This is a genomic window from Planctomycetota bacterium (assembly GCA_016235865.1).
Lineage (GTDB): Bacteria > Planctomycetota > MHYJ01 > JACQXL01 > JACQXL01 > JACRIK01.
Window position 1 is genome coordinate 115,343 of the sequence record JACRIK010000027.1, and the last position, 57,671, is coordinate 173,013.

Below are 57,671 nucleotides of genomic sequence, written 5' to 3' on the forward strand. Positions count from 1 at the left end.
CCTGGGGCAGTCCGCGTTTGATGGCCGTTTCGCTGACCATAGCCGGGTCAGCGTCCGGGATGACGCCATTGTCCTCGATATGGGTCAGGTCTTCCTTGTAACCGTAACCTTGGGTGATTGCCCATTTGGCGCCTTGAGTCAGGAGCCGGTGTTCCTTTTCGGGATTCAATTTCGGGATGGCGCCGGCTGAACCTATGCCGGACGGAACCGCATAAAAGAGCGCTGAAAGAATTTCCTTAAGCCGTGGTTGGATATCCTTGACGAAGAGATTGGTGCGCATCAGGCGCACGCCGCAGTTGATGTCATAGCCTACCCCGCCCGGGGAGATCACGCCGCCCTTGTCAATATCAAATGCCGCCACGCCGCCGATAGGGAATCCGTAGCCCCAGTGGATGTCCGGCATGGCCAACGAATAATTGACAATCCCGGGCAGGCAGGCCACATTGGCTACCTGTTCCGGGCTCTTATCCTCGCCGACCGTTTCCATGAGTTTGCCTGATGCGTAGATCCGGCCCGGCACGTTCATGTTCCCGGATTGCGGTATCTCCCAGAGATAATCAGTAATTTTGTTGAGTTTCATAGTGTTATTTATTATAATCGCTGTTATTAGAAAGTCAATCATATAATAATGAAGAGGGTATTATCGATTTTAGGCATCATTGTTCTGATGAGCGGATGCCAGTCAGCGCCTGAAGAAAATCTGGTGACTGTTCCGCAGGAAACGCCCCTGGTTGAGCCGGCGCCGGTTATCCCAAAGAAGGTGTCAGTGTCCAAGTCGCCGTTGAAGCCGCAGTTTATCAGCCTGGAAGAGCGCGAGAAGAAACATATCAGCGAGGCGCTGGAGATGATGGGAAATTCCAATCCGGGATTTAAAAAAGACCTGGTGGATGATGATTACCGGCTGGAGATGGTTCAGGATTCGCTGCACCAGCCGATAGAACTGGTTTCTGAATGCGATATGCTGGATGAAAAATGGCGCCGGGTCGAAACCATGGCCGCCGCCCTGCAAATCCAGATAGATCAATTGGGCAAGTGGTGGGTTGTAAGTCAGACTGAAAACGCGCCATTGAAGGCGTCTGGCCAAAAGGGTATAAATGTGGCGTCTGTTGTCAGCCAATGCCCGCAGGAATTACGTCCGATTCTGGAACGACTTCTGCCGGCCATTGAGGAATCGCGCCTGCTTCTGGACAAGGCATTCAACGACCTGACGCCTGAGCACCGGAAACACCTGATAAAGAATATTATTCCCCAGATGCTTTTGGATAGCGACAAGACCAAGGAGGGTTTTCAGATAGAGGCCGAGAAGGTTAAGCTACAGTTAGCCCTGCCCGGCGCCCAGACCGTCACCCAGGGACGCGATGTCATCAGCCCTGAAGACGTGGCTATGCTCAGATTGGCGTTTGACGTAAACTTCGGATATCTCCATCAGGCCGGCACGTCTTTGGCCTCGGCCGTGGATGACGCAATCGAGATGCTCAAAGCAATTCCGCCGGAACGCCTTAAACAGATGACCGGTAGATTGCTCTACGCAAACACGCCTTACGGGCCGGTGATAATCAACGGCGCGCAGAATGATGTCTGTAATGAGGATGCACTGTTGATAATCGACCTGGGCGGCAATGACCGCTATCTTAACCACGCCGGCGGCAGTGTCAACGGTATCTCGGTCCTTATTGATTTATCCGGCGATGATGACTACGTGTCAGTCCAGAAATTTTCCCAGGGCGCGGGCCTGTTCGGCATCGGTATCCTGGCTGACTTATCAGGCAGCGATACCTATCAGGCCGGGAGTTTCAGCCAGGGCGCGGGATTATTCGGCATCGGCATCCTGGCTGATTCCGGCCCGGGTGCGGATACGTTTTCAGCCGACACCTTCTGTCAAGGGGCCGGCGGTTGGGGCATCGGCATTCTGGCTGACAAACTCGGCGATACCAGATACTGCTCGCGCACCTTTTCCCAGGGTCTGGGCTGCACCTTGGGTACCGGCGCGCTGATTGACTACGCCGGAGACGATTATTATATTTCCACCGGCACCATCCAGAACGACCGGCCTTACAGCATGAGTCAGGGATTCGGCCAGGGTAATCGGCCTATTGCCTCAGGCGGGGTCGGCACGCTCATCGATTACCAGGGCAACGACCATTACAGCGCTTGTTTCTACGCCCAGGGCTGCGCTTATTGGTACGGCCTGGGCATCCTGATTGACAACAACGGCAATGACCGCTATGACGCCCAGGTCTATGCCCAGGGCTGCGGGATTCATCTGTCCACCGGTGTGCTGATTGACCGCAACGGCGCTGATTTCTACAACTGCACCTATGGCGGCAATGCCCAGGGCGCGGCCCACGACCTGGCCGTCGGCATCCTGGTGGATAAAAACGGGACCGATACCTATGTCGGCAAAGGCAACAACCAGGGCTCGGCCATTACCAATTCATTCGCTCTCTTTATTGATGACAGCGGTGACGATGTCTATTACACCACGCCCAAAGGCGGGCAGGGCTTTGGCGGCAGCGCCCGGAGTTATGGCAGCATGGGCATTTTTCTTGATTTGTCCGGCAACGATTTCTATTCCGAGCAATACCTGAACGAAGACGGCAAGACCGGCAACAACAAGAAATGGCTCCGGGGCGACAAGGGCGTGGGCATAGATACGGAATAAGACCTACACGTCAAACACCACTTCGGCAGTATAACCCGCTGTGGTTTTCTTTATGGCCAGATTGTGGAATGTCACGGCCTTAATCTCGGTCTTGATAACGTGGCGCTTGGGGTCGTAGGGCTGACCGGCGATTATTGCGGATAGAATTACGCGTTGAGCGTCATGTCCCGCTTTCAGCGGGATAAACTCCGAACGTTCTGCGTTACCGACTTGGATATCCTGAATCTTTACCTTCGCCAGAAGATTATTCTCTATGGTGAATTCCCTTAAGAGCCTGCTCAGGAATTCATTGAGCAACTCCTCATTATTAATTGCTTCGACGGAAATGGTCCGCTCAAAGTCCGGCTGCACCTTTTTAATGTCGCAGAGCAGGTCAAACAGGGCAAAGGCACCGTCCTCAAATATGCCTTTCAGTGTCTTGTTGCTCAGCCGGATGCCGATGTCAGCCGTGTGGTCGGTTAATTGGTAGCGCATATTATAAGTATGCAGTATACAGGATACAGTATACAGGTCAACAGAAAGAAAAACAATGGTTTTGGTTGACTTGCCGGATTTATAATTCATAATTAAATCAATATGAAGAATATTACAGCGATGGTACTTGTCGGCGCGGCGCTTATGGGTTGTTCGCTTATCGCGGTCACTTCGTGTTCGTCCGTTGAGATATCAGACATTGCCTCGCCTAATCCCGATTCCCGGCGCCAGGCCCTGGATTTGATGGCCTCGGAAAAAGACCCGTCCAAATACTTCGGGCTGTTCATGGAGGTGCTGGAAAAGGACGGCGACGCCATGGCGCGCGCCCAGGCCGCCTACTACCTGGGTAAGTTCCAGCATAAGCCGGCCATTGCGCTCCTGATAAAAGCCACCGAAGACAGCAGTATCTTTGTCAAGCAGGAGGCGGTCTGGGCCCTGGGCGAGATAAAGGATGCCGCGGCCCTGCCCACGCTGCTGGTCTTGCTGGAAAAGAACAGTAATATTGAAGTCCGCAAACGCGCCGCCGACGGACTGAAGAAGCTCAACGACCCCAAGGCCGTGGACGGACTGATTGAACAGCTGGATGACATCAACCAGACTGTGGCTTACGCATCGCTCCAGGCGCTTAAGGCCATTACCAAGCAGGACTTCGGCAAGGATATCAAGCAGTGGGAAAAATGGCGGGAAAGCCAACCCAAAAACAAATAACACAATGATATCAGCATTCCTGCCTAAGAAAATCAAATACACCGGCCGGCAGCTGACCTCGCTCTGGGCCTACCGGAATTTCGGCCTGCAGGGCGACAGCATTGTAGCTTTTGTCGGACCGTGTAATATCCCTTTTAAGCTGATGGCCGATGTCGAGGACGTTCGCGGCCGGCATAAAATCTATTCCTCGCTGATGCTTCATTTCATTATTGAGCACTTTGACTGCGACCTGGAAAAAGCCGTTTTAAGGCAGAGGCTGCTGGCCGGTATCGTCAAGGAGACGCTGGAAGGCAACCACAGATTGCACAGATTACGCAGAAGAGGCGATGATTTATACGATGGCGCCGCCAAACTTTCCATCTCCGTTGCCACGGCCTCGCCGGTCTCAACCATGATTCATTTCGCAATTAATATCGAGACCAAACACACCCCGGTCAAGACCGCCGGGCTGAACGATTATAAAGTAAATCCCAGGCAATTCGCCCTCAAAATAATGCAGGCCTACACCGAAGAGATGCAGGGCGTCAAACAGGCGCGCTGCAAGGTTAACTGGGTTAAATAATGAATCCTGACAAATCACCCGCCGCCATAGACGCTCCGATGCCTGCGGATGCGGAGCGCCCCGTATCGTCCGTGACGCATCGGGACGCCCTGAAGATATTCGCCCTGTTCCTGGTTTTCTGGTTCGCCATGAGTTATCTGAGCCACGTCTTCATAAAGGCGCCGCCCAAAACACCGCTCGGGCTGCTCTATACGCTCTGCTTCAGCCATATCCTGGGAATCGGCGTGCCGGTCGCGGCCTATATTTATTCCAAAGGTTATAACTTCAAGGAAACGCTTAGCCTGCGCCCGGTGGCTATAACGACCCTGTTCCTCGTCTCTTTTATCAGCATTATCTTTTTCGTGGCGCTTAATGTATTCCAGGGATTGATTGAACCATTCTTCAAGCCCTATGCCGACGATATGATTGTTTACCAGGAGTTTTTCATTGGCCTGGCCTCGGCCAGCCGCTCGCCAATTAATGTTTTCCTGCTCGTATTGGGCGTTGGTATCATCCCGGCCGTGGCTGAGGAGATGCTCTTCCGCGGCATAATCCTGAGCGGATTGAAGAACTCTTCCACCGCCACCAAAGCCATAGTCCTTTCCGGTCTGCTGTTCGGAATCATCCATCTCTTCCCGCCCCAGGTGGTGGTGGTCAGCCTGCTGGGAATATTCTTCGGGATCCTGACCGTCCGGACCAATTCGATTGTTACCAGCGTCTGGTGCCATTTCCTGAACAACACCATGATAATCGGCATTATACTGGTTACATAACGAAAGAACGGGGGATTGGAATTTAATTGATAGGGGTTCTTCCGTTTATTAGTTCTTTGGTTCTTTAGTCGGATGCTTACGGCAGGAAGACTGCGGCAGCTACGACCGAGGTCCAGCGGTTCTTTTCCCCGATAGCCGATTGGGTATTGTGTGTGGTCTTGACGATCCGGTTGCTTAGTTTCCAGATTTCCTTCTTCTTGTCCCAGGCCGCGTCCGCGTCGAACTCAATGCCTAATGTGGTGGCCAGCATCGAGGCGGCCAGGTCTTCGGCATAATCGCCGGCCAGGTCTTCGGTCTCGCCGAAACTGGAATGCTCTGACAGGTATCCGAACTGGTTATGGTCCGAGGGAATAGCCAGTCCGACCGAGGCCGAGATCAGCCGGCGGTGTTCGTTGGTGGCGTTGCGTGACAGGACGCAGAAGATAATCTGGCCGTCGCGCATCTTCTTCAGTCCCTTCTCGCGCGGAATCAGGATACAGTGGGGCGGGAAGATGCTGGAAACGTGCACCAGGTTCAGCCGGGCAATCTGGGCGTCGCGCAGCGCTTCCTCGAACGAGGCCAGTTCTTCCTTGTGCCGGCCCACGCCTTTGGTCAGAAACACTTCTCGGGGTGTAAAAGACATATCAGTTATCCAGTCATTTGGTCAACCAGTCCACCAGTCAATCCTGTTTTGACAGGACGAACCGGCAGACCGGCTGACCATTAGACGTTAATACATATCCTCGCCGCCGTATCCGCCGCCCTGCGGCATGCCCGGCATCTTGTCCTTCTTCTCGGGAATCTCGCCGATGACTGCTTCGGTGGTCAGGAGCAACGCGGCCACGCTCGAGGCGTTTTCCAAAGCCGAACGGACCACCTTGGTCGGGTCAATGATGCCGGCCTTGAACATATCCACATATTCCAGCTTATCGGCGTCAAATCCGGTATTCTGCTTTTCTTCAATCACCCGCTGGACCACGACCGCGCCGTTGGAGCCGGCGTTGTCGGCAATCTGTTTCAGGGGCGCTTCCAATGCCCGGCGCACGATATCCACTCCGGTCATCATATCGCCGGTGACCCTGACCTTATCCAGCGCCTTGAGAGCGCGCAGCAGGGCCACGCCGCCGCCCGGCAGGATGCCTTCCTCGACCGCGGCCTTGGTGGCGTGCAGCGCGTCGTCGATGCGCATTTTCTTTTCCTTCATCTCCACTTCGGTGGCCGCGCCGACGTTAATCTTGGCTACGCCGCCGGTCAGCTTGGCCAGCCGTTCCTGGAGCTTTTCCTTGTCATAATCTGAGGTGGTGGTTTCCATCTCCTTGCGGATCTGGCCTATTCTGCCCTGGATGTCGGCCGTCTTGCCCGCGCCTTCGATAATCGTGGTGTTCTCCTTGTCAATCACCACCTTCTTGGCCTTGCCCAGATAATCTAAGTCAATCTTTTCCAGGTCAATGCCCAAATCCTCGAAGATGGCCTTGCCGCCGGTCATAATGGCCACGTCTTCCATCATCGCCTTCCGGCGGTCGCCGTAACCCGGTGATTTCACGGCCGCGATTTTGAGCGTGCCTCTCAGGCGGTTGACGACCAGGGTCGCCAGGGCCTCGCCCTCGACGTCTTCGGCCAGGATTAACAGCGGCTTGCCGGTCCGGGCCGTCTTTTCCAGCAGCGGCAGCATATCCTTGATGGCTGAAATCTTTTTCTCATATATCAGGATGTAACAATCCTCCAGGATGGTCTGCATATTATTCGGGTCGGTGATGAAGTAGGGCGAGATGTAACCCTTGTCGAACTGCATGCCCTCGACCCATTCCACGTCGGTCTTTAAGGACTTGCCTTCCTCGACTGTGATAACGCCGTCCTTGCCGACCTTTTCCATGGCCTCGGCAATCATATTGCCGATTTCCTTGTCGTTATTGGCCGCGATGGTGCCGACCTGGGCGATTTCTTCCTTGCCCTTGACCTTGACGGACATCTTTTTCAGTTCCTCAACCACGGCCTCGACCGCCTTCTCGATGCCTTGCTTGAGAGCCATGGGATTGGCGCCGGCCACCACGTTCTTGAGCCCTTCGGTAAAGATGGCTTCAGCCAGCACGGTCGCGGTGGTGGTGCCGTCTCCGGCCACGTCACTGGTTTTGGAAGCCACTTCCTTGACCATCTGGGCGCCCATATTCTCAAAGGTATCCTTGAGTTCGATTTCCTTGGCCACGGTCACGCCGTCCTTGGTAATGGTCGGCGCGCCGAACTTCTTTTCCAGGATGACGTTGCGCCCGCGCGGTCCGAGCGTGACCTTAACGGCCTTGGCCAGGGCGCTCACGCCCCGCTTGATCGCCTCTCTTGATTCCTGGTCGTATATGATTCTCTTAGCTCCCATGTTATTTGTCTCCTCTTAGTCGCTGTTAGCCCGTACGGGCGTTATCAGCGACTTATCCCGCCTGTCCCGAATTTATTTCGGGAGCAGTATTTGTCGGGACAATTATGTTATTAATCTACCACGGCCAGAATATCCTCTTCGTTCATAATGAGGTATTCTTTATTGTCGATTTTTACTTCACTGCCGGCAAAAGAGGTGAAAATCACTCTCTCGCCTACTTTAACGGACGGGGTGGCCCGGTCGCCGTTGTCCAGCAGCTTGCCCTGTCCGATGGCGATGATTTTGCCTTCCTTGGGCTTTTCCTTGGCGTTGTCCGGCAGGACGATGCCGCCCTTGGTCTTGTTTTCCGGTTCGATCCGCTCCACGATGATCTTGTCGCCGATTGGTTTCAGTTTCATTTTTGCTATCTCCTTCGTTAGAGATTGTTCGAGTCCCGCAGGGACGAGTTACAAACTCTTACGTCCCGCAAAATTGCGGGATACTCGTTTACTTTCCGCGCACAAACGCGGATTGGTCATTATAAAGATATTTACGGAATTGTCAAGGATTTTTTTCAGATTGGCGTAAAAAAATGCAACCACAGATTTCATTGATTACACAGATAAGGGTAGTTTAATTCTTTGTGACCTTAGTGTTCTTTGTGGTTAATTAATCGGTGGGATCTGCGGAATCTGCTTGCACTGAGCGTCAGCGAATGTGCTCTACGCTAAAGCACCGCGCCCCTTGCCCCGTTAGAGATAGTGGCGTTATGGACGCCACGTCTAATAGGAACTCATAATATAAGTGAAAGGGTAATTTTTATTGCGGCAAAAATACTCAGGGTTTTGTTATAGGTATCTCTAACGGGGTTGGATATTTCCTTGATAGTTTATAAGACCGCTCCCTTTGATATAACCACAATCCCGCCCGGGCTGACGGTGAACCGCTGTTTATCGTCTTCTATATTATACCCGATTTGGGCGTGTTCCGGAATGACCACGTCTTTGTCGATGATGGCGTTCCTGATTTTGGCGTAGCGGCCGACCGTCACGTTCTCGAACAGGATGGAATTGGTTATCTTGGAAAAACTATGTATCCGGACATTAGGCGACAGGATGGAGTTGCTGACCTGTCCGCCGCTGACGATGCAGCCCGGCGAGACCATGGAATCCAGGGCCGTGCCGATGCGCTCCGGCTGTTCGCCGCCGGCAAACACGAACTTGGGCGGCGGCAGGGGCGGCCGGGCCGTATGAATCGGCCAGTCGCTGTCATAGAGATTCAGCAGCGGAGTCACGCTGACCAGGTCCATATTGGCCTGGTAATAGGCGTCGATGGTGCCGACGTCGCGCCAGTATTTGGCCTGCTTTTTGTTCTCGTCCACGAAATTGAATGCCAGGGTCTTGTATCTGCCCAGTGACTTGGGGATGATATCCCGGCCGAAATCGTGCGAACTGTTCTTGTCCTGCTCATCCTCATTGAGCAGTTTATAGAGCACCTCGGTCTTGAAGACATAGATGCCCATGGAAGCCAGGCAGGAGTTGGGATTGGTAGGCAGGGTCCGGGCGTCCGGGCAGGCCGGCTTTTCCGCGAAACTGACGATGTTGTTGGCGCCGTCTATCTGCATGATGCCGTAGAGATTCGCGGTCTCGCGCGGCACCTCGATGGCCGAGACCGTAATATCGGCATTGCTGTCCCGGTGGGCCCGCAGGATATAACTGTAATCCATTTTGTAGACATGGTCGCCGGCCAGGATGAGCACGTATTCCGGATTCTCCTTCTCGATGGAATAGAGATTCTGGTGCACCGCGTCGGCCGTGCCCAGGTACCAGCGGTCCGAGACGCGCTGCTGGGGCGAGATGGGCTCGATGTATTCGCCCAGCGACTGGGACAGGAAATTCCAGCCCTCGCGGATATGCCGGTTCAGGGACACGCACTTATACTGGACCAGGACCAGGATCTTGCGCAGGTTGGAATTGATGGCGTTGGACAGCGAGAAATCAATGATCCGGTAGATACCGCCGAATGGGACGGCCGGCTTGGTCCGGTCGCGGGTTAACGGCTCCAGCCGTTCGCCTTTTCCCCCGGCCAGGACCACCACCATCACCTTCTTAAGCAGTTTTACCATGGGAATATATTATTATATAGTAGCCGGGGAGTCAAGGAAAATAAACCACAGATAATCGCTAACGCGCCTGTCCCGGCAGTATTTGCCCGTTCCGGGTTCTCGCCCTGAGAACCCGTCAGGGTTCGTAGGGTCGGGAGTCTCTGCGGTGTTCCGATAACTTCGGGGCTACGCCAAGAATCTGTTATTTTAAGGTTGACAGAAACTGAAAAAGTGCTATAATCTTTTGGCACGAAAGGATATTCTATGACACAGATTAAAATCGTGGTTGAAAAGCACCCTGATGGTTATGTCGCATATCCGTTAGGCCTGAAGGGCGTGGTGGTCGGCCAGGGCAATACCTACGAACAGGCGCTGGCTGATGTAAAATCGGCCATTCTTTTCCATATCAAGACCTTTGGCAAGGCGGTCCTGAAGGTAGAACCGCGGATTCTTGATGCCTTTGTGGCCGAAGCAGGAGTAAAGGTTTAATGAGCAAGTTTCCGGTTGATGCCCATAAGCGAAAGGTGGTCAAGGCATTAGAAACACTGGGGTTCCAACTGGTCAGGGAAAAAGAGCACATCGCCATGCTCCGTAAAAACCCGGATGGAACATCCACGCCGCTAACCATGCCCAATCATCCCAGGATAAAGGCGTCCACCCTCAGGACCATCTGCACCCAATCAGGCATCGACCGGGACGAATTCCTGGATGCTTACCAGAAAGCATAAGGATGTCACCAAAAGACACAAAGAATTCTCAGTGTCCTCTGTGCCGGAGTTTACACTGAGCAGATTCGATTCTCTCACTGTAAACTTAGCGAATGTGTGGCTAATCTGCGTAATCGGTGGCCCTGTGCGTAGCACTGGTCGGGAGTACCTACTGGAATGCACCGGGTACATCTGTGGTTTACACCACATACCCTAAAATGTAGATTACCAATTCCGTCGAATTTACTCCGGCTACATAGGCTTGTCTTAGAGCCAGTTAGGAGTCTGCAAGGACGACCTTTACTGGCTCTTAGATCCCGGCAGTCTTTGCCGGGGCTACCTCATACAACATAACCGAGTATGTAGATTACCAATTCCGTCGAATTTACTCCGGCTACATAGGCCTGCCACAACAGAGTTCTATCGGCCGCCACCGGCATCAGGACTGACCCGCCGTTGCTAATCCCCCCAAAATTAACTGGCGGAGCCATGACCTGCAAGGCATACTCCGCTCCCACCTGGCGAAAGATGTAGGCCATCATCCCTCCATCGGTATAACTCTGGGTGATACAGGCGATGGAGACAATCACGCCCTTGGTGCCAGTCGGAATAATCGCCGAGAGGTCAACAGTTGCAGGTTGCGTTGTTGCAGTAATCCCGCCCAGGTCAAGGGCCGTAGCCGGCGCCGGAAGCATCGTCAACGTATTCCCGCCGCCCACGCCCGGGGCCAGCTTGGCCGCTGTAACTGATGCGTTCACGAGTTCGCTGGTCCCGACAGAATTCGCCGCCATCTTGGCCTTGGTTACTGAACTCGTTGCCAATTTAGCTGTGGTGATACCGGCATCCGGTATCTTGGAGCCGATAACCGCATTATCCTGTATCTTACTCGTCCCCACACTCGCATCTTGTATCCGGTAACTGCATTATCCCTTATCTTCTCCGTTGTCACTGCCTGATTCGCCAGTTCATCCGTATCAACCGCCGCCGTCTTGATATGCCGTTTCTCCACGCAATTATCAGCCAGCTTGGCCGCGCTGATGGAATTATCCGGTATGCCCACGGCCGGAACATCATCCCCCAGCTTAGCCAGCGTCACGGCCTTATCCGCAATATCCTCAGACCGGATAGTGGCGTTCTTAATCTTAGGCGAGGTCACCGCGTCATTGGCGATTTTATCCTCAGTCACGGCTGACTCCGTAATCTGCGGCGTAGTCACCTGGGTGTTTGTAAAATATGTTTGTCTGTATGTCATAAATCAAATCCTTTTCTTAGAGGCTGTTAATCCGTCAGGATGTCACAGCCTCTTAGACCCCCGCGTTTCGCGGGGGACACATTAATGTAGCGTGGTCGGGCCCCGCCCCCGTATGGGAGCGGGACCACTCACGCTGTTGTTTTACACCAGCACTATCCTCGCATGTAACTTAAATTCCGGGTCAGCAAATTCATACTGTAACAAAGAGTCTACAGCCAGTCCTCCGACCACAAATGGTTTTACCCCTGTAGCCGAAAACCGGTTAGCCAGGTCCACCAGCCGGTCGTTCTGGTCCGCGATTTCCGTTGCCTCCATATCCGCCTTGAGAATGGTTATGCCGGTCGAAACCAGCAAACTGCTCAGGGCCGAACGGAACTGCTGCCTCAGGCCCGAGGCCGTAAAATCATACGGTTGTCCGGCCAGCACCTCCATATGCTTGGTCATCTTACTGGCCTTGGCGTCCCCGGTCATCCAATAAAGAACCTGGGGCGCAATCCGGCCCCGGATTTTATCACCCGTTATTCTCAGGATACCCTGGCCGGCCTTTTCAGCCCAGCGGTCCTTGGCATTATTGACCCGGTCCTTAAAGCGCTTGGCCTCAACGCCATCAACAGTGGCGAATGCCGCCTCGTAGTTCTGCATGAACTTGTTATACCCGTTGGCTAATCCCTTATAATGGGCCCGCTGGATATTCTTCTGGGTCTTGCCCGCCTCGGACACAAAGCCCGGGGCAATCATGGGATTCCATTTCTGGTTAGCCGGCTGGGCCACCTTGGACTGGTATTCGCCGTCAAAGGGCAGGACCTCGAGCATCCGGTCATGCATGCGCATGGCGTTATTACTCAGTCCTTCGGCCCAACGTTCCGGCATATCCCCGGCCGGTTCCACGTTTAATGGTATAGTCACCAGCAAATCCAATTTAATTTCGTCTGCCATTTTACTTACTGTTAGACCGCAGGGAGTTACAGTAAGTTATCCCGATGCATATCGGGGAAAACTATTCTGCATCCCATACAGCCATCACAGCCTCCTTTTAGAGCCAGTAGAAGCATAGCGACGTACTGGCTCTTATCCCGATAGTTTTTATCGGGGTTATTGTAACAGCCGGGCGGCTGGCTGCGTCTTGCCGGCCCTATTCAAGCCCCGTACCCGTACGGGTGCGGGGAAGCCTGACGCCTATAGCCAGCCACACCGAACTGCAAATTTATTTATTTATCCTCTTCTGGATTATGGTCAGCACGATATCAATTACCGTCCGAATAACCCGCTTCCAAAAATCAGATATTAACTTAGGCATATCTGCCTCCGTTTCATTAAAGGGCTTAATTGCCCCTCTATAGATACAGGCCATCGGAAAGGTTTTGCCGATGTTGGCCTGTTTTGGATGAGGGCGTTTTGGCTTAACTCGTGAAATGGCCGGGGGATAAAATTTCTGCTTAATTTTCAGGGTCGGAAAGGTTTTGCTAGAGCCAGTAGGAATGAAATGACATACTGGCTCTTGTGCCAGCATGCATTAGCATGCACTGGTACCGGAGTTGTAAGATATACCCAGCGCCGTATTTATCTTTGCGATAATCTTGTTCTTCCGGTTCAAAAGAGTCCGGTCACTGATCCGCAGCGCTTCAGTTAACAGCTTATTATCAATGACCATGTTGTTCCGTATGGCCGTCAGATACGCCATCTTGATTAGTTCCGTGTCCTCGGCATCCAGGCTGATGAGCAATGGAGCGAACCGGAATATCAGCACGTCAAAAGAAACCGGCCGGCCGGCCTCAGGAACAGCCTGGTCTAAATCTTTTTCAAACGAGTTGTCAGCATTTTTATCATAGGCACCCATACCGCCTCCCCCATAATCAGGCCCCTTGTCAAGTTTTTATCAAAAACGCCTGATTTCTTCGGCTATCCTCTTATTTTCAGGAAGGTTAAAAAATTTTGGCCTATCCTCTTAACCGGCAGAAATTTAAGGCAAAAAACCGCTCTTTTCCGGTGAAACCCACCCAAAATCGCCATACCCAAATATTTTGTAAAAAATTTTTCGCCGGGGGTGTAGGAACCTGTGGCGGACAGGCTTATTTTCGAATAGCTTGATGCCCCTTTTCGAATAGATTGATACCCCTTTTCGAATGGACCGATACCCGTTTCCGAATAGCCCGATACCGGTTTTCGAATGGAGACGCTCTCCTTTTCGCGCAGGGATATCCCCGTTTTCGAATAGAGATACCATCCTTTTCGCGTGGAGGTATACCCGTTTTCGAATGGAGATATCCTCCTTTTCGCGCAGGGGTATCCCCGTTTTCGAATGGCGATATCCTCCTTTTCGAATGGCCATACCCCCCTTTTCGAATGGCTCTATCCCCGTTTCCGAATGGCGACATCCTTTATGTGGCTGGAGGGGGTAGGGGTGTAGGTAACCCCCCCCTGTAAAAGTGACAATTTTTGTCGCTTTGAGCATCCCTGTGCGAAGCACTGGTCGGCTCAGCATGGCGTCAAGCCAGCGCACCGGGCCCTTTGCAAAGCAATGGTCGGGAGCACGCCAAAGGCGGCGCACCGGGAGGCACTCTCTACGTCCCCTGTATTCCGTATATTTACTTATATCTTATCACTTATAACTTATAACTTTCAAGGGGGATGGCTACTATATATGAAGACCGGATGGCCTCAAGCCAGGGCGGATTTGATAATCTTGAAATTCTCGGCGCTGTAATAACCCCGGTCTGCCGGCTCCAGAAGCGAGCCGAGCTTGACCGTATAATCTTTTTTGGTAAAGGACTCTATCACCCGCAGGATTTTTTCCGCCTCAGCCGGTGCCGCGTCCGGCTTAATCCCTTTTTTAATCAGGAATTCGATATCAAAGGCGTCGCGGATTTCCTTCCGGCTGAGCAAGGCGGCTATCTTGGCGCGCATCATCTCTTCCGGCGCCGCGGTCCGGACATAAACCTGCCGGTCCGCATACGGGCTGTAGGCAATCGATTGCGCGGTCTTTATCAGCTTCGGCTCTTTCCTGATTTCTATCTTCAAACTGCGCGGATAATCAGGCGATTTTATTTCAAAAAGCATGGTCTGGAATTTATCGGCCGAATCCCGGAGCTGGTAAAATCCGGCCAGTTCGGCCCGGATTTTGCGGTAAAGCTTCTTCTGGTCGGTATCGCCGGTCAGCCAGAAATCCAGGTCAACCGAAAACCGGTTCAGCCCGTAACACAGCCTGAGCATCGTCCCGCCGATAAAGATAAGCCGGTTTAGGACCCTGATGCTGTTGAGTTTTTCCAGCGCCTCTAATTCAAACCGCTCGTGTTTCTTTAAATCTTGCATAACTCCCTCGCAATCCGCCCGGTCCGGGCCGGGAATGGTTTCAGGATGGTTTTAAGCCTCTTTTTATCCAGTCCGCCCAAATCAAGCGAACTGAAATCAATCTTATATTTACCGGCCGAATAAAGATAGACCGCGTCCAGAAATGCCTTTTCCGGGGTGGCGATGAAAAACCCGTCTTGCTTGACGAACCCGGAATAATAATCTGGTTTGATTTTATAGAAATTAAAAGCCGTGTCCCGGACCTGATACCGGACCGAGCGTTTTATTGAAACGCTCTCGAAGAAATTACGCTGGACCTGGGTGGTCACCCCGTAAAAAGCCAGGGCGGTCATGAAAGAGATATAAGACGGCACCTGGATCAGGTTGGCCAGGCGGAAGAACTCCGGGGTTTCCAGCGACGGCCATTTCTGGCCGGCCACATACATATTATTCTTCAGGCGGACAAAAGCGCCGGCCTGGGCATAGCGGGTAGCCAGGACCCGGGCCGAGGCCGGCTGTATCCCGGCCGTCCGGGCCAGTTCCTCCACCGTGAAAAAAAGCGTGCCCTGCAATTTCTGTAACAACTGGTAATTCATATAATCGGTTAAATCAGCTCAATCCGCTTACCTTCCAGGGATAGATAATTAACAATAATGATAACTATATATATTTACTGCAAATGTCAAGAAAAATCATAGGGAGATTAAAAATTGTCACTTTGCGCATGAAACGGGCTGTTTTACAAAAACGGTGCCTTAAAAGTCAGATATTTAGAGGATTACCGGGCGTGGTGTGTGTCACCGGACCGGCGCTCCTCAGCTCCTTTCTCCTGGGACACCCTCCTTCGCCCTTTGGGTTTTTTCCGGTGACACCCTTTCGCTGCGTATTTACTTTTCCGTGCGTTCCGGAATTTGGGGGACACCTTACTTAATTATCTTTTATTTTTTTACCTTTGTTTTGCGTTTGGCTGCTTTGACCTTCTTTGCCCGGATAATCTTTATCTTGACCGGCCCGATAAGTACTTTACCCTGGATTTGATGTTCATCGTGGTGCATATGCTTTTATCCTATCATTTTGCTTGGATTTGAGCAAGGAAAAGGGAATAAGGATGCAGTATATAGAAGGTAATATGTAGGGTAAAATCCGCTCTGCGGCCTGTCTACTGCTTAGGGGCGCCTCGTGGGGCAGACCACTAATTTTAAAGCACTTGCTTCATAAGGGTTCTAAGGCACAGTTTCGCTTACCTAACAAAAGTAATATCAAAAGTAATATAATAAGAGCGTTTGTTTGGTAGTCGCGTCCGGACTTGGAGTCACAATTTGTGACTTCAAATCGTTAATTTTGGACTAGGCGAAGATATCGGCCCAGTTGGCCGGAATGGGCTTGGGGAACCCGGGCTCAGCCGCGTCCGCGCCTTCCAAATCAAAGCGGATGTATTCCGGACCGGAGAACAGGAAGACCTTGCCGTTGTCCGAGCGCTGGAAAGCAACGTCAATGCGTTTGAAGTTAACGCCGGGCCAGTTGCCTGCGATGGGTTTGGGATAGCCGGGTTCAATCAGGCCCGGGACCTTTGGGTTCAGCCGGTAGTAGTTCTCGCCGGAGAAGACGAAGATGTGCCCGGTTTTTGCTCTCTGGAATACGGCGTCGATTTTCATAACTGCCTCCTTTGGTTATTATCTCACATCTCCGATGACACACACCAGCCGGCCAACCCTTTAGCTGCGCGCCTTTTATAACGCGGTTTTAGTAAAACGCCCCTGTTTACTGCTGATGCTTCAGATTTTTGTACCCAGTGCGCTCCCCGAAATCTTTCGGGGTGCTCCTGACCATTGCCTACGGCAAAGGGCCATTGGCCTTTTTCACGGTTATGGCTGATTTAAGAGGTATCATAATAAATCTGTCAGTTACACCGGCGGACAATTTGTCCGATTATTCTTGTCGGGGGTAAACCGGGGACACCGCGTCCGGCGCTTGTCAATAATTTACTCAATTGATTGAGTAAATTGTTAATTCCGGAGACAACCGCCTTCGCCCTTTGGGCGAAGTTTATCCCCCGCTTCGGCGGGGGAGGCGGGCAAGCATTTGTTCAGCGCAATCCCTTTATCTTTTCAATAGCTTTTTGACTTCCTTTTCAAAGTCGGACTCAATCGGCTGGGTTTTATTGTATTGGGTGTACTCGGCCAGCGCTTTTTTATCCGCCGCTTCCTTGGATATTGTTCCCTTTCCGCCCAGTATCTTATACTCGTTAAAGCTCAAAAACCGGTTGACGCCATCCACAAACTCGGCCATGGTAAATGCCCGCCTGTTTTCAATAAGGTTTTCGATGTAGTCAAAGAATCCCGATATGGTCCGCTCCAGTTTCCTGATTTCCTTGGCCGGCAGATAATTCTTGGCTATGACCACGTCAGCCGGCAGGATTCTGCCTTTAGGGGAATTTTTCCAGGTGGTCAGCCCCATAAACGGCAGTTTCTTATCCGCCTTGGCGCCGATAATCTCGGCCGCGGTCCGGCCGGTAATGGCATAGTGGAATTTGTTCTGCACCGTAGCGAAGAAGTCCCTGGTCGTCTGGGAATTGGGGTCGTAGTCAATACTGCATTCGGCGAAGATATCGGTGATTTGCAGATAAATCCGCCGCTCGCTGGCTCTGATGGAGCGGACCCGCTCCAGCAATTCCCGAAAGTAATCCTTGCCAAAGACCCGCTGGCCCTGCTTAAGCCGTTCATCGTTCAGGACAAATCCCTTGGTGATGTATTCTTTCAGGACTTTGGTAGCCCAAATGCGAAACTGAGTCGCGCGTTTGGAATTAACCCGGTATCCCACGGCGATAATGACGTCAAGATTATAGAGTTTCAGCGTTCTTTTGATACTCCGCCCGCCTTCTTCTTGAACTACCGAGGAATCCTCGGATGTTGAACGGGCATCCAATTCGCCTTCGGCAAATATGTTTCGTAAGTGCAGGGCGATATTATCCACACTGCAATCGAACAGCAGAGCCATCATCTTTTGGCTCAGCCAAACGGTTTCATCCCGCAGAAAGACATCCAGCTTGACATCGCCATCCGGCGCGGTATAAAGAATCAGCTGATTCTTGTTTACACCCTGGGATAGCGACAATTTCTTGGAGTCGGGATGTGACTTCTTCTTTTTCATAGCTTCTTAATCCTACCATTTCCTTTAGATTTGAGCAAGTATTATTTCCGGTTGGGCGGGAGGGTTACTTATTCTCCTGGGACACCCTTCGGCTTCGCTCCCCGCTGGGGCGGGACTCCGCTGTCACTACGCAGGGCAGGCACACCTAACCCTACATCCCTTTATCTATGCGCCTGTACCCTCCTCGTGGGACACACACCTCGCCAGGAAACCCTTTATCTGCGCGGACTTGAGGGCACAGTTTGTTGACCTGCGTGCCCCGAATGCTTTCGGGGTACTCGGAGTCACGCTAACGCTTAGAGCCCGGGTACGCTTTAGCCACTGGCTAAATGCTGACCGATGGCGCCGAAGCGCCATGGCGCCCTTATGGCGCTCACCAGTGCTTTGCACAGGGCGCGGACGCTGTTTTATAGATTCGCTAAGTTTACCCTGTCCGATGGACTCTCCGATGCTGCCGGATACGGAGTCCGATTCACATCGGACCGAAGAGTCATACGGACTCCTTCGGAGAGTATTCCGAAGGGGTTGACTACAAGCTCAAACGCCCGTTTCTTGATGTTATAACAACAAGATTTCCTGCCAGTTATAGTTGTTTACATTTTTTTGAATGTGCCGACCGGAAGATTGCGATATTATATTGAGCGGTAACTTGACGCCCGGTAAATCCCTCTTAGCCCTGATTAATGATGCGGCGTGCTTCGGGAAAATCGTCGCGCCGCTTTTGATTTCAAATAAATGCAATTTCTGGTTTAGTTCTATGACCAGGTCTATTTCCAGGCCGTCCCGGGTCCGCAAATAATATAATGAAGTCAGGCCGCCATGGTTCAAATACCGTTTCCAGAAATCGGTAATTACCATGGTCTCGAAAAGATGCGGGAAATAGGGGCTGTTAAGCAGCGACCGGCTGTCTCTGATGCCTAATAAATAGCAAGCCAAGGCGGTGTCGTTGAAATATATCTTCGGGCTCTTGACTAAGCGCTTGCCGATGTTTTTGTAATACGGATAAAGCAGCAATACCTGATAACCGGTTTCCAGCATGGAAATCCAGCGCTTGCCGGTGGGCACGGAAATGCCGATTTCCCGGGCTAATTCGGAGATGTTCAGAATTTGCCCGGTCCGGGTGGCGCACAGGCGCAGGAATCTTTCAAACTGGTTTAAATCGCCGACCTGCGAAAGGTTGCGGATGTCGCGTTCCAGATAGGTCGAGATGTATGACCCGCACCAGAGTTCCCGGTTGACCGATGGCCGGCTGGCTATTTCAGGGTAATTGCCCCTTAATATCAAATCGGCGATAGAAAGATTTTTATCAACCCGATCAGGTCGAGCCGGCAGATTATTCAAGAGTCCGCGCATATCCAGGGATGGCTGACCCCGGCCGGTTCTTTCAGCCAGGGAAAACGGCAAAAGCGTCAACACGGCTACCCGGCCGGCTAATGATTCGCTGACCCCGTGCATCAGGGAAAAATTCTGAGAGCCGGTTAATATCCAGAACCCGGGTTTGCGTTTGGCGTCTATCCGGGTTTTAATATATGACAGGAGCTCCGGGACGTATTGTATTTCATCGAATAGCACCGGCCCGGCGCATTGGTCGATAAAACTGCGCGGGTCGGCCTTGGCCCGGGTCCGGGTGTCCGGGTCTTCCAGATTTAAATAATCATGGGAGTCTTTTAACAGATTCTTAAGCAAAGTGGTTTTCCCGGATTGGCGCGGTCCGGTCAAGACCAATGCCGGGAATGATTTAATCGCCTTTTTAACGGTTTTAGCCAGAATCCGATATCTCATCATGGCATTAATATACCCTTAATATTTAATATGTCAAGTTAAATATTAAGGATAAATAAATTATTCCAAACACCTGCCGCCAACCGGACGCTGGGTTTAGTGACACACACCTTGCCGGTCATGCCAGCGGCAGATCCGCTTCAGGCGGACAATTCCTTTATTTCCGCGCCTTTCAGAACCCGGTTTTCCTGAAACGCATCTCGCCGGTCCTATTTTATCAGCGCGATTTTCAAGGCGTCTTCGAGATTGTCTATCAACCTAAAGTTTAACCCTTTGAGGATGTGCTCGGGGATTTCCTTGAGGTCTTTTTCGTTTTCCCTCGGCAGGATGATGGTCTTGATTCCGGCCCGGCGCGCGCCAATCACCTTTTCCTTAATACCCCCGACCGGCAGGATCTTGCCCCTCAGGGTTATCTCGCCGGTCATGGAGACATCGTTGCGGATGGGTTTGTTGGTGAAGAGCGATGTGAGGGCCACGCCGATGGTCACGCCGGCAGACGGCCCATCCTTGGGTATGGCCCCGGCCGGGACGTGGATATGGATATCATAGCCGTTGAAGGCGCTGTCCGGGACCTTGAGCGATTTGGAGTGGCTCCGGATGTAACTTAAGGCGGCCCGGGCTGATTCCTTCATCACGTCGCCCAGATGCCCGGTCAGGATCAGGCCGCTATTGCCCTTCATCCGGGTGGTTTCGATAAACATAATCTCGCCGCCGATGGGAGTCCAGGCCATGCCGGTAGCCACGCCGATATCCGGCTTGCGGCCGGCAATCTCGGCAAAGAATTTAATCGGCCCCAGGAATTCCTCGATGTTCTGGGCCGTGGGCCTGGGTGCCGGCTTGGCCGGGGTTTTTTGCCCCATCAGGGACGCCTTATCCTTGGCGACCTTGCGGCAAACGGTGGCGATTTCGCGCTCCAGGTTGCGCACCCCGGCCTCGCGGGTATAGTCCGTGATAATCTTGAAGAGCAGGTCGGGCTTGAATTCGATGTCCTTGGTATCCAGGCCGTGTTCGGCCAGTTGCTTGGGCACCAGATGCTCCTGGGCGATTTTGACCTTTTCCTCGGCAATATAGCCGGGCAGTTCCAGGACCTCCATCCGGTCGCGCAGGGCCGAGGGAATGGTGTCCAGGATATTGGCCGTGGTGATGAACATGACCGATGACAGGTCAAAGTCCACTTCCAGATAGTGGTCTGAGAATGAGTTGTTCTGTTCCGGGTCCAGGACTTCGAGCAGGGCCGAGGCCGGGTCGCCCCGGAAATCCATGCCGATTTTGTCCACCTCGTCCAGCATAAAGACCGGGTTCCTGGAGCCGGCCTTGCGAATCCACTGGATGATGCGGCCCGGGAGCGCGCCGATATAGGTCCGGCGATGCCCGCGGATTTCGGCCTCGTCACGCACGCCGCCTAATGAAAAGCGGACGAACTTTCTCCCTAAGGCCCGGGCAATGGATTTGCCCAATGACGTCTTGCCTACGCCCGGCGGCCCGGCAAAGCACAGGATCGGGCCTTTCATATCTGTTTTTAGCTTGCGCACGGCTAGGTATTCCAGGATGCGGGTCTTGACTTTTTCCAGGCCGTAGTGGTCTTCGTCCAGGATTTTTTCAGCTCGGTTGATGTCGAGATTATCCTCGGTCGCCACGGCCCAGGGCAGGTTAATCAGCCAATCCAGATAGGTCCGGGCCACGGTGTATTCGGCCGAGGAGGGATGAATCCGGCTCAAGCGGTTGAGTTCCTCATCGGCAATCTTATGGGCCTCGGCCGGCAGTTTGGCCTTGTCCAGCTGTTCCTTTAACTTGGGGATTTCGGTATTCTTGCCCTCGCCTTCGCCCAGTTCGCGCTGGATGATGCGCATCTGCTCGCGCAGGATTTGCTCGCGCTGGGCCTTGGTGATTTCGTCCTTGATTTCGGTCTGGATGCGGTTGCCCAGGCGCATCACCTCGGCTTCGCGGTTTAACAGCCGGATTAAGCGCTCGAGTTTTTCCTTGACCGAGTTCAATTCCAGGACGCGCTGTTTTTCCTCCATCGGGAAATTCATATTGGAGGCGATGAAATAGCACATGGTCAGGGGCGAGGAGATGTTCATGGCGGCTAATTTAAGTTCGTCCATGGGCAGGTAGGGAATCTGCTTGACGATTTCCATGAAGAGATTGATGGCGGTGCGGGACAGGGCCTCGATTTCGGCGCTCCGGTCCACGGTTTCCTTGGCAATCAGCACCCGGGCCTTGAGATAGGGCTTGCGCTCGACGATGCCTTCCAGCTTGATGCGCTCGATGCCCTGGACCAGCAGCCGGGTGGTGCCGTCCGGATATTTGAACATCTTGGCCACCTCGACCCGGCAGCCGTATTCGTATAAATCGGTCGGCTTGATGTCCATCTCCACCGGAATGACCGGCGGTTCCTTGGGCACGGGCGGCACAGTCAGGCCTTCCGCGGGCGGTTCGGTAATTTCTTCTTCGGCTGAGAAGTCCTCCATCTCGTCTTCGTTGGTTATGCCGGCAATATCGCGTTCCTGCAGGGCGGACGGTTTGATGGCGATGAATCCGAAGGTCTTGGTGGTGGCGACCACGTCGTCCACCAGTTGGACCGCCTCTTTCTGGGAGATAATCAGGGGCAGGACCGTGCCCGGATAGACAATCAGGTCCCGGATGGTCATGATGGGCAGTTCCATGGTCACCTTGTTGGGCAGTGCCGCGGCCGGCTTGTCGCCGCCGCTGGGAATCAGAATATTGCTATCACTCATCTTCGCCCTCCTGGCAGGTAATCGGGCCGGAGATGATTTCAATATGCCGGATGGTCAGGTGGCCGTCCGAAGCCGGGGCGGTATGATGTCCGGCCGACTTTTTGGTCTTGGGGATGACCAGTTCGAGGAATCCGTCTTTATATGAAGCCGATGCTTTTTCCGGCTCGATGCCGCAGTAAATATCAACGGCTTTCTCGAACTTGCCGTAATTGATTTCCATCTGTCGGAAATTTCGTTTGGTCCGCGCGTCGCGCTCGTCCCGGCAGCCGGAGATAAGCAGGTGGTTGGAGTTGACATCAAACGAGATGCTGATTTCTTCCGGCTTCATGCCGGCTAACTCGCACCGGATAACGATGTCTTTGTCGGTCTCGTAGATATCGGTGGGCGGAGACCAGGCCTTTTCGGTATAGACCGAGATGAGCTTGCTGGACGAGATGAACAGTTCGGTGAATCTCATCGGGCCCTGCGGGACCTTGTCGTCTCCGAAATGATGGCCGGTATCGGATGTCTTGGAATGAGAATGTTTGGTGGTCATAATTGATATTTTACCTCCCGTAAATTTCCAGATGGATATCGGGGCGAGTGGATTTGAACCACCGACCTCTTGGTCCCGAACCAAGCGCGCTAAGCCAGACTGCGCTACGCCCCGACTGTTACATACCTTTAATGAATCGCTTAACGCCTCTTTTCTTTATCTTGTTTTCCATCCTAACTGCCTCAGACCTTAGCGCTACTCCCGACTAATACTGCCGGGATAAGAAACTGTAACGCCTTGCGGGCTAACAGTTTCTAATGCGCTACGCCCCGTTAGAAAACTTCGTAAACGGATTAAACAGAAATCGGTTAAATCCGCCGAGTCAGTTTAATCCGTTTACCGATTCACTAATATTTTCTCATGATATAAAATCAGACGGGTTAAGTCAATTAATTTGTAATACTGTTTGCTGACTACGGACTTACTTATTAAATGAATAACTATAATATGCCTGGAGTGAGAGGATGGAGAATGCCGTAGAGTAAACCCGTCCGCCGATAGTAGCCCAGGGGCCTTCCGGGTCCCAGGAGCCGTCCAGCAGGCCGCCGGTGCGCTGGTGCTTCAATAAGACATCTTTGTGTGACTTGTTCCATTCATACCAGTAACTCCCGCCCAGTTGCCTGAATGCCAGGGTCTGGTAATACCAGTGCCATTCGTTCATGACGTTTTCCTCCAGGAATAACAGGCTGGGATAATAATCGGTATGCCGGTAGAACGGTTCCCATTGGGGCAGGAATTGTTTGAGCCAGTCCGCGCCTTTGGCGATGACGGCTTTATCGTTCTTCATTAATATATGGCCGAACAGGCCCGAGGCGGTGGAGTCCATGCCGCCGAAGCATATCGGGATGGCGCAGATGTGGACAATCCGGCCGGATGATTTGTCGGTCAGCCGGTCCAGGTAGACCTTGGTCCGGTCTATTTCCTTGTCCGAGATTGCCAGGTCGGTGGCTTGGGCGATTCTTAGGGCCAGGATATAAAAGATGCTCGGGCCCATGTCGGTCGGCTCCAGGTAGAAAGACCACGGGAATCCCGGCTCCGGAGTATTTTTGGAATGTTCCAGGGCCCGCTGGGCCATATCCTTGATTTGGGCATCGTTGGTCATGGCGTAGAGTTCCACCAGGAACAGGGTGGAGATGTTGTGATTATAGCGGCGGGCCAGTTGGCCGTGGTCCTCGCCCTGCTCCAGGCATTGCTTGTTGTGCACGTGGCCTTTGGGGATATTGACGCATCCGGTTTTATCCTGCGCGGTCTTGATGAACTCCAGGCCTTTTCGGACATTCTCCTGATAGAGCCCGGATTGATGGGTCGAGCCGTCGCCCAGGAAGCACAGGAGCGAGAGGCCAGAGACGCTGACATCAACCAGTTCGTCTTCATTAGTGAATGACGGGATCACGACGTTATTATGCCAGGGGTTATTTCGGGCGCAGTTCCAGGAGCCGTTTGCTTCCTGGTTCCGGGCCAGCCAGTCCAGTCCGAGCCGGGCGGCGTTTTCGGTCCGGTCATCGCCGTGGTATTTTGCCAGCAGCTCCGTCCGTCCCGGCGCAAAGCGGTTGGCCAGTGACGCGATAGGCATCCGGGCCGGTGGCTTGATATCAATCTTAACCGGTCCGGGTCCCAGTCGGTTAAGCTGTTTTAAGGCCCAGTCCCGCGAGGCAATGACATCGGTTGGGCTGTCAGCCGGCAATGCGTTCAAGGCCTTGATGTATGTTTCCTTATTATTCAGGGCGGTTGATTTTCCGATGACCCGGCAGATGAGGGCGCGGATGGCCGGCGAATCCGAGTCCAGATAATTGAGCAGGATATCGGCCCTGGCGGACCGGTTGATGAGCGAGACGATGGCGTCCTCCATGTCAAACTGCAGGGTCATCGAGGATTCGGCCGGGTAGCGGCTGATGATTATTTCCGCGGTCCGGGGCGTGTAGTGGTATTTGGCCAGCGCCTCCAGGGCGGTTTTCCGGACCGGGTAATAACCGTCGGTCAGCGTGACATCAAGGCGCGGGATTAACTCTTCGTAAATCCAACTGCCGCATATCAGGGGCAGGCCTTTGAGCACCCGGATATTCTCCAGCCGGATGGCCTTATCCGGGTCGTAGAGGAATATCGGGGAAAACTCGACGTTGAAACGGGAAGCGAAATTAACGCTGACGGTCCGCAGGGTCAGCAGCCGGATATCCCGATTGGGCGACCGGGCGGCATCGCTTTTGAGCCAGTCGATAATCTCATCGGTCATGTGCAGGCGCGGGATGGATTTTTCCACGGCCGCCCGGACGGCCGGTGAGCCGGCGGTGTATGCGGAAAACACCAGTTTGATGTTGTCCAGGGTCGGGGTAGCGGATTGGGATTCTATTAATTTGTCCAGCTCTTGGAGCTGTTTGGTTTGGTCCGGCGCAGACAGGTCCTGGCTGAAAGAGATATTTGCCATGGTGCCATAAACTCCGGCACAAAGGAAGAAGACCAGCAGTATTTTTTTCATTTGCTATGGCAGCGCGGCCGGGTTTAATATAATCACCCCGCTGTTAATCAGGTTGCTGATGATAATGGCAATGCCGATAAGGGTAATCAGGACCGGGCTTAAGACGGAAAGGATTCGGATGACCCGGGTAAGGTCAATATGTTTGGATGAACTCAGGAACGAAACCCCGGTGACCATCAGGATTCCGATAGTAATAAGAACCGATGCCAGGCCGAGCGAGAAGGCCAGTATCAGGAATAAGCCCCAGAGCGTTTTCTTGATGGTAATGGCCATGAGCAGGATGACGATGGCGGTCGGGCAGGGCACCAGCCCGCCGCTGATGCCTAAGGCGAGTATCTGTTTGAGCGAGACCGTTTCCAGGGATGATGTGGCAACGGAATGAGAGTGGCCATGCGCGTGACCCTCGTCGCCCGGATGATGGCTGTGGCTATGCGCGTGACCCTCGTCATCCGAATGGTTGTGCGCTTCACCGAGGTGATGAGTATGTCCATGGTTGCCAAGAGGATTGGTCCCCGATTGGGTCGGGACTCCGCTGTCGCTTCGCAGTCGTCTGGAGAAAATCCAGACGCCCATAATAATCATTATCAGTCCGGAGACCATGCCCAGATAAACCGCCAGGGCGGTCTGGTTGACATAGTACGAGGCGGTCAAGGCTAGGACGCCGGCGATAATGACGGTGGACAAATGTGTGGTGGTTACAATCAATCCCAGCAGGATGGCCTGGGAAATTGTTCCGCGGCTGCCGATCAGGTATGCGCCGACCAAGGTCTTGCCGTGCCCGGGCGCCAAGGCGTGAACCGCGCCGTAGATAAAGGCAAATCCCAGGCCGGCCAGGATTATCCAGAATGACAATGATTCGCTGTTGAGCGAATCCAGCATTTTCTCTTTGCCGGTATTCGAGCCGACGATAGTTGCCGGCCGGTCAAACCTGGCCGGGCCGGTTCCGGTATTTTCGTAATTTAACCGCATGTAATTATATTCCCGCGGCTTTAACCAGAATCCGGATTTGAACATGAGCGACCGGCTGCGCTGTTCGGGCGTATAAGGGATATTTATTCCTTCGCCCTGGGCAAAGAACGCCTTGATCAGGACCGGCTTGGGCAGGGTATTGGTCATCCAGAAATCCAACGTATGTTTCTGCCCGGCCTGGAACCGGAGCGTATCGGACAGCCCCAGGCGTTCCAGGTCGAGCAGGAACTCGAAATTTATCTTGATCGGCACCGGCGCATTTTTGGTATTGGTCACCAGCATCCGGGAGCTGTATAAAGCGAAAGACAGGTCGGCCCGGTCGTCGATGACTATCCTTAATCCGCCGGAGCTGATATCCTTCTGGAGTTTATCCAGGAACAGTTCGTTTTCCTCGTCTGAAATCTCGCCGTTCTTGTCCGTATCAATCAAGGGCCGGAAATCAGGAGCTTCCAGATCGCCCACGGCAATCCAGTAATCCAGATAAATCAAGTCCGGCCAGATGCCCAGTTCCATGGAGGTGTTGATGGATTCCACCTGGCGGTCCGTCAGGTCGTGGGCATAGATGGGCGATGCGATTATGGCAAACAGCAGGATGAGCGGCAGTAAAGAGCGTTTCATATATATAATATAGAATGTTTGAGACCCAGTAAAAACTGCAAGGACCTGGAAGTCAACCAAAATCTGAATAATTGCGCCTTGATAATCCTTGATTCAGCCGGCGGAACACCGCAGTGACCGCGATAGCGAACACCGCAGTGACCGCGAATAAAATGATAATATTGTTAACAGGATTAAGTCTTCAATTATGCGTAGAGATAAAATAGTTGCTTTTACTGAGCGAAATGGTAATTTATCGGGAAAGGAAGGGAATGGATTATGAAATCAAATTGCACGGTCCGATTCGGCCGGAACGATTTCCAGGGTTCGAGATTAAAGAGCCATAAATGCCCGATAAAGAATTGCGATTCCGCTTTGGTGCCGGTGGCCTACCAGAAAATCCAGGGTAAGATGACCTACCTGCCGGTCTGCCGGGCGCACGGGCTGCGCATCCATTCCAACACCTTTGAGTATTTTAACGGGCCGTCCAGGTCGGAAATCAACGCGGCCCTGAGGAGAAATATCTGGGTCAATCCTGATTATTATATCAACCGGGTGGTAAAGAGCGGCGCCCAGCCCGAGCCCTGGCTGGCCTGCTACGAGAACAGCACAGACGCCCTGAGCTGGAACGTCTGCGCCGGAATCTCCGGGGACAAGCGGGCCTTATCAGACCTGCTGACCTTGCTGACCGGGAAACACTATCCGGAAAAACCGGATTTATATCTCTGGGGCCGGAAGGTCGACCTGGCCGGCAACACCTATGTGCCTTACCAGCCGCTGGACCGGGCCAGGCAGCAACTGGAGCGCGACATCAGGCGTTTCCCGACCCGGCCGGATATCATGCTGGTTATCCCCAAAAAACTGGTGGTGTGCATCGAGGCCAAGTTCGGCGGCGCAAACCCGATGGCGGATAACGCCAGGTCCGGGCCGGGTGAAAAACCCCGAAAGGTATCCGAGCTCATTAAAAGATATTACCTCAATAACGTCTATCTGGAATCGGATCCGATATTCGAGGTGACCAAGCCGCCCGAGCCGTTTTACGAGCAGTTGTTCCGGAACATCGTCTTTGCCGCCTCAATGGCCAAGATTGAAGGCCCGGCCGAGTGGTGCGCGGTCAACCTGCGCAGCGGGCATGTCATGAATATCAAACGGGGCCGGCCCGCCAGCCTGCCGGTGACCAAGAACGTCCGCTCGTTTCTGATGCCTAAATACAAAAAGCAATTCGTCCATATCACCTGGGAGGACATCTTCAGTCGGGTGATAAAGGGTAACACAAAACTGGCTGACCTGGCTTGGTACCTGAAGAACAAGAGTTTTGAGTGCATCCGGGCGTTTAATATAATGTAGGCGGCAAAACCGAGCGATTTTCCAGATTATCCTTGAAATTCCAGGGATAATTTTGTATCATAACAGGCGCATCAGGGGTGTCCCTACGGGATTTTCGTTTATAGAATACCGTGAGGTGCTAGCAAAACCATTGACCTTTTGTGCAGACGGGCATATACCACATGATTGAGCATCTTGAGAGTCCCGGCGATAAATTAGTTGATTACGAGAACTGGAAAGCAATCATGCTCAACACATTAAAATACCAGATTTATATCGTCTCTCCGGAATATGATTTCATCTGGGTCAATAAAGCATTTGAAGAGGAAATCGGTCTGTCTTTAAGCGAACTCAAAGGCAAGAAATGCTATGAAGTCATCCATCGGGCCAACAAGCCGTCGGAAATTTGTTTGTTATATAATATGCTGAAAGATAATAAGTTCCGTTTGATGGAGACAGAGGTGGAATTGAACGGTAAGACGTCGCACATTTCAGCTACGCCGGTCCTGGATGGTAAGGGCAACCTGGAAAAGGTTATTCACATCCTTACGGATATAAGCGAGCATAAGCGGGCTGAAGAATCGTTACTCTTGTCCCGGAATCAAATGGAGGCCGTGGCGAAGATCGGAATCACGGTTAACTCCACTCTGAATATCAGCGAGGTATTGAACTACATCCTGACAGGTGCTCTTGAAGTTACGGGTGCATCGGTCGGCATGATATTCCTCAAGGATCAGGAGACGGGTTGCCTGAAATGGGGCGCTGCACATGGCTTGTCCGAGGCGTTTATTCAGTCCTATCGAGACCAGGTTATTAAACCCGGCGAGGGTTTAAGCGGCCGCATCGCCCAGACCGGTCAACCAATTTATATCGCGGAAAACTCCTCGCTTGACCCGAGGATTGCCCGGTCTATAATCAAGACCGCAGGATTTAACAGCTTCATCGGCGTGCCGGTTTATGCCGAGGATAAAATCGTCGCCGTGATGAATGTCCTGACCAAACCGCCGGATGTTTTGGGGGAAGATAAAACCGCCCTGATTAAGGCCGTGGCCACGCAGGTGGGCTTCGCTATTCGCAATGCCCGGCTTTTCAATGAACGCCAAAAGGCCGAAGAGGCCCTCCAACGGAGTGAGCGTAACCTGGTCGAGGCGCAGCACATCGCGCACATCGGAAGTTATGAATATGACGTGGTGAATAAACGGCTGTATTGGTCGGATGAGATTTTACACATCTTGGGTATTTCACGCCGGGATTTCAAGGGCAATATCGATGATTTCTTAAGCCGCAACCATCCAGACGATAACGAACTGGTTAAAAAAGCCGTCAAGGAAGCCATGGAACAGAGAAAGGCGGGAGATTTTATACATCGCGTCATAAGGGCTGATGGCGCTGTCCGGACGGTTCATGAACGTATCAGTCCATTTTTTGACGAAAAAGGACAGGTAATACGCTACATCGGTGCGGTCCATGATATTACTGAGCGCAAGCAGGCCGAAGAGGCCCTAAAGAAGAGCGAGGAAAAATTCAGGATGCTTGCCGAAAAAGCAATTGTGGGTATCTATATTATCCAGGACATGAAGATGGTTTACATCAATCCCAGTTGCGTCAGGGCCCTTGGGTATGAATCCGGAGAAGCCGCCGATCGACTCGGCCTGCAAGACATAATTCATCCTGATGATTTCCGGCTCGCAAGGCAACGGGTTCAGGAAAGATTGGAAGGCAAAGAGGGGAAAGCCAATGCGATCTACAGGGCAGTAAGAAAAGACGGTTCGACTATTGATATCGAGGTTTACAGTATGCTTACGGAATATCAGGGCCGGCCGGCTGTGATGGGGACCGTGATGGACATTACCGAGCGCAAACGGGCCGAAGAGATGCTGAAGGAGAGTGAAAATCGTTTTAGGCAGATAGCCGAAAGCTCCGAAGAGTGGATTTGGGAGGTCGATAATAAAGGTTTATATACCTATGCCAGCCCGGTCGTAGAAAAAATTCTCGGCTATACGCCGGAGGAAATCGTCGGGAAAAAGCATTTTTACGACCTCTTTATCCCGGATATGCGGGAAAAACTTAAGAAGGCCGCCTTTGAAGGCTTTGATAAAAAAATGCCTTTTAAAGAATTTGTCAACCCAAATGAGCATAAAGATGGGCGCATCATTATACTGGAAACAAATGGAATGCCGATTTTAGATAGTATGGGGAACTTGTTGGGTTATCGCGGTGCAGACATTAATATCACCGAGCGCAGGAAGATGCAGGAGATGCTGGTGGAATCCGAGGAAAAGTATCGGACGATGGTAGAGAATTCCAATGACTTAATATGGGCGCTTGATGTTGAAGGGCGCCTGATTTTCGTTAATAAGCGGGCGCTGGAAATCGGCGGCTATCTGATGGCGGAACTGGATAAAAAGCATTTCAGCCTGGGGGTTCACCCTGATGATTTGGACAGAGTAAAAATGCACGTTGGCAGAACGCTTAAGGGAGAATCCCAGACCTACGAGGCGCGGGTCATCGACCGCCATGACCGGATATTGGTACTTCAAATTAATGCTGCGCCCCTGTACCGGAATAAGCAGGTGATAGGGACGGTCAGTTTTGCGCGCGACATCACCGAAAGCAAGAAAGCCGAGGAGGCGCTGCGGGAGAGCGAGGAGAAGTTCAGGGGGCTGGCCGACCAGTCGCCCAACATGATTTTCATTAATAGTCGAGGGCGCGTTATTTATGTCAACAAAAAATGCGAGGAGATAATGGGCTATTCAAGAAAAGAGTTTTACTCCGAGAAATTCGATTTCATGGATATAATCGCGCCGGATTCAAGGAAGTTGATTAAAGATAATCTTAAGAAGCATTTAAAGGGCAAGGAGATACCGCCCTATGAATATAAACTCCGGACCAAGGATGGAAAAGAAATAGTCGGCATACATACCACTAAGTTAATTGATATTAAAGGGGAAAGGGCTGTTTTGGGCATAATAACCGATATCACCGAGCAGGTCCAATCACGGGAGCAAATCCGGGCCCAGGCCGTGTCCCTGGAGCAGAAAAACGCCGCCTTAAAGGAACTTCTGGAGCAGATTACCAGGGAGAAAAAGGACATTACCGACAAGATGCATACCAACCTGGAAAAACTGGTCATACCCAAGATAAAGAGGATGAAAAGCAAATCCGAAGAAGGTCTCAAAGACCAACTCGGAATTATCGAAAGGCATATCAAGAATATCGCGTCCTCGTTCGGCAAAAAGATATCCTCCGGCCAGCGGGCCCTGTCAACCCGCGAAATAGAAATCTGCGACATGATACGGGACGGGCTCAAGAATAAGGCCATTGCCCGGGAACTGCGCCTCTCCTTGGAGACGGTCGAAACCATGCGCAAGAATATCCGGCGCAAGCTGAAAATCCAGAATAAAGAGGTAAACCTCAAAACCTACCTCCAGACCCTGTAACCGGATAATCAGCCTTTAACGCCCCCGGCCAGGCCAAAGTGGGTATGCTGCATACCCATTTCTACCCTAAATTTCCTACCTTGACGTTTCGCTGATATCAGCTATATTATAGGCAGACCAATGATGAACTCCCTCAGACGGGTAAAACAAAAGGGGGAGAGAAGCTGGCTTCTCCAGAGTTTTCTACTTAAGTGTATGCATCAGCGAGGGGTCATGTCTATCTCCCCCTTTAAGATAAAATAGAAGAGGGGATGCGGCTCCTGGGGTTTGCTGCCAAGAGATATGCATCAGAGTGGGGCCAAATCTCCCCTTTTTCTGGTATCAGGCCTATGAACAGATTAGAGTTGAAATTCTCCACCTCGGCTGAGATGACCCGGGCCGTATTCCAGATGTTCAGCCGGATACTCAACTCGGTCGGGATGGACGAGGAAACCCGGACCAGGTTTATGCTGGCGGTCGGCGAGGCCATAGACAATGCCGTGATTCACGGCAATAAATTCTCGGCCGATAAATTCATAGAAGTGGAGTGCTTCTGCAATTTAAATAAAATAACTTTTATGGTGGCGGACCAGGGCGACGGTTTTGATTATCGCAAGCATCTGGATACCCCGATTGCTGAATTCCAGGCGCCTAAACTTATAGAAAAGACAATGAAGTTCGGTTCTCCGGGCGGGCTGGGCCTGGCCCTGATCCGAAAGTGTGCTGATGAAGTTATCTTCACCCCTCCGGGCAATCGGGTGAGTTTTGTTAAATATATCTAAGGATAGGAATGGCAATATGGCATATCTGACTGCAAGCCGGGAAGGCAAACGATTCCTGGGCAATCGGGACAAAAAAGAGGTCCACGACCTGAAGTGTGAAGACGTAAGCCAAAACGGCTGCGGGGTTAACGAGTTCATCCGTTCCGACAATGCGGTCGGCTTTATCGTCGATACTCTGGACCAGGCGCACCAGGAAAGATACACCGCCTGCCCTAAATGCATCGGTAAAACGGAGCAATAAGGCGTCCCGGTTCCGGCCCGGCGCTTATCAATAGATGCATTCTTATTTCCCCAAACGCCATTCACGCAAATATATTCCTGAATTTTTTATTGACAGTTCTATGTCAATTTGATTGGTTAACGGATAAGAGGGAAGATATTTTATGACCGACGAACCCAAAGGGACCGCGTCCAGCGAACCGCAAGTGCCGCAGACTGCCGCCAGCCAGACCGAGAAGATAGGCGATTTCGAGATATTCAAGGACCAGCTCCTGGGCAAGGGCGCCTGGGGCGAGGTCTACCGCGGACGCCAGGTCTCCCTGGAACGGCCGGTGGCCGTCAAGATCCTCAAGAAGGAATTGTCCTCGGACGAGGAATTCGTCCGCCGGTTCATGCGCGAGGCCAAGTGTATCGCCCAGCTCATCGACGAAAACATCATCCAGGTCTACGGCGCCGGGGTGCACGAAGGCGCCTACTACTTCGCCATGGAATTCGTCCAGGGTCTGCCGCTCCAGAAATTCCTGGACCGGGGCCGGAAATTCTCCACTGACGACATCATCTACATCGCCATGGCTGTGGCCAAGGCCTTGAAGGCCGCCTGGGAAAGTCCGGAACAGGTGGTCCACCGCGATATCAAACCGTCCAATGTAATGATATCATTTTCCAGCTCGCTTATCGCCTCCAGCCGCAAGCCCGAGACCAGCGACAGCATTGCCTTTGTGGACGTCAATATCAACGAAGCCAAGGTCAAGGTCATGGACTTCGGACTGGCCAAGGTGGCCTCGTCATCGGCCGGCAAGGACGCGACCATGGTCGGCACCATCATCGGCACGCCCAAGTATATCTCGCCCGAACAGGGACTGGGCAACCCGGCCGATATCCGCTCCGACATCTATTCGCTCGGCATCGTGATGTATGAACTGGCCACCGGCCGGATTCCCTTCACCAGCGACAGCGCGGTCAGCCTGGTGCGCCATCATATCTATGACACGGCTATTCCGCCCAGACAGATTAATCCCGATATGTCCGAGGATTTGGAAACCGTCATCATGAAATGCATCCAGAAGGACCCGAATCACCGCTACGGCAATCCCGGTGAGATGCTGGAGGATTTAGAAGCGTTGCGTCGGGCCACCAAGCCCCTGTACGCCACCCAGACCATGGCCAATATCGGCGCCACCATGCTGGCCCGGCCCCAGGGCGCCAAGGGCAGCAAAACCGGCCTGATTATCGGCGGTGTGGTGGTTGCGGCGGTTGCGGCCGTGGCCGGCATATACTTCGCCACCCGGCCGGCCAAGGAAAACAAGCCCGATATGCCCACTATTATCCAGCCGCCGGCCAACAACACGGTGGAACTCCGCAGAGACCGCGATAGCGAACAGCCGGCCAGCGGCACCGATACCTCGATGCCGATTATCAGCCAGCCGATTACCCCGACCGAAGACCCGGCCCAGAAACTCAACCAGCTCTGCTCGATGATAGAGCAGTATATCAATTACGGCACCATCCCGAGCCTGGACGAGGCCGGCCAGCTCCTGGCCAAGGCCAAGGCCATCGACAGCGCCAATGAAAAGGTCAAGCAGCTCGACCTGCTCTGGCAGCAGAAAAAGGACGAGGTCCTTAAAGAGGAAGACCGCAAGAAGCGCGAGGAGAATTACCAGAAATATATGTCCATGGGCAATGAGGCCAAGGCCAAGAAGGACTGGAAATCAGCCCTGCAATCATTCTCGGACGCCCAGGCCATCAACTCCACCGTCTCGGTCACCGAGGAGATAGAATCCGTCCGGGCCAACGTCAGGAAGATAGAAGACTACGACGCCCTGCTGGAAAAGGCCCATCAATACGAGGACAGCGAGAAGTATGACGAGGCCGTAACCGAATACAAGAAACTGATGGAACTTTTTCCCAAAGTTAAGGACCTGTACCAGAAAGAACCGACCCCGCCCCGGGAATACATCCAGAAATGCGAAGAGCGGCTGAAGAACCGGGACTTTACTAAACTGATTAACGAAGGCGAGGAGCTGCTCAGGCAGAAGAAATACACCTCGGCCGAAAAGATGTTAAAGCTGGCCCGTGAGGTCAGGCCCTCGGATCAGGGCATTGCCGACAAACTGGCCGAGGTAAGAAAAGCCATTCCGGCCAATATGGCCTTTGTGGAAGAGGGCGCCTTTATGATGGGCGAAAAAGGCAAGACCGAAAAAGAGGTCATGGTCCAGTCCTTCTTCGTGGATATATACGAGGTCACCAACAAGGAATACAAGGAATTCTACGACGCGGTCAAGTCCGGCAACCATGACAAATGCCACCGGGACGAGGAGCCGAAGAAGAAGAAAACACCCGAGATACGCAAGCACCAGCCGGAATTCTGGAAAGACGGCAACTACGGCAAATCTGAGGGCGACCTGCCGGTAGTGGGCATAGACTGGTATGACGCCTATGCCTATGCCTCCTGGTCCGGCAAGCGTCTGCTGACTTCAATCGAATGGGAAAAAGCCGCCCGCGGCCTGGACGGCAGAATCTATCCGGGCGGCTGGAAAGAGAAGAGCGAAATCAAGGCCAATGTCAAGGGATTAGGACCCAGCGGCCTGACCGCCATCGGGTTCTTCGTGCCGGACGCCAGCCCGTTCGGATGCTATGACATGACCGGCAACGCCGGAGAATGGACGGCCGACGCCGGCAAGATTGGATTCATCGTCCGGGGCGGCAACTGGGCGTCGTCGCCGGTGCAGGTTTACAAAACCGACGACTCGCTCTGGCATACCCGGGTCAATTACCTCGGGTTAAGATGCGCCAAAACAGTAAAATAAGCTGGACAACAGGATTTAACGGATTTATCAGATTAGAATTATCAGTTTAATCAGCTAAATCCCGTTGTTAAGAAAGGTATTTGAATTATGAAAAAGAACGTGATTATCTGGTCCGCAGCTTTATTATTCGTGGTCTCGGTTGGTATGGTCATGGCCCAGCCGGCGCCCAATCCGGCCCCGACCCCGCCCGCGCCGCCGGCTCCGGTAACTCCAACTCCGCCAGCTCCGGTTACCCCGACTCCGGAGCCTGTGGCGCCAACCCCGCCGGCGCCGCCCAAGGTGGAAACGTCCGAGGAAAAACCGCTCCCGCCCAACGGCATCACCGAAAAGGAAATCACCGACCTGATCGCCAAACTTTCTTCTAACGACCTGCTGGTGATGAACGGGGCGCGGGACGAGCTCAAGGAAATCGGCCGTCCGGCCGCGGCGCTTCTGATTAAGGAACTGGCCAAAGCCAAATCGGACGTCCGCTACCTGATCTGCGAGATACTGGGCGAAATCAGGGACAGCGGCTCGGTCGAGACCCTGGTCAAACTCCTGAACGACAAGGAAGAGCACACGGCCAGCATCGCCTCAGCCGCGGCCAGGGCATTGCGCAAGTGCGCCGACCTGGCGGTTATCCCGCACCTGATGAAGGCCGTCACCTCGACCGACGTGGACCTGCGCTATGAAGCCGTCAAGACCCTCGGGGTCCTCAGGGCCTACCAGGCATTGCCGGTGATTCGCCCGATGATAACCGACACAGCCAAGACCTCGCTGGATTATTATGTTAAGGCCGCGGCGGTCCAGGCGCTCGGCAAGCTCAAAGACGCCCGTTCGGTCAAGCAGCTCGTTACGCTGCTGGACAGCCCGGACATCGAGGCGGCCACAGACGAACCCTTCGTCAAGTATGTTACCAGGGCATTAGAGCAAATCACCGGCTTCCAGGCCGGTAGTTTCTCCCGGTCCGACGACAAGAAAAAAGACGCCGTGGTCAAGAAATGGAAAGAATGGTGGGAGAAAAACAAGAACAACAAGGACTACGAATAGCAATAAACTCAGCAGAGACCGCGCAGCGTTCTAAGTGTTAGCGTAAATTCGTACGTGTCACCAGATTGCCTTAATAATTCCGGGAACGCCCACACCTAATTAGCCATCCGAACCGATAAACCTTGCCCGGAAAATGGGAAAATGGTAGTGTAGTGCCTTAACTTTTATATGGCTATGTTCAGTTTACCGGCTAATTTCCGGCACACCTTCCGCTCTTTGGGGCACCGGAATTACCGGCTTTATTTCATCGGTCAGGGGGTTTCGCTCATCGGCACCTGGATGCAGCATATTGCCATGTCCTGGCTGGTTTACCGGCTGACCGGCTCGGTTTTCCTGCTGAGTTTTGTCGGGTTTGCCAGCCTGGTTCCGTCTTTTATCCTGACCCCGATTGCCGGCGTCATGCTGGACCGCTGGAACTGCCATCGGGTCCTGCTGGTCACCCAAATCCTGGCCATGCTCCAGGCCTTTATGCTGGCGGCCTTGTTCTTCACCGGCGCCATCCAAATCTGGCATATCATCGCCCTGGGTGTTTTCCTGGGCTGTATCAACGCCTTTGATATGCCCACCCGGCAATCGTTCATCGTTGATTTGGTGGAAAATAAAAATGATTTGGGCAATGTCATCGCCCTGAACTCATCCATGTTCAACAGCGCCCGGATGATTGGTCCGGCTATCGCGGGAATCATCATCGCCGTCACCGGCGAAGGCGTTTGCTTCCTGGTTAACGGCCTGAGTTTTCTGTGCATCATCGTTACCCTGCTGCTGATGAAAATCCCGCACCGGGAGGCAAAACCGCATGCCGGCCATATCGAGGATTTTAAGTCCGGCCTCAAATACACCTTCGGGTTCCCGCCTATCAGGACCGTAATTCTCCTGCTGGCCCTGCTTAGTTTAGTGGGCATGCCCTATGCGGTGCTGATGCCGGAGATTGTCAAGAAGGTGCTCCATGGCGGCCCGAACACCTACGGATTCCTGATGGCCGCGTCCGGCATCGGCGCGCTGACCGGCGCGCTTTACCTGGCTTCCCGGAAGACCGTGGCCGGGCTGCTTAAAATCATTCCGATTTCCACCGCGGTTTTCGGCTCCGGGCTGGTGCTGTTCTCCTTGTCGCATTATTTCTGGCTTTCGGCCGGGCTGATGTATTTCTCCGGCCTGGGCATGATGATGCAGATGGCGGCCAGCAGCACCATTGTCCAGACCATCGTAGATGACGACAAACGCGGCCGGGTCATGAGCCTGTTCACCCTGGCCTTTATGGGTATCATGCCGCTGGGCATCCTGTTGGCCGGCAGCGTGGCCAGCGTCATCGGCGCTCCGGCCATACTGGCTATCGGGGGCTGGATCTGCATTCTGGGCGCGGTTCTTTTCGCCTTCCAGCTCCACGCCATAAGAAAACACATTCATCCGATTTACGTCCGACTGGGTATCCTGCCGGCGGTCTCAGCCGGCGTCCCAACCGCCGCCCGGCTGGCGACGCCCAGGGAATGAAACGTGCCGGTAAATAACGGAAATCCGGGGCTAGCAGCCCAGATTATTCGCTGGCGCTGTCGCTTCGCGGTCACTGCTATGCTCATCCGCGTCTATCTGCGTGTCCAATCCATCATCGGGTAAGATACAGTGGAATCAGGAATCGTGTCCTTACAAAACACAGGAAACAGAATAGTAAAATACAGGCTGGAAATCGCGGGCAGTATTACAGTTACAATATGGATAACCTCGTGGGATATATCCTGTAGATATAAGATGCGAGATATCCCGCTAAAGCAGGATCTAAGAGTCAGTAAGTCACTTTGTTCCAACTGACTCTAAGAGATGCAAATGGGATGCAGGATATGGGACTCGGCTTAGCGGGGTTTGCTCCGCGTCCTGTTTCCTATTCCTTTTTCTTGCCGGACAGGTCAATGGACTTGTTGTCCTTATCCCTGGCCGAGGTGATTTCAATGGTGACATTGCCCATCATTTTAGATATTTTTAAGCCGGTGGTATTGTTTTCTTTTTCGCCTTCTTCGGCTTCCCCGAGCTTGATATAGCCGGCCGGAATGCCGACTCTGTTGAGAGTGGCATCGACCGGTATCCACCGGCCCAGATAGACCTCAGTCCAGGCATGGTATCCAAAACGCGAGCCGTCAAAGACCAATCCGCTTATCTGGCGGATCGGCAGGCCCGAGGCCCGGCCCAGGGCGCATAACAATATGGCGTGCTCGGTGCAATCGCCGGCTTTGTCGCGCAGGGTTTCAGCGGCTGATTTCTCCGCCACCGCGCCCCGCTCTTTCTTTAGGTTCTGGAATACCCATTCGCAGAGTAAGTTCGTTGTTTTCAGGGCGTCTCTTTCATCCTTGACTATTGCTTTGGCCTGGGCAACGATAGCCGCATCTTTGCTTTGGATTTTTACGGATGAATTGAGGTATTTTTTGAACGCCTCATCGCCGGCCGGCGGTTGGACCGGATTTTTTATGCCGTCAGGGATGGCCTTCAGGGTGATGCTGTATTTTTCCTTGTCTTGGACGACATCCTGGTATTCGTTGGCTGGGATGACATCGTCGAATCTTTCCCTGAATGTTATGGTAAGTTTCATCTGCCCGATGGCATAGAATGCGGCAATATTGGCGTTGGTATTGATATAAGACGAAATCGTCGCGGTCTTGGTCATCTTTTTGGCCTTGGTTTTATTGGTCCGCCTGATTTCAATGCCGGCCATCTTCATCAGGACCACGCAGCCGTCCTTGTCAACGTTAACCTGCATTATTTCTCCGGGCATTTCAGAATTGGTCGATTCGGTATAGTAGGTGTCAATCTCTTCCTGGCCAACCTTGATTTTCTCCTCTTTCAGTATCTTGACGGTTTCGGTCCGGATGCTTTTGGTTTCCGGGGAAAGGCTTCTTAATGATGTCTCGGCGCCGACCTTCAGGAGGTCTTTCGCTTTTAATATGAAGCCGTCAATGCCGGGGAACAAGTCGGGCTCTTTCTTAATCGTAGTTATTTCCGGTTTTTCATCGTTCAGCGTTATCTTGAAGGTGATTTCATCGCCGGATACGCTGATGTCGGAGTTTTTGGCCTGCCCGGCGTTAATTTCGGTTTTGGTGATGCGAATCGGGTAGAAATTCATATCGACCAGGGAAACCGACCTGTTTTTAATCTCCATGACGTGGCTTTCATCCGTCTGCACTTTCAGCGTCATTTCATCGCTGAATTTATAACATTCCTTTGACAGATATTCGGCCTTTTCTATCTTAAAATGGGCAAAGCCGATTTTCTGGTCGGACATGTGGCAATCATACCAGGCTTCCTGGAGCGCGACCGGGTTTTTTTCCTGGGCATAACCGATGCCGAACATGGTGCTGGCGATTAACAATACGATGAGCAGAGTTCTAGTTTTCGCTGACACGGTCTCAGTAGAGTTCATATTCTAAGTCCTTTCTTTAATCTTCAATGCGGGCAAAACATGGCTGCAGTTTTATAATGTTTAATCTAATCTTATTTATGACGCGGGAGTTGTCAAGGAAAAAGCGCCAGGGTGTCCTTCGGCAGGATCCCCGATGTTGAATCGGGACGGAGTTTATCCCCCGATGTTCATCGGGGGGCTGCGGTTACGCAGGGTAAACGGGATATGGGACGCACATTCACTACGCCCCAGTAGGGGCTCGTGGTCACTGCGGTGTTCGCTACGCTCAATGTAAACAGCTGGCGCCGAGCCTGACGGCCCTATGGTTTATCCCAGTCGACCACATAGTGGTTGCCGAAGATGTCGTTATAGACCATGCTGATACGGTTGACATTAGCCCAGGGTATGGACCAGGCCGCGCCGGATGACGAGGTCAATGGCAGGGTGTGGGTTAATGTGGTCGGCGGGAAGTTGGCGGAGTTATAAAGCCGGCTGGCGCCCTGGGAATAGGTCGGGTCATACTGGGTGCCGGTGCCGTTTACCTGGATTTCGATGTATTCAATCAGGGTCCGCGGGTCAATGGCCGTGGCATCGCCATTGCCCAGTTTGTAAACCCAATCAAGTTTCTCAATAGCGTTGCTGCCGTTTAGGGTAACGGTCGGAACGGCCAGGACGATATTGGAGAATGCGGCCGATTGAGCCGGTATGTTGAAGACCAGCGGCACGGCGTTATAGGTGACGGTGTAGGCGCCGGCCGGCGGGATAACCGGCGCTGAGACGTAAGGCGAGCCGTATAAGGCCTGGTTGGTCTGGGTCTGGGGCGCGGCGTCGTTGGTCTCTCCCGTCAGGCCGGAGCCGCCCGGACCGGTAAAGGTGACGGTAGGAGGAAAAATGGATACGCCCTGTTCGTAGATGTGGGCGTTGAACCTGAACCCGGTGATGTTGGCCGGGGTGACTACCGATGGAGTCAGTCCGACGAAATCGCCGCCGGTGACGAAATACATAATAAACGGACGGTAGAATTTGTTCTGCAGCAGGTCAATGGTGCCGTTGTTGTCCACGTCGGTGTTTTTTATGACGGCCGCGAAGAAGTCGTCGCCCTGGGCAATGGCCGTTTGCTCTTCGGAACTTAAGGGCAGTTCAGAGCCGATGGGGTTGTGCGAGGGTTCGACGATGACGCCGGTGGATGAAAGTATATTCAGGTCAATGGTGGCCAGTTCGGTCATGGTGACGGTGTCGGCCAGTTTGGCCAGCGGGAGCGAGTCGATGCCGTTGCTGAGAGTAAGATAGCCCAGGTAATTGTCTGAGGCGTCGATGAATATCAGGGCCGTGGGATATCCCTTGTCCACCTGGATGGCGAAGTTGTCGTTGCTGTCAACCGTGGTAACGAAGTAGTTGCCTCTCTGGTTGAAACCGATGACCTTGGCCACGTCAGCCGCGGTCAGGGCGTAGAGCCGGGGCGTGAACAGGTCGGCCAGGAAGCGGTCAAGCCAGTTGAGGTGCTTGAGCCGGGCGTGGGTGCCGCCGGTCAGGGTGCCTTTGATGGTGAGCTTGGCCGTGGTGTTGGCGCTGGAGCCGGAGGAAGAGGATTTACCGCCGCAGCCGATGTAAATCAGTGAGATTAACAGGGCCAGCGACAGAATCGCGCCGGCGCTGATGGCCAGTTTATTTAGCTTCATAAGACAATCCTTTTCTTAACGGTACAGAATTACCGGTAATATAGCAGCTGGCCCGGGGTTTGTCAAGAGGAATCTGGTATTTTGGGGCGCCCGAAGTTATCGGGATTCGCTGCGGCTGCGCGGATGGACGTAACCCGCCTGAGGCGAGGGCTAACTCGCAGATAAAGTTCCGGTGTCGCCAAGTGCGGGTAAGAGATTGGCCGGGCGGACGGATTAGATCAGGGTTTTCAGAATCAGGAGGGTCAGGGCCGAGACCGCGGCCGCGGCCGGAATAGTCAGTATCCAGGCCCAGACGACCTTTTTGGCCACGCCCCAGCGGACCGCGGACAGGCGCCGGGTGGCGCCCACGCCGATAATCGAGCCGGTGATGGTGTGGGTGGTCGAGACCGGAATCCCCATGAAGGTGGAGACGAACAGCATGATGGCGCCGCCGGTCTCGGCGCAGAAACCGCCCACCGGCTGGAGATGGGTGATTTTCTGGCCCATGGTCTTGACGATGCGCCAGCCGCCCATCATGGTGCCCAGGCCCATGGCCGTGTGGCAGGCCAGGACCACCCAAAACGGAACGTAGAATTCCGGCCCGAGTTTGCCGGAGGTAAAAAGCAATATGGCGATAATGCCCATGGTTTTCTGGGCGTCGTTGCCGCCGTGCCCCAGGCTGTAGGCGGCGGCCGAGATGAGCTGAAAGCGCCGGAAGTATTTGTCCACCCGGGCCGGGGTGAAATTGTAAAAGATTAGCTGGACCAGGTTCATCAGGATGTAACCGGTAATCAGCCCGAGCAGCGGGGACAGGATGATGAAGATGCAGATTTTGAGGATGCCCGATCCGATAACCGCGCCAACGCCGGCATGGGCCACGGCCGCGCCGACCAGGCCGCCCACCAGGGCGTGCGATGAGCTGACCGGCAGGCCGGCATACCAGGTGAACAGGTCCCAGGTAATGGCGCCCAGCAGCCCGGCCGCGATGACGGCGGTGGTGATGGCTTCGGGATGGACTACGCCTTTGCCGATGGTGTTGGCCACGTGCAGGCCGAAAAACAGGAAGGCGATGAAGTTGAAGAAGGCGGCCCAGGCTACGGCGGCCCGGGGCGAGAGTACCCGGGTCGAGACTACCGTGGCGATGGAGTTGGCCGCGTCGTGCAGCCCGTTGACGAAGTCGAAGATCAGGGCCACGGCGATGATGATAATTATTATGGTCATATGGCTTTTTGGCTTTATTGCCTGCCGGCAGGATGATAATTAATCCGGGGCGATTGTAAAGAAATTAGAGGTTTTTATTGGCTGGTACGGAGAGCCGCGGTTGCGCCGGTCCCGCCTCCGGCGGGGTTTCATTATAGATATTTCTTAGGCGGACTTTAATTATGCTTTTTTCTTGAGTTTTGGCGTAAATGGTGTATATTACATAGTAATGGATACGATTGCCATAATCCTGATTCTTCTCGCCGTGAGTCTGGGCCCTTCTTTCGTCATCGCTCTGGTTGGTTACGCCAGCATCCAGGCCCTGGGACGCAATCCGTCGGCCGCGCCTAAAATCCAGATGGCCATGATTCTGGCTTTTGTCTTTGCCGTGGCTATTGCCCTGATAGCCATGCTGGTGATTTTTAATGTATTTGCGCCTAAGGGGGGAGGATAATCCCGTTAGAGAGCTTGAGAAAATTTAATTCCCCCTTGTTAAAGGGGGATAAAGGGGGTTATTTAGAACAACCCCCCAACCCCCTTTTTTAAGGGGGATTTTAGACGCCTTATGGAATTAAGAGACACGATTATTTTAGTCATCGGGTTTGTGGTGGTGGCCGGGATTCTGGTGGCCCTGTTGAGGATGGTGCTGGCGGGCCAGTCCAATACGGCTATCGAGCGGCTGAAGCGCATCAACCAGGATAATCTTCAGCGCGAGCTGGAGTTGAAGAAGAAACTGGACGAGGCCGAGGCCCAATACCAGAGACGGCTGTCCGAGGCAACCGGCGATATACAGAAGATGAAGGAGAAGATGGAGGACGAGGTCGGCCAGATGAAGCAGAAGGTGGTGGCGGCGGCCGAGAAGGAGAAGGAGGGCATCCTGTCCGACGCCCGGCAGGAGGTGGCTGACCTGAAGAACGAACTGACCCTGGCGAGCAGCCAGCGGATTGCCGGATTCGCCCAAGAGGTGATAAATAAATTGTTGGCCGGCGCAACGGACAGCGATAAAATAGCGGCCGGATTGCACCAGTATTTTATCGACGAGGCGGTGAAGAGAATCAGGTCAATGAAGAAGGAGATGCTGGCCTCGGCATTGGCCCTTCCGGGACAAGCCGGCTCGCACGAGATAGAGGTGTCGTCCCGGCTGGCCCTGACCGCGCATCAGAAGCAGGCCCTGAACGAGGCGTTTTCCGAGGCGTCCTCCAAGGCCGTGAAGATTGTCGAGAAACCGGCCAACAGCAAATACCTGGCCGGAGTTTCCATCAAGATAGGCAACCTGGTCGTAGACGCCACCCTAAGCAACCGGCTTAAGGAAATAGTGGCGGAGATAACGAAGAGTTAGCCGTAAATGACGAATGCCTAAATCCTAATGACGAATACCAGTAATTTCTATGCCTGAATTAGTAGAAATCAAAGAGGTTGGGACGGTCAAGGATGTCCGGCGGGGCATTGCCCGGATAGAGGGGCTGACTTCCTGCATCAATTCCCAGATGATTCATTTCGCCTCGGGCGCCAAGGGCATTGTGATGGGCTTTAACGAGAAGGAGGTCATGGCCCTGGTCATGGGCGACGAGACCTCGGTCTCATCCGGCGAAGAGGTGACCAGCCGGATTGAGCCGTTCCGGGTGCCGGTGGGCTACGGATACCTGGGCCGGGTGGTCAATTCCTTGGCCGAGCCGATGGATAACCGGGGTCCGGTCAAGGCGGATGATTATTATCCGGTCTTCCGCGAGGCCCTCGGCGTGATTGACCGCATGCCGGTGGATACGCCGCTGGAGACCGGCGTCAAGATTATCGATCTGGTCATTCCCATCGGCCGGGGCCAGAGGGAACTGGTCATCGGAGACCGGATGACCGGGAAATCCACCCTGGGCCTGGATACCATCATTAACCAGAAGGGCAAGGACGTCCTGTGCATTTATTGCTGTATCGGCCGGAGCCAGGCCTCGCTGATGAAGACGGTGCAGTTGTTCCAGGAATATGGGGCGATGGATTACACCGTGGTGGTGGCGGCCACCGGAGCTGATTCGGCCAATGCCCAATACCTGGTGCCTTACACGGCCTGCGCGCTGGGCGAGTATTTCATGCTGGCCGGCAAGAATGTCTTTATCGTCTTCGACGACCTGACCCGGCACGCCTGGGCCTACCGCCAGATTGCGTTGCTGTTGGAGCGCGCCCCCGGACGAGAGGCCTACCCGGGCGATATTTTTTACATCCATTCCCAGATGATGGAGCGGGCCGGCAAGCTCAAGCCGGAATTGGGCAACGGCACCATGACCTTCATGCCCATCATCGAGACCATCCAGGGCGATTTCACCGGCTATGTGCCGACTAACCTGATTTCCATCACGGATGGCCAGATTTATCTTTCCACTTCGCTGTTCTACGAGGGATTCAAGCCGGCCATTGATATGGGCCTGAGCGTCTCGCGCGTGGGCAGCAAGGCCCAGCATCCGGCCATCAAGGAGGTTTCCAAGATGCTCCGGCTGGAATACGTCCAATACCGCGAGCTGCTCAAGCTGACCCGGCTGCGCACCCGCTATTCGCCCGAGGTGGAGACCAAGCTGAAGCGCGGGCAGATACTGACCATTCTTTTCGCCCAGGATAAATACCAGCCGCTGTCGGTCGAGGAAGAGGCGGTGATGTTCTACGCGTTCAAAATAAGAATCCTGGACCTGATGTTAGTGGATGACGTGCTGTTATTCAAGGCTAATATTATGGGATTCCTGGACAAGAATTATCCCCAGGTGGTGCAAAAGATAAGGGAGACCAGGAAACTCGCGCCGGACGTAACCGAACAGCTGGACAGGGCGATAATGGAGTTCTTTAAACGGAAATAGTTAACACGAATGGGACGAATGGTACGAAAAGCGCAATAACAAGATAAATATTATTCGTATTACTCGGAATTATTCGTGTGATTCGTGTTTAAGTATTCTTATGAAAACGATATCTGAACTGAAGAAAGATCTGGTGTTCAACCGCGAGATGAATGAGTTGATGGACATCCTCAAGAAGACCGCGATATTCGAATTCCAGGCGCTCTTTAACCGGCGCAAGGCGCAGACCGTGTTGGGGAAATACGTGGCGGCCTTGGAGGATTTGCTCAGGATATTTCCGCCTGGGGCGGAACACCCGTTTCTGACCAATCCGCTGGACAAGATTATCCTGGTCCCGGTGACCTCGGATATGGGCTTTGTGGGCGGATTGAATACCGAGGTGGTGGAAACGGGCCTGAGAGAAATCAGGAAGAAGGACGAGGTGCATCTCCTGGTATTGGGCGAAAAGGGCTACCTGCAGCTTGAGGAAAAGGGCTACAAATTCGAGTTCCTGCCCGGCATCGGCACCGAGATGAATTTCGGACTGGCCGAGAAGGTCCGGGATTACATCTACGCCAGTTGCTGGAAGTATAAAATCGGCCGGGTGATAATCAGCTATCCCAGGTTTATTTCCTTTGCCCGGCAGGAGATAGCCGTTGACACCCTGATACCCTGCGGATATTTATTTAAGACGGATGAGACCGACGCGTCATCGCTTGCGCCTGAACGGGTTAATAAGGTTAATGCGCCCCGAAGCAGAACAAAATTCTTGTTCGAGCCGTCGCCCCAGAAGGTTTTGGATTATCTGCTCAAGACCTATCTGGCCTACAAGATTTATGATATCTTCTGGCAGGCCAAGCTGTCCGAATTCGCGGCCCGGAGCATGCATCTGGACGGCTCGATGCAGGAGTTGATTGAGATGAAAAAAGGCATCCAGCAGCAGTATTTCCGGAGCAAGCACGAGATTACGGACCGGACGATCAGGGATATTTTCGGCGGCCGGATGGCAACCCTGCGGAAATCAAGGGTATAATTTAATATATGAATACAGGAAAAGTTGTTGCGGTTCAGGGCCCGGTGGTGGACGTGAAGTTCCCGGAAAACGCGGCGCTTCCGGCCATCTATGAGCTGATGTTTACCGCCACTTATGACAATCGCCGGGTGCCGCTGGAGGTGGTGGAGCATCCGGGCGGCAATATCGCCCGTTGCATTGCCCTGGCCCAGACCCACGACCTGCAGAGGAATACGACGGTCGAAGCAACCGGCAAGCCCATCGAGACTCCGGTCGGGCCAGAGGTCTTCGGCCGGCTGATGAATGTCCTGGGCGAGCCGATTGATAACCGGGGCGAGATTAAGGCCCCGAAGCGCAAGCCGATACACGTCCCGCCGCATTTGTCCATCAAACTCAAGCGCCAGTCGCTGAAATACGAGATTATGGAGACCGGGATGAAGATGATTGACCTGCTGTTCCCGCTGGTCAAGGGTGGTAAAATCGGCCTGCTGGGCGGCGCCGGCGTGGGCAAGACTATCCTGGTGATGGAAATCATCCATAATATTGTCGGCAAGACCAAGGGTATTCCGATATTTACTGGCGTGGGTGAGCGTATCCGTGAAGGCAACGAGCTCTACTACGAGTTTAAGGAGCAAAGCCTGCTGGAGAAAGTCATTCTGGTATTCGGCCAGATGAACGAATCGCCCGGCGCCCGTTTTGAGGTGGCCCAGACCGGCGTGACCATTGCCGAGCATTTCCTGGAAGAGGGCAAGGACGTCCTGCTTTTCGTGGATAACGTATTCAGGTTCGTCCAGGCCGGTAGCGAACTTTCCACCCTGCTCGGGCGCACGCCGTCCGAGACCGGATACCAGCCAACCTTGCTGGCAGAGATGAGCGCATTCCAGGAGCGAATCCGTTCCACACAAGAGGGTTCCATCACGGCCGTAGAAGCCGTTTATATCCCGGCCGACGACCTGTCCGACCCGGCCGTGGTCTGCACCTTCGGCTACCTTAATTCCATTATCGTCCTTTCCAGAGAAAAGGTCCAGGCCGGTTTCTATCCGGCCATTGACCCGCTGATTTCGTCCTCGTTCTCGCTGGATCCGGATATCGTGGGAAATCGTCATTATAATATTGCCATGGAGGTGCTGAAAATATTAAATAAGTACGAAGAACTCAAACGTATCGTGGCGGTCATCGGGGTCGAGGAAATCTCCAAGGAAGACCGGCTGACCTACGAGCGGGCGCGCAAGATTCAGAATTTCCTGACCCAGCCGTTCTTCAGCGGCGAACTCTACACCGGCAAGAAAGGCGAATACGTGACGCTGGAAAAGACCCTGGAGGGGATTGAGAAAATAATTTCCGGCGAACTGGACAAGCGCTCGGTCGACAGTTTTTATATGATTGGAGCGGCGAAGTAATTAGCGCCACTAAGACACCAAGGCACTAAGGAATATGCTTAAATTGTTTAAGATATTATTTGGGATAAGCAAGTTCAGTTTACTTTGTTTAGCGCTTGCAACGATTGTTATAATTTCCGGCTCCGCTATTTTAATATGTGTTGCCATAACACTTGCATCAAACTATGTTTTACCTGTAGTTGGTGCTTTTGGGGCAATCTGGCTGGTTCTTTTAGGTCTCTTTATGGTATCTGCGCAAAGATTGATTCTACTGTTCATAAATGAGATTGAGGAGAAATCGCAAGCGTCGATGAAATCGGATAAGCCGGATAATAAAGAATAGGTTTTATTGTAGTAAGATACTACTTAACCGCTAAGGCGTTAAGAAGGAATTGGTCTTCTCCGTGTCTTTGTGCCTTAGTGGCAAGATTTAATGGAGGGTTTTATTTATATGGTCAAGAATGAAAACGTTCTGGGCGAACTGTTAGTCAAGAAGGGCATCATCACCAATAAGGCGTTGGGGGAGGCCCAAGAAGCCAAGCACGCCAATTACAACCGTCTGATTCAGACTATCGTCAATCTCAACCTGGCCAAAGAGGATGCGATTATCCGCGCCTTTTCCGAGGAATTGAATATGCCCATCATCCGGATGCGCGACACGAACGTGGAAGGCGCCGTGATTAAGAAGGTGCCGGTGCGTTTTGCGGCTTACTACCGTTTTATGCCCGTCAAGCTGGTCTCGCCGCCGCCTGATGCCAGCGGAAAAATCTACGAGACGCTGACCATCGCAGTGTCTTCTCCTTTGGATATCCGGATGCGAGACGAACTCCGGCTGCAAGTCGGCTGTGAAATACAGATGGTCCTGACCACGACGGATGAAATCCTGCAGGCCATCAAGAAATATTACGGCTTTGCGGCCGATACGGTGGAAAAGATGTCCAAATACGGGATGAATAACATCACCGAATCCCCCCTGGCCCAGGCCGACGAGCGGGTCGAGGACATCGAATCAGCCGAGAAGACCGAAGACGCCTCGGTTATCAAACTGGTCAACCAGATAATTCTGGAGGCTCACGCCAAGCGGGCCACGGATATCCACATCGAGCCCTACCGGGGCAAGATTAAACTGCGCTACCGGGTGGACGGCATCCTCTACAATATGAATATCCCGCCGGCCATGAAGAAATTTTTCCCGTCCATCCTGTCCCGTATCAAGATAATGTCTAATCTTAATATCGTGGAGCGGCGTATGCCTCAGGACGGACGCTGCGTAGTTAAGACCGAGAAAGAAACCTTTGATATGCGCGTCTCGGTCATCCCGACCCCCTGGGGCGAGAGCATTGTCATCCGCCTACTGCCCACCAAGATGCTCTACTCGCTGGCTGAACTGGGCCTGGAGCCGGAAGAGGTCAACGCCTTGGACGGCCTGCTGGAGAAGCCGCACGGGATTATCTTTGTCACCGGCCCGACCGGTTCGGGGAAAAGCACCACGCTTTATGCCTGCTTGCAGAAACTCAATACCCAGGATGTGAAGATTCTTACCCTGGAAGACCCGATAGAATACGAAATGGAAGGCATCACCCAGATACAGGTTATGCCGGATATCGGCCTGACCTTTGCCCGGGGCCTACGCAGTATGCTTAGGCATGACCCGGATATTATGATGGTCGGTGAGGTGCGCGACTTTGAGACGGCCGAGATTACCATCCGGATTGCCCTGACCGGACATTTGATATTCTCCACGCTCCACACCAACGACGCGGCCAGTTCCGTCACCCGGCTGGTGGATATGGGCGTTGAGCCGTATCTGGTGACTTCGTCAGTTGAGGCGTTTGTCGCCCAGCGCCTGGTCCGGACTATCTGCCCGCAATGCAAGATTGAGGATACGCTGGTTCCCTTTGAATTGCTCAGGAAGGAATTCAATCTGCCGGACAGCGTCACCCCGAAATCAGTGAAGATTTACAAGGGCAAAGGCTGCGATAACTGCAATTTCACCGGATTCCTGGGCCGGACGGCGATTTACGAGATTCTTCTTTTGAACGACAAGGTCAAGAGATTGATTCTGCAGAAAGCGCCGTCGGATGAGATAAAGATGGCGGCCTCGGAAAACGGCATGCGGACCCTGCGCCAGAGCGGCTGGGCAAAGATTAAGGCGGGCTTAAGCACCTTTGACGAAGTGACCAGAATTACGCCGTCTGACCCGCATGGCGTTACGGCCGGGCAAATAAAAAGCTCCGGCAGTTCGGTTCCGGGCCCTTTGCCGAAAAGCGCGCAATCCAAACCGACTACCCCTGAGTTCAAGTTAGCGGAAGAGATAAAAAGCCCGTCTCCCTACGGGATAAGTAAGGATAAGGATAAATTCCAAGCCACGAATGTTACGAGAGTTTTCAAGCGGGCGAATCTGCGGATTCCGGTGGAATACAAACTCTATAAGGCATCGATGAATGCGGCCCAGGAATTATCGTCCAAGCCGGTTAAGACCGTGGCGATTGCCATCTCGGCCAGCGGACTGCAATTTGAGGCGTCCGAATCCATTCCGGTCGGATCTTTGCTGGACTTGAAGATATTTCTACCTTCGATTCCTACTATTGACTGCATGGTCCGGGCGGTCCGGGTGGAGGTGGAGCACGAGCCGCAGAAACGGGCCGAGTTATCCGATGACAAATACTGGGTGAGTTGTTATTATCTGGATATTGAAAGCGCGGCCAAGGCAACTCTGGATAGTTATGTTCTCAAGAATATGGCTACAACTTCGTAAGGTTATTTTGATGGCCTGATGTTTTCTATGGCTTCAGCCGCAATCTTGCGGACCGCTTCTGACTGGTCACTGTCCGCCGCCTTCTGAAGAATCTCAAGTGTATCGGTATTTTTGAGCCGGCCCAGGGACCAGGCCGAGTTCTCACGCACAAAGGCGCTGGTGTCATTCCGGAGCAGTTCCATAAATAACCCCAATAAGTCCGTCTTGTTCTGACGGCCCAATATTCTTACGGCAAATGCCCGGACCCGTTCATTGGTGTCTTCCTTGGCTAATTTGGTCAGGAAAGGGATGGCTTCGTCGCCCGCGCTTCTGATCTGCGAGTCCAACTGGTTGATTTGAGTAATGTTCTTAGTCAAGACCGCCTTACGCCAGATATTGAATAGTCGCCCGGTTTGGCGCTCTTTTTCGGGTACTGTGTCATCCACCGGAAACGGGCCTTTTTCTTCAGGCGGTATCTCTGTTTTCTTGAGTGCTTCCGGTTTTAGAGGAGGCTGTTCATGGGTCTTGGGCGCCGGAATATTTTCTTTGCCCGGTGATTGAATGGGCAAGGTTGATTGAGGCGTCGTCGTAAGGTTGAGAATGAATAGCGCTGCGACCAGCGCCAGGACGACCGAGATTATGACGATTAATTTAATTCTGGTCATTAGATTCTTTTGAAATATTCTGTTTTTCCCCTCACCCTACCTTTTCTCTCAAGGGGAGAGGGTTTTAACATATCTTTTCATTATTGTTTTTTGTCCCAATGGGCCGGATGAAGAATAACACGGTAATCACCATGAGCCATAAGAGGCAGTTATAAAACCAGGGGGCATAGAATATATTAGGTGTTTTTATCTGCCAGAAGAGATAGAACGGATTGATGGCCGTCAGAACCCATAATGATTTTCCGGCAAACTCCAGAACCAAGTAATGCAGGATGGGTAGAACCCCGAACAATATAATGAATACGAGATAATACACGGTCAGTCGCCCGGGGAATTTCATGCACATCAACACCAGCGCTGTGGCAATAAGAATGAGCACCAGGTGGGAGCGCAACAAGACGCTGAATCCGGCGCAGCTGAAATACGAGGCCAGAATGGTCAGCGGCAGCGATAAAAGAATAAAGGCAGCCAGATGCCCGACCCCATTAGAAATAACCGTCCCGTTGGGACTATTTCTAACGGGGCAAGCATCCTTGGTTAAGACTAATGGAAGGAGGATGGACAGGAAGAAGAGTTTGGCCTGTTCCACGACCACTATCAGTTTATCCGCGGTGATGGCGGAGAATGGCGGGACCTGCCTGATGACCAGAATCATCAGGGCGAGCGCCAGCCAGAACCACAGGACCGGCATAAACAGATAACGGGACATAGGTTTAGCGATTATCGGATTTAATTCCTTGGTGTATAGCGGCCAGGCCGCCCAGCAGGGATTTATAGTTACATTCCGCAAAGCCGGATTCAAGTATAATCTCGGATAATTCATCCGCATCATAGAAGCGCGGGATGGTTTGGGACAGATAGGCATAGGCCGGCCGGGAGCCGGAGATGGCCGCCCCGATCGGACTGACAAAGGTCCTGACAAAGCCGTGGAGCAGATTCCGTAACAGGGGCAACCGGGGCTGGCTGGTTTCCAGGTTGATGAACCGGCCGCCGGGCCTTAAGACCCGGTGGAATTCCTTCAGGCAGCCAATCAGGTTCCGGCGCGAGACGTTGATGTTGCGGGTGGCAAACGAGATGGTCACTAAGTCAAAGGTGTTGTCCTTGAAAGGAAGCCGGAGGCTGTCCGCATTGGCGAAATCGGTTGATGAGCCGTTTTTGCTTTTGGCATAGCGCAACATCGGCAGGGTGAAATCAGATGCCATAATCAGGGTGTTGGAGTTATTATACTTAGAAAGATAGTGCGCCATCTCGCCCGTGCCGGTGCAGACGTCCAGCCACTTAGGTAATTCTGAATTATGAGTTATGAATGCTGAATTATCAGATGCTGCGAATTTAGCCGTGTAGCGCCGGATGGGCGTATCAAATCCCAGGGTCAGGATATGATTCGCCAATTCATAGGTGGCCGGGATGGATGAGAATATATTTTGTATGCCTTTATGCATAATGTATTGTAGGGAATTTCAAATCCATCCCCTCACCTATCCTCTCCCCATCGAGGAGAGGGAAGGGTGAGGGGGATTAATTTACAATTCCGCATCCTTCGGGGGCGAGACACGGATAGCCGCCAGTCCCTGGACCGGGCAGACCTTTTCACATAACCCGCAGCCGATGCACCGTTCCTTGACCACATAAGGATATTCCAGCCCGTCCTTGACATAGTGCTCGATGGCCTTTTCCGGCACCGGGCAGAATTCCTCGCAGGTCAGGCAGTGCTCCTTGTTGACATACGGGATGCAGCGGGTGGTGTCAAAATAGGCCCGGCCGATTTTCCATTCCTGCTTGTCCGCCAAATCCATGTCCGGGATAGCATGACTCGGGCAGACCTGGCCGCAGGCATTGCAGTAGTAGCGGCAGTTGCCGATGCGCGGGACCAGGACCGGCGAGAACATGGCATAGAGCCCGCTTTCGGCCAGCAGGGGTTGCAGTCCGTTGGTTGGGCAGGCCTTCATGCACTCGCCGCAGCGCTGGCACTTGGACAGGAATTCTCCCTCAGAGCGTGATACGCCGGGCGGGCGTAGGCGGGGCAGCGACTGGCCCAGCCGCAGGCCGAAACTGCGTTTTAACAGCGGGGCGGATAATACGGCCAGTCCCGAGGCAACGAGCAATCCCCGGCGGGATGGAAGAATAGAGATTCTTACGGATTTATCCTTGGAGAATCCGATAGAGATACCGGTCTTGGAACATTCCTTGACGCAGGAAAAACACTGGATGCATTCCTCGTCATTCAGGGAAAAATCGCTATTGAACACGCCGGTCTTGCAAGACGACTGGCAGCGCTGGCATTTGGTGCACAGGTGCCGGCCGGTACTCAGGTTTAGGATGCGCCATTTTGACAGCAGGGTCAACAAGGCGCCCAGCGGGCAGAGGTTCCGGCACCAGAAACGCGTCTGATAAAAAGTCAGCAGAAGAATTACCGTCAGAATCAGGAAGAAGATTATCGAGTTATGGAACAGGATGCTATGGGTATCCAGTATGCCGATATCGTTTAGCGGGCTGATGAATGACTTCAACCCAACTTTATTGAATAAGCCTTTTAGGATATAGTCCACGGCGGGGTATAAACTCAGGGCGAACGATTTAAAGGCGATGGTAATCGGGTCCAGCCAGCCGGCGATATTAGCTCCGAATATGGCGGCAATGATTATGGTCAGGAGAACGAAATATTTTACCCGGCGCAGCGGTGGTAAGATTGGCTGGATATCTGGTTTCCGGGGTTTCTTGAGGCGGTGGAACAGGTCCATGGTGGTGCCCAGCGGACAGGCCCAGCCGCAGAAGACCCGGCCCAGGAAGATGCTGGCAATGATGATTAGGCCTGAGGCCAGGAAGGCCAGCTGTAAGGTCCGGCTGGCGATGATGGTGGTGATAACCAGGAGCGGGTTGGAGATGAAAAAGAGATTGGCCGGTATAACGTTCTTGGCCGGTTCGGGATAGAGCATCAGGAATAAAAACAACGCCAGAAAGAGTAACTGAACAATGCGTCGCAAGTAAATCATATCTTCTTTTCAATAATATCTATTTTAGACAGGTCCATCTCGCCCAGGCCGGAGTCATAGGCGGCTTTGACGCAACTGATGTTCTTGCCTTCCAGCGAGAATGGTTTAAGGGTGCAGGCGTAACTATCCGCCGCTACAATATCGGTTGAGGCAATGACCTTGCCGACAAAGGCCACATCCTTGGGATTTCCGCCGGTCGGTCCGTTACGAACCAGCACCCGGTAGGCGTCAATGATAGTCAGGTGCGGCTTGATGACCGATAGGATATCAGCCATTTTTTGTCCCAGCAGGTGGTGCAGTTCATTTCGTTTTCCGCCGGTTATGCCCATCAGGTTCTTGATACCGAGCGTCAATTTGGCCAGGCCGTGGTGTTTGGCAATCGGGATATTAATGAAGGTGTCGCATTCCAGGACGTCCTTGGCAATCAGAATAGATTTTAATTCCTTGCCGTCAGGTATTTTTACCTCTTTGTATTCCTTGTGGTCATCGGTTAAATGCACAAACTCAACACCGCTTTTGTTAAAGGCATTCTCAAAACCGCAGATTTGGAAGCATTTTTTGGGATTATTGCAGGCGCGCTCAACCACCTTGACCTTCTTAGCGCCGGCCTTGAAACATTCACGGGCTATCGCCAAAACCACCTCAGGATTGGTCGTGGCGGCCAGTTCCATTGGTTTCTCCCATGCGATATTGGGCTTCAGGACCACGACCGAATCCTTCCTGACGAACTTGCTGATTCCGCCCAGGATAGCCAGGGCCTCGATGGTTATCTCGGCCGGTTTCTTGCCTTCGACCACAGCCAGCACCAGTTTGGAGTCGGGTTTTTTCTCATCCGGTTTTTTATCCTCAGGCTTGTCCTGGCCGTGGATAGGCAGATAACCCGAGGCAACTGCCCCGATACCCAGGATGGAAAGAGATTGCAGAAATTGGCGGCGGTTAATGTCTTTCATGATAAATCCTCCTTGTTGGCTAAACTTATTCATTCTATTTACCAAATTAGCCATATTATGTCAATCAACTCTTGACAAATAAGCGGAGTGATGTCTTATATAGTGTTATGTTAAAACATCTGGTAGCTTTATTGGTTGTCCTGATGGCGGCGATTAATGCCGAGGCGCAGCAATTTCCCGCAAACGTTCCGGTTAGTCCGACCCAATCCGCTTTGGTCTATGTGGTGCCGATCAAGGGCGAGATAATGGACCGCGGGTTGGCTTACTTTGTCCGCCATGCGGTGGAGCAGGCCAAGGAAGAGAAAGCGGCGTTGATAATATTTGAAATAGACACGCCGGGCGGGGCAGTCGGCGGCGGCGAGGAATATACTATCGGCATCTGCAATTCCATAGACCGGGCGGTGCCCATTACCACTGTGGCTTATGTCACGCACTGGGCCTGGTCGGCCGGTTCGCTCATCTCCATCTCGGCTGATAAGATTGTGATGAAACAGGTGGCTAGTATTGGTTCGGCCGAGGTTATCGCCGGAAGTGGTGATGAGAAAGAATCTATTCATCAGGAAAAATACACCTCGGCCATCAGGACTGAATTCAAGGCCCGGGCTGAGAAAAAGGGCTATTCGGCTAATCTGGCGATGGCTATGGTGGATAAGGATTTAGAGGTGCATGAAGTTATGGTAGATGGCGCGCGGCAATTCCTGACGCCCCAGGAAATCCAGGAGACCAGGAATAAAGGCAAGTTAGTGGAGGAAATTAAATTGGTTATTGCCAAAGGAAAATTACTGAATCTCTCGGCGAAAGACGCCCTGAAGTACGGGTTGGCAACCGCCATTAAGGAAGAGCGTTCCGAAATTCCGCCGTTGGTCGGCATCAGCAATTTTACATTCAAGGAGGTTACGCCCACCTGGTCCGAACATCTGGTAATGTATATCACCTCGCCGATAGTTTCGGGTATTTTGCTACTGGCCGGATTTCTAGCGGCTTATATGGCTTATCAAACTCCCGGCACCGGACTCATGGAAGCTATTGCCGTTGTTTGTTTCGCTCTGGTTTTCTTTGGATACCATCTAATAGGCTTGGCGGAGGTTACCGAGGTGCTGCTGTTTATTTTAGGTATGGGATTAGTAGCCGTGGAGATTTTCCTGTTGCCCGGTTTCGGCGTATTCGTTATTAGCGGCGTTATTTTGATTATAGTAAGTTTAATAATGTCCATGCAGGGATTTGTCATCCCGGATATAAAAGGCGCACCGTGGCAATTAGTTACCCTGAAAAGGAATTTTATTGTGGTCGGCTTCGCCTTTAGTTTATCAGTGATTATTTTTATTATAATTGCGCGTTACCTTTCGTCGGTTCCATTCTTTAACCATCTGATTCTTTCAGCTGACGTGAAAACCTCTGCCGGATTCAGCAGCGTGGCCATGGACGCCGCGCCTCTGCTGGGCAAAAAAGGCGTTGTCTTTACGGCCCTCAGGCCGGTGGGCAAGATAGCTATGCTTGATGGCAAGGGCAATCAGACCGGGGAAAATATCGAGGTGGTAACCGAAGGCGATTTTATCAATAAAGGCGAAACGGTGGTGGTCATAAATATTGACGGCAGCCGAATCGTAGTGGAGAAAACCAAGGCATGAGTATCGAGATAGTCATCACCATATATTTTGCGGCCCTGGCCATACTGGTTCTGGAGGTTTTTATTCCTTCAGGCGGAGTACTGGCGGTTTTAGGCGGGCTCGGGCTTGCGGTTAGTATATTTTACGGATTCCAGGAAAGCACACTTTTGGGGGTTGGGCAGATTCTGGTTTCCATCATCGCAATTCCCCTGTTGTTCTATTACGGACTCAAGAAGATGACCTTGGACAAGAAGTTGGATACCGAAGAGGGCTTTCATTCAGATAAAAGCGGGATGGATTATCTTATTAATAAAGAAGGTATGACTTTGACTACCTTGAGACCTTCAGGTACTATTATTATTGATGGCAAGCGATACGATGTGGTGACCGAAGGCGAGATGATTGACAAAAGCACGCCGGTAAAAGTGGCCAAGATAGAAGGCGCGCGGATAATTGTCAGGACAGTTCTGAAATAAATGCCTGGGCAAAAGCCGCTCAAAAGTTTCCTATTGCAGATAAAATTCCCCTGTTCCCCATTTATCAGGGGGATTAAGGGAGATTTAAGGAGGCGTGTTTCTAAAACAACCGCATTATAAAGCTTTTGACCTGAT

At 52.9% G+C, this 57,671-nt stretch carries 50 protein-coding genes and 1 tRNA gene (2 of these 51 running past the window's edge); 22 read left to right on the top strand and 29 right to left on the bottom strand.

From position 1 onward, the window contains the following. A protein-coding gene (locus HZA49_08725) for an RtcB family protein (protein MBI5779523.1) crosses the window boundary here: on the bottom strand, window positions 1-580 show its start. 860 nt of this gene lie to the left of the window's left edge; 580 of the gene's 1,440 nt are visible here — the first part of the coding sequence; its start codon is at window positions 578-580; its stop codon lies beyond the left edge, outside the window. Between the two features lie 48 nt (window positions 581-628). Between HZA49_08725 and HZA49_08730 the strand changes: the two genes are divergently transcribed. Continuing rightward, the gene (locus HZA49_08730; protein MBI5779524.1) at window positions 629-2,662 is read left to right on the top strand and encodes a hypothetical protein; all 2,034 of its coding nucleotides are present in this window, start codon (window positions 629-631) and stop codon (window positions 2,660-2,662) included. Between the two features lie 3 nt (window positions 2,663-2,665). Here HZA49_08730 and HZA49_08735 read toward each other — a convergent pair whose 3' ends face one another. Further along, complete coding sequence (locus tag HZA49_08735) at window positions 2,666-3,226, bottom strand: archease (GenBank protein ID MBI5779525.1); 561 nt, start codon at window positions 3,224-3,226, stop codon at window positions 2,666-2,668. 12 nt (window positions 3,227-3,238) lie between these two features. Here HZA49_08735 and HZA49_08740 point away from each other — a divergent pair, with 12 nt between their 5' ends. From HZA49_08740 to HZA49_08750, 3 genes are read left to right on the top strand one after another with little or no spacing between them, the layout of a single operon-like run. Next, a complete protein-coding gene (locus HZA49_08740) occupies window positions 3,239-3,844 on the top strand; it encodes a HEAT repeat domain-containing protein (GenBank protein ID MBI5779526.1) in 606 nt (201 codons plus the stop codon). 4 nt (window positions 3,845-3,848) lie between these two features. Further along, complete coding sequence (locus tag HZA49_08745) at window positions 3,849-4,406, top strand: DUF366 family protein (GenBank protein MBI5779527.1); 558 nt, start codon at window positions 3,849-3,851, stop codon at window positions 4,404-4,406. Next, on the top strand, window positions 4,406-5,158 hold the full coding sequence (locus HZA49_08750) for a CPBP family intramembrane metalloprotease (protein MBI5779528.1): 753 nt from the start codon (window positions 4,406-4,408) through the stop codon (window positions 5,156-5,158). Before HZA49_08745 ends, HZA49_08750 begins: the two co-directional genes overlap by 1 nt. 76 nt (window positions 5,159-5,234) lie before the next feature. Here the strand turns inward: HZA49_08750 and HZA49_08755 are convergent, their stop codons facing one another. The 4 genes from HZA49_08755 to glgC all read right to left on the bottom strand — a co-directional run bounded on the left by HZA49_08755 (window position 5,235) and on the right by glgC (window position 9,609). Next, the gene (locus tag HZA49_08755; GenBank protein MBI5779529.1) at window positions 5,235-5,780 is read right to left on the bottom strand and encodes an arginine decarboxylase, pyruvoyl-dependent; all 546 of its coding nucleotides are present in this window, start codon (window positions 5,778-5,780) and stop codon (window positions 5,235-5,237) included. Window positions 5,781-5,867: 87 nt separating this feature from the next. Beyond that, window positions 5,868-7,505, bottom strand: a complete 1,638-nt coding sequence (gene groL / locus HZA49_08760) for a chaperonin GroEL (protein MBI5779530.1) — start codon at window positions 7,503-7,505, stop codon at window positions 5,868-5,870. A gap of 110 nt (window positions 7,506-7,615) precedes the next feature. Further along, a complete protein-coding gene (groES, locus tag HZA49_08765) occupies window positions 7,616-7,903 on the bottom strand; it encodes a co-chaperone GroES (protein MBI5779531.1) in 288 nt (95 codons plus the stop codon). A 470-nt stretch (window positions 7,904-8,373) separates the two neighbouring features. Next, window positions 8,374-9,609, bottom strand: coding sequence for a glucose-1-phosphate adenylyltransferase (gene glgC, locus HZA49_08770; GenBank protein ID MBI5779532.1), 1,236 nt, complete (start codon window positions 9,607-9,609; stop codon window positions 8,374-8,376). Window positions 9,610-9,852: 243 nt separating this feature from the next. Here glgC and HZA49_08775 point away from each other — a divergent pair, with 243 nt between their 5' ends. Continuing rightward, window positions 9,853-10,077, top strand: a complete 225-nt coding sequence (locus tag HZA49_08775) for a type II toxin-antitoxin system HicB family antitoxin (GenBank protein MBI5779533.1) — start codon at window positions 9,853-9,855, stop codon at window positions 10,075-10,077. Beyond that, window positions 10,077-10,316, top strand: a complete 240-nt coding sequence (locus tag HZA49_08780; GenBank protein MBI5779534.1) for a type II toxin-antitoxin system HicA family toxin — start codon at window positions 10,077-10,079, stop codon at window positions 10,314-10,316. Before HZA49_08775 ends, HZA49_08780 begins: the two co-directional genes overlap by 1 nt. A 320-nt stretch (window positions 10,317-10,636) precedes the next feature. Here the strand turns inward: HZA49_08780 and HZA49_08785 are convergent, their stop codons facing one another. From HZA49_08785 to HZA49_08850, 14 genes are all read right to left on the bottom strand, one after another. Next, complete coding sequence (locus HZA49_08785) at window positions 10,637-11,191, bottom strand: hypothetical protein (GenBank protein ID MBI5779535.1); 555 nt, start codon at window positions 11,189-11,191, stop codon at window positions 10,637-10,639. Continuing rightward, window positions 11,098-11,547 carry a hypothetical protein gene (locus tag HZA49_08790; protein MBI5779536.1) on the bottom strand — a complete coding sequence of 150 codons (450 nt, stop codon included), beginning with the start codon at window positions 11,545-11,547 and terminating at the stop codon, window positions 11,098-11,100. Before HZA49_08790 ends, HZA49_08785 begins: the two co-directional genes overlap by 94 nt. A 141-nt stretch (window positions 11,548-11,688) precedes the next feature. After that, on the bottom strand, window positions 11,689-12,483 hold the full coding sequence (locus tag HZA49_08795) for a hypothetical protein (GenBank protein ID MBI5779537.1): 795 nt from the start codon (window positions 12,481-12,483) through the stop codon (window positions 11,689-11,691). A gap of 577 nt (window positions 12,484-13,060) precedes the next feature. Beyond that, window positions 13,061-13,384 (bottom strand): hypothetical protein, encoded by a 324-nt coding sequence (locus HZA49_08800; protein MBI5779538.1) that lies wholly within the window; start codon window positions 13,382-13,384, stop codon window positions 13,061-13,063. Window positions 13,385-14,205: 821 nt separating this feature from the next. Then, on the bottom strand, window positions 14,206-14,856 hold the full coding sequence (locus HZA49_08805) for a nucleotidyl transferase AbiEii/AbiGii toxin family protein (GenBank protein MBI5779539.1): 651 nt from the start codon (window positions 14,854-14,856) through the stop codon (window positions 14,206-14,208). Continuing rightward, complete coding sequence (locus HZA49_08810) at window positions 14,844-15,431, bottom strand: hypothetical protein (protein ID MBI5779540.1); 588 nt, start codon at window positions 15,429-15,431, stop codon at window positions 14,844-14,846. Before HZA49_08810 ends, HZA49_08805 begins: the two co-directional genes overlap by 13 nt. A gap of 750 nt (window positions 15,432-16,181) precedes the next feature. Beyond that, window positions 16,182-16,490, bottom strand: a complete 309-nt coding sequence (locus tag HZA49_08815) for a hypothetical protein (GenBank protein MBI5779541.1) — start codon at window positions 16,488-16,490, stop codon at window positions 16,182-16,184. A gap of 445 nt (window positions 16,491-16,935) precedes the next feature. Then, window positions 16,936-17,985 carry a virulence RhuM family protein gene (locus tag HZA49_08820; GenBank protein ID MBI5779542.1) on the bottom strand — a complete coding sequence of 350 codons (1,050 nt, stop codon included), beginning with the start codon at window positions 17,983-17,985 and terminating at the stop codon, window positions 16,936-16,938. A gap of 558 nt (window positions 17,986-18,543) precedes the next feature. Continuing rightward, the gene (locus HZA49_08825; protein ID MBI5779543.1) at window positions 18,544-19,770 is read right to left on the bottom strand and encodes an ATP-binding protein; all 1,227 of its coding nucleotides are present in this window, start codon (window positions 19,768-19,770) and stop codon (window positions 18,544-18,546) included. Window positions 19,771-19,976: 206 nt separating this feature from the next. Beyond that, window positions 19,977-22,418: an endopeptidase La gene (gene lon, locus HZA49_08830; GenBank protein MBI5779544.1), complete on the bottom strand. Its 2,442-nt coding sequence runs from the start codon at window positions 22,416-22,418 to the stop codon at window positions 19,977-19,979. Window positions 22,419-22,497: 79 nt separating this feature from the next. Continuing rightward, window positions 22,498-23,040 carry an Hsp20/alpha crystallin family protein gene (locus HZA49_08835; protein MBI5779545.1) on the bottom strand — a complete coding sequence of 181 codons (543 nt, stop codon included), beginning with the start codon at window positions 23,038-23,040 and terminating at the stop codon, window positions 22,498-22,500. 38 nt (window positions 23,041-23,078) lie between these two features. Next, window positions 23,079-23,154: transfer RNA gene (locus tag HZA49_08840), tRNA-Pro, on the bottom strand. Between the two features lie 307 nt (window positions 23,155-23,461). Beyond that, entirely contained in the window at window positions 23,462-25,513 is a 2,052-nt protein-coding gene (locus tag HZA49_08845) for a hypothetical protein (GenBank protein ID MBI5779546.1), read from the bottom strand. Between the two features lie 3 nt (window positions 25,514-25,516). After that, window positions 25,517-27,100, bottom strand: a complete 1,584-nt coding sequence (locus HZA49_08850) for a sulfite exporter TauE/SafE family protein (protein MBI5779547.1) — start codon at window positions 27,098-27,100, stop codon at window positions 25,517-25,519. Window positions 27,101-27,358: 258 nt separating this feature from the next. Here HZA49_08850 and HZA49_08855 point away from each other — a divergent pair, with 258 nt between their 5' ends. The 7 genes from HZA49_08855 (at window position 27,359) to HZA49_08885 (ending at window position 38,149) form a co-directional block, all read left to right on the top strand. Next, window positions 27,359-28,426 carry a hypothetical protein gene (locus tag HZA49_08855; GenBank protein ID MBI5779548.1) on the top strand — a complete coding sequence of 356 codons (1,068 nt, stop codon included), beginning with the start codon at window positions 27,359-27,361 and terminating at the stop codon, window positions 28,424-28,426. Window positions 28,427-28,587: 161 nt separating this feature from the next. After that, complete coding sequence (locus tag HZA49_08860) at window positions 28,588-31,845, top strand: PAS domain S-box protein (protein ID MBI5779549.1); 3,258 nt, start codon at window positions 28,588-28,590, stop codon at window positions 31,843-31,845. Between the two features lie 329 nt (window positions 31,846-32,174). Continuing rightward, entirely contained in the window at window positions 32,175-32,606 is a 432-nt protein-coding gene (locus HZA49_08865) for an ATP-binding protein (protein MBI5779550.1), read from the top strand. 16 nt (window positions 32,607-32,622) lie between these two features. Beyond that, window positions 32,623-32,847 (top strand): hypothetical protein, encoded by a 225-nt coding sequence (locus tag HZA49_08870; GenBank protein ID MBI5779551.1) that lies wholly within the window; start codon window positions 32,623-32,625, stop codon window positions 32,845-32,847. A gap of 142 nt (window positions 32,848-32,989) precedes the next feature. Beyond that, entirely contained in the window at window positions 32,990-35,632 is a 2,643-nt protein-coding gene (locus HZA49_08875; GenBank protein MBI5779552.1) for a protein kinase, read from the top strand. An 87-nt stretch (window positions 35,633-35,719) separates the two neighbouring features. Beyond that, the gene (locus tag HZA49_08880) at window positions 35,720-36,661 is read left to right on the top strand and encodes a HEAT repeat domain-containing protein (GenBank protein MBI5779553.1); all 942 of its coding nucleotides are present in this window, start codon (window positions 35,720-35,722) and stop codon (window positions 36,659-36,661) included. 174 nt (window positions 36,662-36,835) lie between these two features. Continuing rightward, on the top strand, window positions 36,836-38,149 hold the full coding sequence (locus HZA49_08885) for an MFS transporter (GenBank protein ID MBI5779554.1): 1,314 nt from the start codon (window positions 36,836-36,838) through the stop codon (window positions 38,147-38,149). Between the two features lie 385 nt (window positions 38,150-38,534). Here HZA49_08885 and HZA49_08890 read toward each other — a convergent pair whose 3' ends face one another. The 3 genes from HZA49_08890 to HZA49_08900 form a co-directional block, all read right to left on the bottom strand. Next, on the bottom strand, window positions 38,535-40,064 hold the full coding sequence (locus tag HZA49_08890; protein ID MBI5779555.1) for a transglutaminase domain-containing protein: 1,530 nt from the start codon (window positions 40,062-40,064) through the stop codon (window positions 38,535-38,537). A 299-nt stretch (window positions 40,065-40,363) separates the two neighbouring features. Beyond that, window positions 40,364-41,722, bottom strand: a complete 1,359-nt coding sequence (locus HZA49_08895) for a hypothetical protein (GenBank protein ID MBI5779556.1) — start codon at window positions 41,720-41,722, stop codon at window positions 40,364-40,366. A gap of 213 nt (window positions 41,723-41,935) precedes the next feature. Next, a complete protein-coding gene (locus HZA49_08900) occupies window positions 41,936-42,922 on the bottom strand; it encodes an inorganic phosphate transporter (GenBank protein ID MBI5779557.1) in 987 nt (328 codons plus the stop codon). A 208-nt stretch (window positions 42,923-43,130) separates the two neighbouring features. On the opposite strand from HZA49_08900, the gene HZA49_08905 reads away from it, so the two are divergent. The 7 genes from HZA49_08905 (at window position 43,131) to tadA (ending at window position 50,866) form a co-directional block, all read left to right on the top strand. Then, entirely contained in the window at window positions 43,131-43,355 is a 225-nt protein-coding gene (locus HZA49_08905) for a hypothetical protein (protein ID MBI5779558.1), read from the top strand. 111 nt (window positions 43,356-43,466) lie between these two features. Continuing rightward, window positions 43,467-44,240: a F0F1 ATP synthase subunit delta gene (locus HZA49_08910; protein ID MBI5779559.1), complete on the top strand. Its 774-nt coding sequence runs from the start codon at window positions 43,467-43,469 to the stop codon at window positions 44,238-44,240. A 49-nt stretch (window positions 44,241-44,289) separates the two neighbouring features. Beyond that, window positions 44,290-45,738 carry a F0F1 ATP synthase subunit alpha gene (locus tag HZA49_08915; protein ID MBI5779560.1) on the top strand — a complete coding sequence of 483 codons (1,449 nt, stop codon included), beginning with the start codon at window positions 44,290-44,292 and terminating at the stop codon, window positions 45,736-45,738. 100 nt (window positions 45,739-45,838) lie between these two features. Beyond that, window positions 45,839-46,750, top strand: coding sequence for a F0F1 ATP synthase subunit gamma (locus tag HZA49_08920; GenBank protein MBI5779561.1), 912 nt, complete (start codon window positions 45,839-45,841; stop codon window positions 46,748-46,750). Between the two features lie 8 nt (window positions 46,751-46,758). Continuing rightward, a complete protein-coding gene (locus HZA49_08925; GenBank protein MBI5779562.1) occupies window positions 46,759-48,129 on the top strand; it encodes a F0F1 ATP synthase subunit beta in 1,371 nt (456 codons plus the stop codon). A 34-nt stretch (window positions 48,130-48,163) separates the two neighbouring features. Continuing rightward, the gene (locus HZA49_08930) at window positions 48,164-48,451 is read left to right on the top strand and encodes a hypothetical protein (protein MBI5779563.1); all 288 of its coding nucleotides are present in this window, start codon (window positions 48,164-48,166) and stop codon (window positions 48,449-48,451) included. A gap of 108 nt (window positions 48,452-48,559) precedes the next feature. Next, on the top strand, window positions 48,560-50,866 hold the full coding sequence (gene tadA, locus HZA49_08935) for a Flp pilus assembly complex ATPase component TadA (protein ID MBI5779564.1): 2,307 nt from the start codon (window positions 48,560-48,562) through the stop codon (window positions 50,864-50,866). A 2-nt stretch (window positions 50,867-50,868) separates the two neighbouring features. Here the strand turns inward: tadA and HZA49_08940 are convergent, their stop codons facing one another. The 5 genes from HZA49_08940 to HZA49_08960 all read right to left on the bottom strand — a co-directional run bounded on the left by HZA49_08940 (window position 50,869) and on the right by HZA49_08960 (window position 55,453). Next, window positions 50,869-51,510, bottom strand: a complete 642-nt coding sequence (locus tag HZA49_08940) for a HEAT repeat domain-containing protein (protein MBI5779565.1) — start codon at window positions 51,508-51,510, stop codon at window positions 50,869-50,871. 64 nt (window positions 51,511-51,574) lie between these two features. Further along, the gene (locus tag HZA49_08945; protein MBI5779566.1) at window positions 51,575-52,219 is read right to left on the bottom strand and encodes a hypothetical protein; all 645 of its coding nucleotides are present in this window, start codon (window positions 52,217-52,219) and stop codon (window positions 51,575-51,577) included. A 4-nt stretch (window positions 52,220-52,223) separates the two neighbouring features. Continuing rightward, complete coding sequence (locus tag HZA49_08950) at window positions 52,224-52,952, bottom strand: ubiquinone/menaquinone biosynthesis methyltransferase (GenBank protein MBI5779567.1); 729 nt, start codon at window positions 52,950-52,952, stop codon at window positions 52,224-52,226. A gap of 81 nt (window positions 52,953-53,033) precedes the next feature. Beyond that, entirely contained in the window at window positions 53,034-54,503 is a 1,470-nt protein-coding gene (locus HZA49_08955) for a 4Fe-4S binding protein (protein MBI5779568.1), read from the bottom strand. Then, on the bottom strand, window positions 54,500-55,453 hold the full coding sequence (locus HZA49_08960) for a DUF362 domain-containing protein (GenBank protein ID MBI5779569.1): 954 nt from the start codon (window positions 55,451-55,453) through the stop codon (window positions 54,500-54,502). The genes HZA49_08955 and HZA49_08960 overlap by 4 nt, the downstream gene beginning before the upstream one ends. A gap of 107 nt (window positions 55,454-55,560) precedes the next feature. Here HZA49_08960 and HZA49_08965 point away from each other — a divergent pair, with 107 nt between their 5' ends. After that, window positions 55,561-57,081 carry a nodulation protein NfeD gene (locus tag HZA49_08965; protein MBI5779570.1) on the top strand — a complete coding sequence of 507 codons (1,521 nt, stop codon included), beginning with the start codon at window positions 55,561-55,563 and terminating at the stop codon, window positions 57,079-57,081. Further along, window positions 57,078-57,536, top strand: a complete 459-nt coding sequence (locus HZA49_08970; protein ID MBI5779571.1) for a hypothetical protein — start codon at window positions 57,078-57,080, stop codon at window positions 57,534-57,536. The genes HZA49_08965 and HZA49_08970 overlap by 4 nt, the downstream gene beginning before the upstream one ends. 100 nt (window positions 57,537-57,636) lie before the next feature. Here HZA49_08970 and larE read toward each other — a convergent pair whose 3' ends face one another. Continuing rightward, a protein-coding gene (gene larE / locus HZA49_08975; GenBank protein MBI5779572.1) for an ATP-dependent sacrificial sulfur transferase LarE crosses the window boundary here: on the bottom strand, window positions 57,637-57,671 show its final stretch. The gene runs 1,204 nt beyond the window's last position; only the last 35 of its 1,239 coding nucleotides appear in the window; the start codon falls outside the window, past its right edge; the stop codon is at window positions 57,637-57,639.

Bases quoted from the DNA above. Each gene is read 5' to 3' on its own strand.
- HZA49_08730 (MBI5779524.1), top strand. From the start codon at position 629: ATGAAGAGGGTATTATCGATTTTAGGCATCATTGTTCTGATGAGCGGA.
- HZA49_08735 (MBI5779525.1), bottom strand. From the start codon at position 3,226: ATGAATTATAAATCCGGCAAGTCAACCAAAACCATTGTTTTTCTTTCT.
- HZA49_08740 (MBI5779526.1), top strand. From the start codon at position 3,239: ATGAAGAATATTACAGCGATGGTACTTGTCGGCGCGGCGCTTATGGGT.
- HZA49_08745 (MBI5779527.1), top strand. From the start codon at position 3,849: ATGATATCAGCATTCCTGCCTAAGAAAATCAAATACACCGGCCGGCAG.
- HZA49_08750 (MBI5779528.1), top strand. From the start codon at position 4,406: ATGAATCCTGACAAATCACCCGCCGCCATAGACGCTCCGATGCCTGCG.
- HZA49_08755 (MBI5779529.1), bottom strand. From the start codon at position 5,780: ATGTCTTTTACACCCCGAGAAGTGTTTCTGACCAAAGGCGTGGGCCGG.
- groL (MBI5779530.1), bottom strand. From the start codon at position 7,505: ATGGGAGCTAAGAGAATCATATACGACCAGGAATCAAGAGAGGCGATC.
- groES (MBI5779531.1), bottom strand. From the start codon at position 7,903: ATGAAACTGAAACCAATCGGCGACAAGATCATCGTGGAGCGGATCGAA.
- glgC (MBI5779532.1), bottom strand. From the start codon at position 9,609: ATGGTAAAACTGCTTAAGAAGGTGATGGTGGTGGTCCTGGCCGGGGGA.
- HZA49_08775 (MBI5779533.1), top strand. From the start codon at position 9,853: ATGACACAGATTAAAATCGTGGTTGAAAAGCACCCTGATGGTTATGTC.
- HZA49_08780 (MBI5779534.1), top strand. From the start codon at position 10,077: ATGAGCAAGTTTCCGGTTGATGCCCATAAGCGAAAGGTGGTCAAGGCA.
- HZA49_08790 (MBI5779536.1), bottom strand. From the start codon at position 11,547: ATGACATACAGACAAACATATTTTACAAACACCCAGGTGACTACGCCG.
- HZA49_08795 (MBI5779537.1), bottom strand. From the start codon at position 12,483: ATGGCAGACGAAATTAAATTGGATTTGCTGGTGACTATACCATTAAAC.
- HZA49_08800 (MBI5779538.1), bottom strand. From the start codon at position 13,384: ATGGGTGCCTATGATAAAAATGCTGACAACTCGTTTGAAAAAGATTTA.
- HZA49_08805 (MBI5779539.1), bottom strand. From the start codon at position 14,856: ATGCAAGATTTAAAGAAACACGAGCGGTTTGAATTAGAGGCGCTGGAA.
- HZA49_08810 (MBI5779540.1), bottom strand. From the start codon at position 15,431: ATGAATTACCAGTTGTTACAGAAATTGCAGGGCACGCTTTTTTTCACG.
- HZA49_08815 (MBI5779541.1), bottom strand. From the start codon at position 16,490: ATGAAAATCGACGCCGTATTCCAGAGAGCAAAAACCGGGCACATCTTC.
- HZA49_08820 (MBI5779542.1), bottom strand. From the start codon at position 17,985: ATGAAAAAGAAGAAGTCACATCCCGACTCCAAGAAATTGTCGCTATCC.
- HZA49_08825 (MBI5779543.1), bottom strand. From the start codon at position 19,770: ATGATGAGATATCGGATTCTGGCTAAAACCGTTAAAAAGGCGATTAAA.
- lon (MBI5779544.1), bottom strand. From the start codon at position 22,418: ATGACCATCCGGGACCTGATTGTCTATCCGGGCACGGTCCTGCCCCTG.
- HZA49_08835 (MBI5779545.1), bottom strand. From the start codon at position 23,040: ATGACCACCAAACATTCTCATTCCAAGACATCCGATACCGGCCATCAT.
- HZA49_08845 (MBI5779546.1), bottom strand. From the start codon at position 25,513: ATGAAAAAAATACTGCTGGTCTTCTTCCTTTGTGCCGGAGTTTATGGC.
- HZA49_08850 (MBI5779547.1), bottom strand. From the start codon at position 27,100: ATGAAACGCTCTTTACTGCCGCTCATCCTGCTGTTTGCCATAATCGCA.
- HZA49_08855 (MBI5779548.1), top strand. From the start codon at position 27,359: ATGAAATCAAATTGCACGGTCCGATTCGGCCGGAACGATTTCCAGGGT.
- HZA49_08860 (MBI5779549.1), top strand. From the start codon at position 28,588: ATGATTGAGCATCTTGAGAGTCCCGGCGATAAATTAGTTGATTACGAG.
- HZA49_08865 (MBI5779550.1), top strand. From the start codon at position 32,175: ATGAACAGATTAGAGTTGAAATTCTCCACCTCGGCTGAGATGACCCGG.
- HZA49_08870 (MBI5779551.1), top strand. From the start codon at position 32,623: ATGGCATATCTGACTGCAAGCCGGGAAGGCAAACGATTCCTGGGCAAT.
- HZA49_08875 (MBI5779552.1), top strand. From the start codon at position 32,990: ATGACCGACGAACCCAAAGGGACCGCGTCCAGCGAACCGCAAGTGCCG.
- HZA49_08880 (MBI5779553.1), top strand. From the start codon at position 35,720: ATGAAAAAGAACGTGATTATCTGGTCCGCAGCTTTATTATTCGTGGTC.
- HZA49_08885 (MBI5779554.1), top strand. From the start codon at position 36,836: ATGTTCAGTTTACCGGCTAATTTCCGGCACACCTTCCGCTCTTTGGGG.
- HZA49_08890 (MBI5779555.1), bottom strand. From the start codon at position 40,064: ATGAACTCTACTGAGACCGTGTCAGCGAAAACTAGAACTCTGCTCATC.
- HZA49_08895 (MBI5779556.1), bottom strand. From the start codon at position 41,722: ATGAAGCTAAATAAACTGGCCATCAGCGCCGGCGCGATTCTGTCGCTG.
- HZA49_08900 (MBI5779557.1), bottom strand. From the start codon at position 42,922: ATGACCATAATAATTATCATCATCGCCGTGGCCCTGATCTTCGACTTC.
- HZA49_08905 (MBI5779558.1), top strand. From the start codon at position 43,131: ATGGATACGATTGCCATAATCCTGATTCTTCTCGCCGTGAGTCTGGGC.
- HZA49_08910 (MBI5779559.1), top strand. From the start codon at position 43,467: ATGGAATTAAGAGACACGATTATTTTAGTCATCGGGTTTGTGGTGGTG.
- HZA49_08915 (MBI5779560.1), top strand. From the start codon at position 44,290: ATGCCTGAATTAGTAGAAATCAAAGAGGTTGGGACGGTCAAGGATGTC.
- HZA49_08920 (MBI5779561.1), top strand. From the start codon at position 45,839: ATGAAAACGATATCTGAACTGAAGAAAGATCTGGTGTTCAACCGCGAG.
- HZA49_08925 (MBI5779562.1), top strand. From the start codon at position 46,759: ATGAATACAGGAAAAGTTGTTGCGGTTCAGGGCCCGGTGGTGGACGTG.
- HZA49_08930 (MBI5779563.1), top strand. From the start codon at position 48,164: ATGCTTAAATTGTTTAAGATATTATTTGGGATAAGCAAGTTCAGTTTA.
- tadA (MBI5779564.1), top strand. From the start codon at position 48,560: ATGGTCAAGAATGAAAACGTTCTGGGCGAACTGTTAGTCAAGAAGGGC.
- HZA49_08940 (MBI5779565.1), bottom strand. From the start codon at position 51,510: ATGACCAGAATTAAATTAATCGTCATAATCTCGGTCGTCCTGGCGCTG.
- HZA49_08945 (MBI5779566.1), bottom strand. From the start codon at position 52,219: ATGTCCCGTTATCTGTTTATGCCGGTCCTGTGGTTCTGGCTGGCGCTC.
- HZA49_08950 (MBI5779567.1), bottom strand. From the start codon at position 52,952: ATGCATAAAGGCATACAAAATATATTCTCATCCATCCCGGCCACCTAT.
- HZA49_08955 (MBI5779568.1), bottom strand. From the start codon at position 54,503: ATGATTTACTTGCGACGCATTGTTCAGTTACTCTTTCTGGCGTTGTTT.
- HZA49_08960 (MBI5779569.1), bottom strand. From the start codon at position 55,453: ATGAAAGACATTAACCGCCGCCAATTTCTGCAATCTCTTTCCATCCTG.
- HZA49_08965 (MBI5779570.1), top strand. From the start codon at position 55,561: ATGTTAAAACATCTGGTAGCTTTATTGGTTGTCCTGATGGCGGCGATT.
- HZA49_08970 (MBI5779571.1), top strand. From the start codon at position 57,078: ATGAGTATCGAGATAGTCATCACCATATATTTTGCGGCCCTGGCCATA.